This is a genomic window from Corallococcus sp. EGB, assembly GCF_019968905.1.
In the GTDB taxonomy this organism is placed as follows: Bacteria; Myxococcota; Myxococcia; order Myxococcales; family Myxococcaceae; genus Corallococcus.
In genome coordinates this window covers 6291944-6348471 of the sequence record NZ_CP079946.1, presented here as the reverse complement: position 1 = coordinate 6348471, position 56528 = coordinate 6291944, and the positions used below count along the sequence as shown (strand labels likewise).

At 70.1% G+C, this 56528-nt stretch carries 51 protein-coding genes and 2 tRNA genes (2 of these 53 running past the window's edge); 34 read left to right on the top strand and 19 right to left on the bottom strand.

The window, feature by feature from the left end:
* The 4 genes from KYK13_RS26125 to KYK13_RS26110 all read right to left on the bottom strand — a co-directional run.
* Positions 1-953, bottom strand: partial view of a hypothetical protein gene (locus KYK13_RS26125; protein ID WP_223634767.1) — the 5' portion only. The gene continues 460 nt to the left of window position 1, outside the view; the window shows 953 of its 1413 coding nt (coding positions 1-953); it begins with the start codon at positions 951-953; its stop codon lies beyond the left edge, outside the window.
* Positions 954-1071: 118 nt separating this feature from the next.
* The gene (locus tag KYK13_RS26120; RefSeq protein ID WP_223634764.1) at positions 1072-2061 is read right to left on the bottom strand and encodes a DUF3108 domain-containing protein; all 990 of its coding nucleotides are present in this window, start codon (positions 2059-2061) and stop codon (positions 1072-1074) included.
* Positions 2062-2086: 25 nt separating this feature from the next.
* A complete protein-coding gene (locus tag KYK13_RS26115; RefSeq protein WP_223634761.1) occupies positions 2087-3772 on the bottom strand; it encodes a DUF4091 domain-containing protein in 1686 nt (561 codons plus the stop codon).
* 35 nt (positions 3773-3807) lie between these two features.
* Positions 3808-4614: a DUF3108 domain-containing protein gene (locus KYK13_RS26110; RefSeq protein ID WP_223634758.1), complete on the bottom strand. Its 807-nt coding sequence runs from the start codon at positions 4612-4614 to the stop codon at positions 3808-3810.
* 293 nt (positions 4615-4907) lie between these two features.
* On the opposite strand from KYK13_RS26110, the gene KYK13_RS26105 reads away from it, so the two are divergent.
* The gene (locus tag KYK13_RS26105) at positions 4908-5129 is read left to right on the top strand and encodes a hypothetical protein (protein WP_223634755.1); all 222 of its coding nucleotides are present in this window, start codon (positions 4908-4910) and stop codon (positions 5127-5129) included.
* A gap of 7 nt (positions 5130-5136) precedes the next feature.
* On the opposite strand, the gene KYK13_RS26100 is transcribed toward KYK13_RS26105, so the two are convergent.
* The gene (locus KYK13_RS26100; RefSeq protein WP_223634753.1) at positions 5137-5805 is read right to left on the bottom strand and encodes a YggS family pyridoxal phosphate-dependent enzyme; all 669 of its coding nucleotides are present in this window, start codon (positions 5803-5805) and stop codon (positions 5137-5139) included.
* Entirely contained in the window at positions 5802-6401 is a 600-nt protein-coding gene (locus KYK13_RS26095; protein WP_223634750.1) for a nucleoside triphosphate pyrophosphatase, read from the bottom strand. Before KYK13_RS26095 ends, KYK13_RS26100 begins: the two co-directional genes overlap by 4 nt.
* A 64-nt stretch (positions 6402-6465) precedes the next feature.
* Here KYK13_RS26095 and KYK13_RS26090 point away from each other — a divergent pair, with 64 nt between their 5' ends.
* A complete protein-coding gene (locus tag KYK13_RS26090) occupies positions 6466-7566 on the top strand; it encodes a sensor domain-containing diguanylate cyclase (protein ID WP_223634747.1) in 1101 nt (366 codons plus the stop codon).
* On the opposite strand, the gene KYK13_RS26085 is transcribed toward KYK13_RS26090, so the two are convergent.
* Entirely contained in the window at positions 7567-9147 is a 1581-nt protein-coding gene (locus KYK13_RS26085; protein ID WP_223634744.1) for a peptidylprolyl isomerase, read from the bottom strand. It abuts the gene before it with no gap.
* A 231-nt stretch (positions 9148-9378) separates the two neighbouring features.
* On the opposite strand from KYK13_RS26085, the gene mreC reads away from it, so the two are divergent.
* Genes mreC through KYK13_RS26060 form a run of 5 tightly spaced genes read left to right on the top strand, consistent with a single transcriptional unit; the run spans position 9379 to position 14599 of the window.
* Entirely contained in the window at positions 9379-10245 is an 867-nt protein-coding gene (gene mreC, locus KYK13_RS26080; RefSeq protein WP_223634741.1) for a rod shape-determining protein MreC, read from the top strand.
* The gene (locus KYK13_RS26075) at positions 10242-10742 is read left to right on the top strand and encodes a hypothetical protein (protein ID WP_223634738.1); all 501 of its coding nucleotides are present in this window, start codon (positions 10242-10244) and stop codon (positions 10740-10742) included. The genes mreC and KYK13_RS26075 overlap by 4 nt, the downstream gene beginning before the upstream one ends.
* Entirely contained in the window at positions 10739-12799 is a 2061-nt protein-coding gene (gene mrdA, locus KYK13_RS26070; RefSeq protein ID WP_223634736.1) for a penicillin-binding protein 2, read from the top strand. The genes KYK13_RS26075 and mrdA overlap by 4 nt, the downstream gene beginning before the upstream one ends.
* A 7-nt stretch (positions 12800-12806) precedes the next feature.
* Complete coding sequence (rodA, locus tag KYK13_RS26065) at positions 12807-13934, top strand: rod shape-determining protein RodA (protein WP_223646781.1); 1128 nt, start codon at positions 12807-12809, stop codon at positions 13932-13934.
* Positions 13935-13951: 17 nt separating this feature from the next.
* Positions 13952-14599 (top strand): PilZ domain-containing protein, encoded by a 648-nt coding sequence (locus KYK13_RS26060; RefSeq protein ID WP_223634734.1) that lies wholly within the window; start codon positions 13952-13954, stop codon positions 14597-14599.
* Between the two features lie 19 nt (positions 14600-14618).
* Here KYK13_RS26060 and KYK13_RS26055 read toward each other — a convergent pair whose 3' ends face one another.
* Both KYK13_RS26055 and trxA read right to left on the bottom strand, forming a co-directional pair.
* Positions 14619-14960: a hypothetical protein gene (locus KYK13_RS26055; RefSeq protein ID WP_223634731.1), complete on the bottom strand. Its 342-nt coding sequence runs from the start codon at positions 14958-14960 to the stop codon at positions 14619-14621.
* A 445-nt stretch (positions 14961-15405) separates the two neighbouring features.
* A complete protein-coding gene (trxA, locus tag KYK13_RS26050; protein ID WP_223634729.1) occupies positions 15406-15732 on the bottom strand; it encodes a thioredoxin in 327 nt (108 codons plus the stop codon).
* A gap of 174 nt (positions 15733-15906) precedes the next feature.
* On the opposite strand from trxA, the gene KYK13_RS26045 reads away from it, so the two are divergent.
* The 7 genes from KYK13_RS26045 to KYK13_RS26015 all read left to right on the top strand — a co-directional run bounded on the left by KYK13_RS26045 (position 15907) and on the right by KYK13_RS26015 (position 23859).
* Positions 15907-16269 carry a hypothetical protein gene (locus KYK13_RS26045; protein WP_223634727.1) on the top strand — a complete coding sequence of 121 codons (363 nt, stop codon included), beginning with the start codon at positions 15907-15909 and terminating at the stop codon, positions 16267-16269.
* A 55-nt stretch (positions 16270-16324) separates the two neighbouring features.
* Entirely contained in the window at positions 16325-17137 is an 813-nt protein-coding gene (locus KYK13_RS26040) for an inner membrane protein YpjD (protein WP_223634712.1), read from the top strand.
* Between the two features lie 2 nt (positions 17138-17139).
* Positions 17140-18480 carry a glutamyl-tRNA reductase gene (hemA, locus tag KYK13_RS26035; protein ID WP_223634709.1) on the top strand — a complete coding sequence of 447 codons (1341 nt, stop codon included), beginning with the start codon at positions 17140-17142 and terminating at the stop codon, positions 18478-18480.
* Positions 18477-19418 (top strand): hydroxymethylbilane synthase, encoded by a 942-nt coding sequence (gene hemC / locus KYK13_RS26030; RefSeq protein WP_223634707.1) that lies wholly within the window; start codon positions 18477-18479, stop codon positions 19416-19418. Before hemA ends, hemC begins: the two co-directional genes overlap by 4 nt.
* An 11-nt stretch (positions 19419-19429) precedes the next feature.
* Complete coding sequence (locus KYK13_RS26025) at positions 19430-20191, top strand: uroporphyrinogen-III synthase (RefSeq protein WP_223634704.1); 762 nt, start codon at positions 19430-19432, stop codon at positions 20189-20191.
* A 72-nt stretch (positions 20192-20263) separates the two neighbouring features.
* Positions 20264-22024, top strand: a complete 1761-nt coding sequence (locus tag KYK13_RS26020) for an MYXO-CTERM sorting domain-containing protein (RefSeq protein WP_223634702.1) — start codon at positions 20264-20266, stop codon at positions 22022-22024.
* On the top strand, positions 22021-23859 hold the full coding sequence (locus tag KYK13_RS26015; RefSeq protein WP_223634700.1) for a GspE/PulE family protein: 1839 nt from the start codon (positions 22021-22023) through the stop codon (positions 23857-23859). The genes KYK13_RS26020 and KYK13_RS26015 overlap by 4 nt, the downstream gene beginning before the upstream one ends.
* An 80-nt stretch (positions 23860-23939) precedes the next feature.
* Here the strand turns inward: KYK13_RS26015 and KYK13_RS26010 are convergent, their stop codons facing one another.
* The 3 genes from KYK13_RS26010 to KYK13_RS26000 form a co-directional block, all read right to left on the bottom strand.
* Positions 23940-25472 carry a hypothetical protein gene (locus KYK13_RS26010; protein ID WP_223634698.1) on the bottom strand — a complete coding sequence of 511 codons (1533 nt, stop codon included), beginning with the start codon at positions 25470-25472 and terminating at the stop codon, positions 23940-23942.
* Between the two features lie 93 nt (positions 25473-25565).
* Entirely contained in the window at positions 25566-27548 is a 1983-nt protein-coding gene (locus KYK13_RS26005) for a hypothetical protein (protein WP_223634696.1), read from the bottom strand.
* The gene (locus KYK13_RS26000) at positions 27548-29944 is read right to left on the bottom strand and encodes a bifunctional UDP-sugar hydrolase/5'-nucleotidase (protein ID WP_223634693.1); all 2397 of its coding nucleotides are present in this window, start codon (positions 29942-29944) and stop codon (positions 27548-27550) included. The genes KYK13_RS26005 and KYK13_RS26000 overlap by 1 nt, the downstream gene beginning before the upstream one ends.
* A gap of 130 nt (positions 29945-30074) precedes the next feature.
* Between KYK13_RS26000 and KYK13_RS25995 the strand changes: the two genes are divergently transcribed.
* From KYK13_RS25995 to KYK13_RS25965, 7 genes are all read left to right on the top strand, one after another.
* Positions 30075-30755: an NUDIX hydrolase gene (locus tag KYK13_RS25995; RefSeq protein WP_223634690.1), complete on the top strand. Its 681-nt coding sequence runs from the start codon at positions 30075-30077 to the stop codon at positions 30753-30755.
* A gap of 87 nt (positions 30756-30842) precedes the next feature.
* Entirely contained in the window at positions 30843-32315 is a 1473-nt protein-coding gene (locus KYK13_RS25990; protein WP_223634687.1) for an MFS transporter, read from the top strand.
* A gap of 101 nt (positions 32316-32416) precedes the next feature.
* Complete coding sequence (locus tag KYK13_RS25985; protein ID WP_223634684.1) at positions 32417-33988, top strand: hypothetical protein; 1572 nt, start codon at positions 32417-32419, stop codon at positions 33986-33988.
* A gap of 45 nt (positions 33989-34033) precedes the next feature.
* Complete coding sequence (locus KYK13_RS25980; protein ID WP_223634681.1) at positions 34034-34801, top strand: hypothetical protein; 768 nt, start codon at positions 34034-34036, stop codon at positions 34799-34801.
* A 132-nt stretch (positions 34802-34933) separates the two neighbouring features.
* Positions 34934-36061 (top strand): pyruvate dehydrogenase (acetyl-transferring) E1 component subunit alpha, encoded by a 1128-nt coding sequence (pdhA, locus tag KYK13_RS25975; protein ID WP_223634677.1) that lies wholly within the window; start codon positions 34934-34936, stop codon positions 36059-36061.
* Positions 36062-36114: 53 nt separating this feature from the next.
* On the top strand, positions 36115-37101 hold the full coding sequence (locus tag KYK13_RS25970) for a pyruvate dehydrogenase complex E1 component subunit beta (RefSeq protein ID WP_223634674.1): 987 nt from the start codon (positions 36115-36117) through the stop codon (positions 37099-37101).
* A 6-nt stretch (positions 37102-37107) separates the two neighbouring features.
* Entirely contained in the window at positions 37108-38748 is a 1641-nt protein-coding gene (locus KYK13_RS25965) for a pyruvate dehydrogenase complex dihydrolipoamide acetyltransferase (RefSeq protein WP_223634672.1), read from the top strand.
* A 63-nt stretch (positions 38749-38811) separates the two neighbouring features.
* On the opposite strand, the gene KYK13_RS25960 is transcribed toward KYK13_RS25965, so the two are convergent.
* Positions 38812-39018: a hypothetical protein gene (locus KYK13_RS25960; protein WP_223634670.1), complete on the bottom strand. Its 207-nt coding sequence runs from the start codon at positions 39016-39018 to the stop codon at positions 38812-38814.
* A 194-nt stretch (positions 39019-39212) separates the two neighbouring features.
* Here KYK13_RS25960 and KYK13_RS25955 point away from each other — a divergent pair, with 194 nt between their 5' ends.
* Entirely contained in the window at positions 39213-39473 is a 261-nt protein-coding gene (locus tag KYK13_RS25955; protein ID WP_223634668.1) for a DUF2795 domain-containing protein, read from the top strand.
* A gap of 135 nt (positions 39474-39608) precedes the next feature.
* Complete coding sequence (locus KYK13_RS25950) at positions 39609-40766, top strand: sensor histidine kinase (RefSeq protein ID WP_223634666.1); 1158 nt, start codon at positions 39609-39611, stop codon at positions 40764-40766.
* Here KYK13_RS25950 and KYK13_RS25945 read toward each other — a convergent pair.
* Positions 40744-41316 carry a hypothetical protein gene (locus KYK13_RS25945; protein ID WP_223634664.1) on the bottom strand — a complete coding sequence of 191 codons (573 nt, stop codon included), beginning with the start codon at positions 41314-41316 and terminating at the stop codon, positions 40744-40746. The two genes, KYK13_RS25950 and KYK13_RS25945, sit on opposite strands and share 23 nt — an antisense overlap.
* Positions 41317-41388: 72 nt before the next feature.
* On the opposite strand from KYK13_RS25945, the gene KYK13_RS25940 reads away from it, so the two are divergent.
* The gene (locus KYK13_RS25940; protein ID WP_223634662.1) at positions 41389-42357 is read left to right on the top strand and encodes a response regulator; all 969 of its coding nucleotides are present in this window, start codon (positions 41389-41391) and stop codon (positions 42355-42357) included.
* A gap of 117 nt (positions 42358-42474) precedes the next feature.
* Here the strand turns inward: KYK13_RS25940 and KYK13_RS25935 are convergent.
* The 4 genes from KYK13_RS25935 to gltX form a co-directional block, all read right to left on the bottom strand.
* Positions 42475-42546, bottom strand: a tRNA-Glu gene (locus KYK13_RS25935).
* Positions 42547-42627: 81 nt separating this feature from the next.
* Positions 42628-42698 (bottom strand) — tRNA-Gln (locus tag KYK13_RS25930).
* A gap of 61 nt (positions 42699-42759) precedes the next feature.
* On the bottom strand, positions 42760-43170 hold the full coding sequence (locus KYK13_RS25925) for a hypothetical protein (protein WP_223634659.1): 411 nt from the start codon (positions 43168-43170) through the stop codon (positions 42760-42762).
* Positions 43171-43216: 46 nt separating this feature from the next.
* Positions 43217-44668: a glutamate--tRNA ligase gene (gltX, locus tag KYK13_RS25920; protein ID WP_223634655.1), complete on the bottom strand. Its 1452-nt coding sequence runs from the start codon at positions 44666-44668 to the stop codon at positions 43217-43219.
* A gap of 88 nt (positions 44669-44756) precedes the next feature.
* Here gltX and KYK13_RS25915 point away from each other — a divergent pair, with 88 nt between their 5' ends.
* The 4 genes from KYK13_RS25915 to KYK13_RS25900 are packed head-to-tail and all read left to right on the top strand — an operon-like array spanning position 44757 to position 47931.
* Positions 44757-45338, top strand: a complete 582-nt coding sequence (locus KYK13_RS25915; protein ID WP_223634652.1) for a hypothetical protein — start codon at positions 44757-44759, stop codon at positions 45336-45338.
* A complete protein-coding gene (locus KYK13_RS25910) occupies positions 45338-46240 on the top strand; it encodes a myxosortase-dependent metalloprotease, MXAN_2677/MXAN_2678 family (RefSeq protein ID WP_223634649.1) in 903 nt (300 codons plus the stop codon). The genes KYK13_RS25915 and KYK13_RS25910 overlap by 1 nt, the downstream gene beginning before the upstream one ends.
* On the top strand, positions 46237-47202 hold the full coding sequence (locus KYK13_RS25905) for a myxosortase-dependent metalloprotease, MXAN_2677/MXAN_2678 family (RefSeq protein WP_223634647.1): 966 nt from the start codon (positions 46237-46239) through the stop codon (positions 47200-47202). Before KYK13_RS25910 ends, KYK13_RS25905 begins: the two co-directional genes overlap by 4 nt.
* A 9-nt stretch (positions 47203-47211) precedes the next feature.
* Positions 47212-47931, top strand: a complete 720-nt coding sequence (locus tag KYK13_RS25900; RefSeq protein WP_223634645.1) for an HAD family phosphatase — start codon at positions 47212-47214, stop codon at positions 47929-47931.
* Between the two features lie 34 nt (positions 47932-47965).
* Here KYK13_RS25900 and KYK13_RS25895 read toward each other — a convergent pair whose 3' ends face one another.
* Entirely contained in the window at positions 47966-50032 is a 2067-nt protein-coding gene (locus KYK13_RS25895; RefSeq protein WP_223634643.1) for a TonB family protein, read from the bottom strand.
* Positions 50033-50293: 261 nt separating this feature from the next.
* Between KYK13_RS25895 and KYK13_RS25890 the strand changes: the two genes are divergently transcribed.
* The 6 genes in view from KYK13_RS25890 to KYK13_RS25865 are tightly spaced (at most 39 nt apart) and all read left to right on the top strand, a layout consistent with a single transcriptional unit that may run on beyond the window.
* Entirely contained in the window at positions 50294-50857 is a 564-nt protein-coding gene (locus tag KYK13_RS25890) for a chemotaxis protein CheW (RefSeq protein ID WP_223634641.1), read from the top strand.
* Complete coding sequence (locus KYK13_RS25885; RefSeq protein ID WP_223634639.1) at positions 50854-52302, top strand: protein-glutamate O-methyltransferase CheR; 1449 nt, start codon at positions 50854-50856, stop codon at positions 52300-52302. Before KYK13_RS25890 ends, KYK13_RS25885 begins: the two co-directional genes overlap by 4 nt.
* Before the next feature lie 39 nt (positions 52303-52341).
* Positions 52342-53949, top strand: a complete 1608-nt coding sequence (locus KYK13_RS25880; protein WP_223634636.1) for a methyl-accepting chemotaxis protein — start codon at positions 52342-52344, stop codon at positions 53947-53949.
* Positions 53946-54359: a two-component system response regulator gene (locus KYK13_RS25875; protein ID WP_014398150.1), complete on the top strand. Its 414-nt coding sequence runs from the start codon at positions 53946-53948 to the stop codon at positions 54357-54359. The genes KYK13_RS25880 and KYK13_RS25875 overlap by 4 nt, the downstream gene beginning before the upstream one ends.
* A 10-nt stretch (positions 54360-54369) precedes the next feature.
* Positions 54370-54951 carry a chemotaxis protein CheW gene (locus KYK13_RS25870; protein WP_223634634.1) on the top strand — a complete coding sequence of 194 codons (582 nt, stop codon included), beginning with the start codon at positions 54370-54372 and terminating at the stop codon, positions 54949-54951.
* 16 nt (positions 54952-54967) lie between these two features.
* Positions 54968-56528, top strand: the 5' portion of a protein-coding gene (locus tag KYK13_RS25865; RefSeq protein ID WP_223634632.1) for a response regulator. It continues 974 nt past the right edge of the window; the window shows 1561 of its 2535 coding nt (coding positions 1-1561); it begins with the start codon at positions 54968-54970; its stop codon lies off the right edge, out of view.

Sequence of the window (56528 nt, the reverse complement as noted above, 5' to 3'; positions counted from 1 at the left end):
ACGTAGCCGCACGGCGCCACCACGTTGGGGTTCGCGTCGTCACACTGCTTCACGAGGTCCGGCTTGGGACGGTTGCGCGTGGTGCCGCCGTAGTAGGCGGACACGCCGAAGTTGAAGCCCTCGAAGCGCCGCACGTCCGCGCGCAACACCGCGGCCAGGTCCGACGCGCGCACCAGCTCGAAGCGCTGCTGCAGGCCCGTGGCCACCCACGTCTGGGAGCTGAACCCCGTGGAGTCCAGCCCGTTCACCACCTGGCCGGTGAGCCGCACGCCCCACGGGGTGTCCCACCGCAGCTGCATCCCCATGTCGTTCCACGTGTTGGGGATGATGCGCGTCTCCGCCTCGGAGCGGATGGTGCCCAGGTAGTCCGTGGGCCGGTAGTCCGAGAAGAGCGTGCCCATCGCGACGTAGAAGCGGCCCACCGACAGCTCCAGCTGATGGCCCAGCTTCTTGGTGAGGTACAGCTCCTCGACCAGCGCCTCGCCGCCCTTCTCCACGTCGGCGTCGAACTCGCCGAACTCCTCGTACTCCAGCTCCATCGCCGAGCCCGCGCCGCCGTGCTCGAACTCCACCTCGAACTCGGCTTCAAGGCCGTACTCCGGCAGCCCCGCCTCCAGCGACAGCACCAGGCGCGTCGTGTCGAACACGAGCCGCGAGTCCTTCTGCGCGCCGTTCGCCCGGTTCTGGTTCTCGCCGTAGTTGAAGTACGCGAACTGGAGGTCCGCGTACGCGTTCAGGTTCAAGTCGAGCTTCGGCTTGCTGCCCACCGTGACGGCGTCGCCCTGCTCGTCCCCTCTTTCGTCCTCCCCGCGGCGGCCTTCATCCAGCAGGCGCGTCCGCCGGAAGCGGAACTCCTCCGCGCCTCGCTGGGACTGCGCGCGGGCCGCGAGAGGCAGCAGGAACAGGGGGAGACACAGCAACGTCAGGAGCGGGTTCAGTTGGTGGGGGCGCATCGGGCGGCGCGCACCCTACGCCCCACGTTTTGACTTTGCAAACCACTCTCAAAACCCGGGCAATGAAAAGCCCGCGCTCCGGGGGGAGGCGCGGGCCCGGGCGGGGCTCAACCCCGCGTCACCACTTGAGATCTTCCTTGCCCTGCGCCTCCATGGGTTTCTCCCCGGGGCGCTTCACGCCGGACAGCGTCAGACGCACCGCGCCCAGGTCGATGGCCCCCACGGCGGCGAGCGGGAGGCGGCGGTCGTCGTCGGTGATCCACACGTGCACGTCGCGCGTCTGCGACGGCCGGTCCAGGCGCACGGCGGTGCCGGCCAGGTGCCAGGCTTCGAACTCACCCAGGGGCAGCGACACGTGCTCGCGCTCCACCACGGTGGCCGTCATGCGCCACATGCGGCGGATGCCGTACACGTCGAAGCAGACCGGCAGGTCCTTCTTCATGGGCAGCTGGCGGATGAGGTAGATGGCGCCCGCGACGTCCAGGCCGTCCTTGTCGAACGCGTAGTCGTAATGGCCCTTGGAGTGGTCCCCAATCTGGTAGTCCACCTTGACGCTCTTGTCCTGCGCGCCGAAGTCCACGTTCACCTTGCGGCGCTGCTCGTTCTCCACGGCCTCCTCGGTGTAGCGCGAGGGGCGCAGCGTCTTGGGGTGCAGGTAGCTGGTGGCGCTGCCGCGCACCCGGCGCACCTTGGAGAAGAGCGTGTTGGTCTGCGCCTCCACCACCACCGGCAGCGCGCCGTTGGCGGGGCGCTGCACGCGCATGGTGAGCTTGCCCGCCTTGGCGCCCATGGCGTCCATGTCGAACTCGAGCAGCTCCCCCGGCTTGAAGGCCAGCGGCGTGCGCAGCGTGGGCAGCCCTTGTTCGCACGGCTTCACCGAGACGACGGGCTCATCGGGGGCGGGCGCGGAGGACGCGTCGCCGGTGTTCTCGGAGGTCGTCTCGGGCTTCGCGGCGTCCTCGGCGTTCGCGGGGGCCACCTCGGTCGGGAGCTTGACCGGGCGCAGGAGGTTCGGCGGGTGGGGCTGAGCCTCCTGGGCCTGACCCGGGTTGGCGCCGAGGGCGCTGAAGACGAGGCAGGCCGCGACGAGGGTGCGCATGGGCTTCATTGTGCTTCCTCCCAGGGGGGAGTGACTACGGGGTTCCCCCGGAAGTCCGACGTCCGGAGCGCTGTGCTTGTTCAGCCGATTGACGCTTCACGATGTGCTCGGTCAGGTCCTTGCGCACCGCTTCCCACTCGGAGGGGTCCCGGGAGATTTCGTACCCGGACCTCGCCAGACGCTTCGCCGCCGTCCGGGCGAAGGCGCCGTCACCCAGCGAGGTGAGCAGGCGCAGGTATTCGTAGTCCTCCAGGCCGTCACGGATGTGTTTCAGCCGCAGGGACACCACGGGCTGGTGCTCCGTTCCGCCCAGCTTCGCGGGGGTGCCCGGGTAGAAGAGGGTGCCGTCGCCGTTGCCGCCGAACTCGAAGAGGTCCGCCCAGACATCCTTCTTCGTGTTGTAGGCGAAGACGGTGTCGAAATAGAGCTCGCCGTCCACGCCGCTTTCATAGGCCAGCACGCCCATGGCGCGGTTGAGCGGGGCGGGGTGGTCCACCATGTACGAGGGCCAGTCGCTGAACGCCTTGTCCAGCGCCTTGTCCGGGGGCGGCCCGCCCGTGCAGCCGTGGGACATACAGCTCTGGTACCACCACACCTTCGCGCTCGAGCTCAGCCGCTTGCGAGCGGTCGCGACGTCGGCCACGGAGCGGCACGTCTGCGGGCCCTCGCGCGGGTAGAAGCAGTTGATGATGGGGGTGAGGATGTCCACCGAGCCCAGGATCGCGGGGTCCAACGGCGTGGTGACGAGCACGGGGATGGCGCCGCCCGCGTCGCGCACGCGCTTCGCCTGCGCCCTCACCAGCGGGAAGTCCGCGGGCTTGGGTTCGTCCTTGGCGTAGAAGAAGAGCTGGGCCTTCCAGCCCTTGTCCTCGAAGTGCTTCTGGAAGGCGCGGTAGTACGCCGACTTCTCCGCGTCCGTGGAGGCCTTGCGGTTGTCGCGCACGTCGGCCGTCGTGAAGCGCGCGCCGGAGGGCAGCACGGTGCCTTCCAGGAAGGGCCCCATCTCCGCGTCGTACGCGGTCCAGTCCAGCACCGCGCGGCCGTCCTGGAACTTCACCGGCGGCGGATCCATGCCCATGCCGTGCGCGCTCACGCGGTGCTCGAGCAGCGCCTTGCCATACTCGCGCAGGAGCGCCTTCGCCTCCGGCGAGTCCGCCGCGATGCCGTGCCCCTTCGCGATGCTGTACAGCGAGATGCCGAAGCTGTTCGGCAGGGACGACGTGGCGGGAATCTCGAAGGGCTGCACCTGCACGGTGAACGGAACGGCCGGCAGTTCCTTCCCGTCCACCGCCGCGCTCAGGCTGCCCGTATACGTGCCCGGGGCCTGCTTCCTCGGGACGCAGACCTCCACGTAGACGACCGTGGGATGTCTGGGATTGGCCGGCGCCGACAGGGGCACCAGCGCGTCGGGCCACGGGCCCGTCCTGCCCTCGCCATTGGAGGGCGTCTTCACGTCCAGGTAGGCCTCGCGCCACGCGTCCACGGTGAGCGGCGCGCCCGGCCCCTTGAGGGCCATGGGCTTCATCGTCACGCGCGTCACGCCCTGCGGGAGCACCAGCTGCGTGCCCTCGCACTCGCCGCGGGCCGCGCTGAGGCGGGCCTCCTTCGCGCCCTTGGGCGTCGCGTCCGGCCGCACCTTCACCAGCGGCGACACCACCTGCACGCCACCCGGCGCGGCGGAGAGCGCCGCCGCCACTGCCCATGCCCAACCCACGCCCATGCCCCCTGCCTTCCCCTGGTTGGCGGGACGACGCTTCAGTCGCCCGAGTTGTCCGCCCGGGCCACCGTCACCACCCGGCCCGGCTTGTAGTCGGTGAGCTCCGCCACGACGGTGCCCAGCGCGAAGTCCGCTTCGATGCGCACCGGCACGTGGTGCTCGTCCGCGCTGAGGTACGCGATCATGTCCCGCCGCGCGTCCAGCTTGCCGCCGAAGTCGGTGTACACGCGCAGGCGGAAGGTGTCCCTCGGACCCGCGGGCGTGGTCACCGTCTCGCGGCCCTCCACCGTGGCGCGCATGGTGAACTGCTTGCTGCCGGTGAACACCGGATACGCATAGGAGCGGCCCACCACCAGCTCCTGGCCGCGCAGCGCGAACGTCGCGCCCGCCACGTCCATGGTGCCCTCGGGCAGCGTGTGCTCCGACTCGCGCGGCGGGTCGCTCTCCTTCTGCTTGACGACCTTCGCGCCGGCGCCATCCGCCGACAGCTGGATGCGCTGGCGGCGGCGCTTGCGGTTCTCCTCCGAGTGCAGGTCGCTGCCCGTCACCCGCTGGGCGCCCGCGTCCCAGTACGTCACGAAGCGGCTCTTGATGGGATAGATGCCCACCAGGTCGTCGGACTTCGCCGTGGACACGATGGGCCACACGCTCTGGCCCCACTGGGTCATGGGCGCGCCCACCGTCACCGTCGCCGTGCCGGCCGTCAGCCCCAGGTACTTCACCCGGTACTGGGCCTGCTCACCCGGGCCGAACGCCTTGCCGGGGGGCTCCTGGGCATGCGCCAGCGTGGCCCCCAAGAGGCCCACCACCGCCGCCGTGAACCCCCACCTGGACAGACCGCGCATCGGGTGTGCTCCCTTGCTTGCAAGTTAGGTGGCCGGCCCGTCCAAGCCAACCGTGCCGCTCAACCGTCCCCGCCACCGGACATTTCCAGGACGGACGGCCGTGGAATGGCATTCAAAGCCGCCCGGCGGCCTCCCGGACGCGCCAGGGAACGCCCGGCGAGGGACGCCAATGGCGGCCCGCAGGGGTACACGTCCGAGCAGGCCGCTGACAAATGGCGGACAGTCCCGCGCGCCCGCCTGCATGCCCGGCGAGGCACGCACCCGGACGGCCGCCCGGTGCTAGCGTCCGCGCCATGTCCAACGACTTCGTGTTCGACGACGATGACTTCGCCAAGGAAGGCGGCGCGGGCAGCGCCACCCGCGAGTTCGACGAGTTCGACTGCCCCGGCTGCAACGCCAACAACCCCGTGGATGAGAAGTTCACCGACGGGGACGAGGTGCGCTGCAACTACTGCGGCTGCGAGTTCAAGGCGCTCGTCAACCAGGAGGGGCGGCTCCGGTTCCGGGAGCTGTGAGCCGGCCTCAGGCGCGCTCGCCGAAGATGGCGGTGCCCACGCGCACGACGGTGGCGCCTTCGAGGATGGCCTGCTCGAAGTCGTGCGTGGTGCCCATGGACAGCGCCGTCAGCCCGTGCGCCGCGCCCAGCTCGCGCAGGCGGGCGAAGCCCTCGCGCATCCGCGCCACGTCGTCCGTGGGCGGAGGCAGCGCCATCAGGCCCACCACCTGGAGGTCGGGCAATGCACGCACCTTCGCCAGGAAGTCCCCCAGCGCGTCCGGCGCGAGCCCGTGCTTGGTGTCCTCGCCGCCCAGGTTGAGCTCCACGTAGCAGGGCAGGGGAGACGCCCCCACCCTGCGCTTGGACAGCTCCGTGGCCACGTCCATCCGGTCCAGCGCGTGGAAGGCGTGCGCGACGCGGGCCACGTACTTCACCTTGTTCGTCTGCAGCGACCCGATGGCGTGCCAGCGCAGGCCGTCCAGGTCCTTGAGCTCCTCGGCCTTGTCGCGCAGCTCCTGGGCGTAGTTCTCCCCGAAGTCGCGCTGCCCCGCGGCGTAGGCCTCGCGGATGAGCGCAGCGGGCTTGAGCTTGGACACGGCCACCAGCGTCACCGACGACTCCGGCCGCCCCGCGCTCGCGCAGGCCTTCGCCACGCGCTCGCGCACCCGCGCCAGGTTGTCCGCCACGCTGCTCATCGCGAGCCCTCCGCCGCGGACCAGGGCAGCGGCATGCCCACGCGCTGAAGCAGCGCCAGCGTCTCCGCCAGCGGCAGGCCCACGACATTGGAGGGGCTGCCGTCGATGCCCTGCACCAGGAAGCCGCCCTTGCCCTGGATGGCGTAGGCGCCCGCCTTGTCCAGCGGCTCGCCGGTGCCCGCGTACCAGGCGATCTCCTCCGGGGAGAGCGCACGGAAGGTCACCTGCGTGCGCACCACCTGTGAGGCCCCGGCGCGGCCGGCCACCGCGATGCCGGTGAAGACCTCGTGCACCCGGCCGGACAGCCGGGCGAGCATCTCCCGCGCCTCCGCCGCGTCCCGGGGCTTGCCCAAAAGCTCCGACCCCAGGGCCACGGTGGTGTCCGCGGCCAGCACCCATGCGTCCGGGTGTCGGGTGGCGACCGTGCGGGCCTTCTCCTCGGCCAGCCGGAGCACGTACTTCGGCGCAATTTCTCCGGCCATTGGCGTTTCATCGATATCCGCGGCCGCCACGGTGAAGCGCAGGCCCAGCTGGGCCAATAAATCCTTGCGCCGGGGCGAAGCGGAGGCGAGAACGAAGCGAGCGGTTGGATCCATGGGCGGGTGCGGGATGTTTCGCGCTCGCGGGCCTTAGCAGACTTGCGCTCCAGAGGGCACCTCGATGAACCCCGCGGACCTCCTGTCGGCCATGAAGCGGACAGTGGAGCAACTGGCCGCCTACAACGAGATGGCCAAGGCGCTGACCTCCACGCTGGAGCTGCGCGAAGTGCTGGCGCTGGTGATGCAGAAGGTCAGTGCGCTGCTCAAGCCGCGCAACTGGTCCCTCATCCTCCAGGACGAGCGCAGCGGAAAGCTCTACTTCGAAATCGCCGTGGGCGAGGGCGCCGAGGCGCTCAAGGCCCTACAGCTCAACCCGGGGGAGGGCATCGCCGGGGCCGTGTTCGCCTCCGGCGTCGCGCGGCTCGTGCACGACGTGGCCGGCGACGCCAGCTTCGCCCCCCGCTTCGACCAGGCCTCCGCCTTCCACACGCGCTCGCTGCTCGCCGTGCCGCTGGTGGCGCGCGAGCGGGTGCTGGGCGTGATTGAGCTGGTCAACGGCCCCACCGAGCCCGGCTTCACGCATGACGACCTCACCGCCCTGTCCGCCATCGCGGACTACGCGGCCATCGCCATCGAGAACGCGCGAAACTTCCGCCGCGTGCAGGAGCTCACCATCACGGATGAGCACACCGGCTGCTTCAACGCGCGGCACCTGCGCGCGCAGCTGGAGCAGGAGGTGAAGCGCTCGGCGCGCTTCCGCCACCCGTTGTCACTGGTGTTCCTGGACCTGGACCACTTCAAGTCCATCAACGACCGGCACGGGCACCTGGTGGGCAGCGCCACGCTCAAGGAGGTGGGGGACCTGCTCATCAGCCTGGGCCGCCACAACCTGGACGCCGTCTTCCGCTACGGCGGCGACGAGTTCGCGGTGATGTTGATCGAAACGGACACGGAGGGCGCCAAGGTCATTGCCCAGCGCATCTGCGAGGCGTTCCGCAACCAGCGCTTCCTGCGCGAGCAGGGGCTGGACGTGGCGCTCACCGCGAGCGTGGGGGTGGCCTCGTTCCCGAACCACGCCACCACGTCCACGGACCTCATCCGCGCGGCGGACTTCGCCATGTACGCGGCCAAGGGGCGGGGCCGGGACCGCATCGCGGTCTCCGAGGCCCCTTCAACGGAGGGGCCCCCTCGCGAGGTCCCCTACGCCCGCTCCGGCGGGTGACTACCCCGCGGAGCCCAACACCGAGTCGATGGCCTCGGTGTTGATGGCGACGTTGCCGCTCTTCTTCAGCGACTTGAGGAAGGACTCCGTCAGCTCGATCTGCTTGGCCTGACGGGCCTGGGTGCGCAGCTCCTCCTTGCGCTTGTCGAAGCCCGCGGTGTCCGGCTTCTCGCGCTCCACCACCTGCGCGACGATGTTCGCGTCGCCCACGGTGAAGACCTCGCCCAGCACCGTCGGGCCGCTGGCCTCGAAGGTGGCCTTCACCAGGGCCGGCGCCGGGCCCAGGTGCGGCACGGAGTCACCCTGCGCGGTGAAGCTGTCCGTCTCCACGGCCTCCGGCTTGGTCTCCGCCTCGAAGCGCAAGAGCGCGGGCTGCTGGCCGGCGGGCACGGGGAACTGGTCCTTCAGGGACTTGCCGGCCTTCGCCGCCGCCAGGGCCTTCTCCGCCTCCGCCTTCGCCAGCCCCTTGGCCTGCTCCTGCTTGTAGAGCGTGGTGGCGATTTCTCCCTTCACGTCGTCCAGCTTCTTGGCCTGGGCTTCCTTCTTCTCCTCCACCTTCACCAGGTGCACGCCCAGCGCGGACTCCACCGGCTGCGTCACTTCCCCGGCCTTCAGCGCGAACGCCGCGTCCGCCAGCGCCGGGTCCCACGTGGTGCGCTCCACCCAGCCCAGCTCTCCGCCCTTGCCCTTGGTGGCGGTGTCGTCGCTGGTCTCCTTCGCCAGCGTGGCGAAGTCCTTGCCGCCTTCAACCTGCTTGCGCAGGTCCTCCGCCTTCGCCTTCGCCTGGGCCTTCTGCTCGGGCGTGGCGTCCGGGGCGACCTTCACCAGGATCTGCCGGGCGCGGATCCGCTCCGGCACGTTGTAGACGAAGCTGTTCGCCGCGTAGTAGTCGGCGATCTCCTTCTCATGCGCCTTCTGGAACTCCGCGAGCTTCGCGGGCGTGGGGGCGGGGACCTTGTCCGCGTACATCGTGGGCAGGAAGCGGGCGAACACCAGCTTCGCCTGGTTGCCTTCCTTCTCGTAGCGGGCGCGGACCTCGTCGTCCGACACCACGGCGCCCGTGCGCACCACGTCCAGCATCTTCTGGGCGGCCAGCTGGCGGCGCAGCTCCTCCTCGTACTCCTGCGGCGTGCGGCGGTAGAAGTCGCGCAGCACCTGCTGGTAGCGGGCGAAGTCGAACGCGCCCTCCTTGGAGTGGAAGTCGGTGTTCTCGTGGATGATCTTCCGCAGCTCCTCATCCGACGGCGTGATGCCGTGGCGCTCCGCCGACTGGGCGAGCAGCTCCGCGTTCACCAGCCGGTCGAGCACCTGCTTGTCCAGGCCGAACTGGCGGGCGACCGACTCCGGGATGGGGTTGCCCTGCGAGCGCAGGAAGTTCATCTGCCGCGACCAGGCCATGCTGAAGTCGCGCAGGGGGATCTCCTTGCCGTTCACCGTCGCGGCCGCGCCGGCGCCGGGCGCCTGGCCGCCGCCGCTCGAGCCGAACCCGTTGCTGCCGGGGCCGAACTGGAGCGTGAACACCACGGCCATGCCGATGATGAACAGGAGGGAGAAGACCTTCCGGGGATTCAAACCGTCCATTGTCGTCACTTCACGGTCGGAAGCGCCCGCGAATCACCTTGCGGAAGGTCTCGCGGCGCCGTGTTGTTGGTAGCCCGGCCGGTGGGGATGCATGAGTGTCAACACCCCCTCATCCGGGCCTTGACTGCGTAGGACAACAGACCGGAAAATGCAAGCGATTCAGCCAGCTTAGCCCGCCCCTCGCCCCCCTTTCACCCCCGTCCTCCGCCCACCCCGGGAAAGCCCCCGTCCGTGCTGTCTCTTCTCAAGCGGTACCGCCGCTTCCTCCTCGTGGCCGCCCTCCTGCTGTACCCGCTCGGCGCCTTCCTGCTGGGCGGCCGGCGCGGCCGCGACCCGAACTTCGTCGACCGGGGCGTCATCGCGCTCACGGCCCCCGTGCAGCAGGGGCTCACCGCCGGCATTGACGGCGCCGTGGCCGCGGTGCGCAACTACCTGGACCTGCGTGGCGTGCGTCAGGACAATGACGCGCTGCGGCTGGAGAACATGCAGCTGCGGGCGACGGTGCAGGCGCTGGGCGAGACGCGCGCGGAGAACGGGCGGCTGCGCAAGCTCCTGGCGTACGCGGAGGCCGTGCCCGGTCCGGAGATTCCGGCGCGGGTGGTGGGCGTCAATCCGGTGGCGAAGCTCCTGTCGGTGCGGATCAGCAGCGGGGAGAAGGACGGGGTGTTCCGGGGCATGTCGGTGGTGACGCCGGACGGCATCGTCGGGCAGGTCATCCGGTCCACGGGCGGCTACGCGGACGTGGCGCTGGTGACGGATCCGCAGAGCCGGGTGGCGGTGCGGGTGCAGCGCTCCCGGGCGCGCGGCACGGCGGCGGGCGCGGGCAACGGCCCCCTGACGCTGGAGAACATGCTGCGCACGGAGGACGTGGAGAACGGCGACCTCATCATCACCTCCGGCACGGACGGCATCTATCCGCCGGGGCTGGTCGTGGGGCGCGTGACGCAGCTGGAGAAGAAGGAGCACGGCATGTTCCAGGGCGCGGACATCACGCCCGCGGTGGACACCAGCCGGCTGGAGGAGGTCCTGGTGGTGGGCAGTCCGTACAGTGAGATGGCCGCCACCGGCGGGGCCGCCGCGGAGGGCACGCAGAAATGAAGTTCCTGGTGACCGTCATCCTGGCGCTGGTGCTGCTCACGCTGGAGTCCGTGTTCGTCCAGCAGGCGGGGCTGGTGCTGGGCCGCGTGGACGTCACGGTGGTGCTGGTGGCCTTCCTCGCGCTCCGGGCGAGCCTCACGGAAGGGGCGTGCTCCGCCTTCGCGGTGGGCTACCTCCTGGACCTGATGAGCGGGCAGCCCACGGGCCTGTTCACCTTCCTGGCCGTGTTCACCTTCCTGGTGGGCCGGCTGGTGGCGTCGTTCGTGGACGTGCGCGGGCCGGTGGCCTTCGCGCTGTTCGCCATGGGCGCGGACCTGGGCCACGGCGTCTTGTCCACGTTCTTCACCTGGCTCACGGTGAAGGACGGCTCCACGACGCCGCTGCTCTCCGGCATGCCGGTGCAGCTGGCGCTCACGGGCGCGGCGGCGCTGCTCCTCTTCCCGCTGTTCAAGCGGTTCGAAGTGGCGCAGGAGCGCCCGGCGGGGTTGCTCCGTTGACGCCTCCGACCATTGGCAACACCACCCCGGGCCGGGACCTGAAGCGCCGCTTCCTGTGGCTGGGCCTGGCCATGTCGCTGGGCATGGTGGCGCTGGCCATCCAGCTGTACCGGCTCCAGCTCATCCGCCATGAGGAGTACGCCGCCAAGAGCGTGGCGAACTTCGTGAAGGAGGTGCGCCTGCGCGCCGACCGCGGCGTCATCAAGGACGCGCGCGGCACCATCCTGGTGGACAGCCGTCCCTCCTTCGACGCCTTCGTCACGCCCGCCTTCTGCACGGACTGCTTCGAGCAGGTCATTCCGCGTCTGGCGGAGCTGCTCCAGTGGGACGGGGATCAGCGCAAGAAGATTGAAGACCTCATCCGCGCGAGCCGCCGCAACGCGCCCTTCCAGCCGGTGCCGGTGCGCGTGGACCTGACGCGGGACGAGTACGACCGGCTCAACGCCCGGCGCGACATCCTGGACGGCGTGGAGGTGGTGCCCGTGCCGCACCGCAACTACCGCGCGGACACGGTGCTGTCGCACGTGCTGGGCTACATGAACGAAATCACCCAGGAGGAGCTGGACCGCCTCAACGCGGACGGCGCCAAGTACGCCCTGGGGGACTACATCGGCCGGCGCGGCCTGGAGCGCTACTTCGAATCCAAGCTGCGCGGGCAGGACGGCGTTCGCAAGGAGGTGGTGAACGCGCGCGGCCAGACGATTGAAGAGCTCAACGTCATGCTGGGGGAGAACGCGGTCATTCCTCCCACGGCCGGCAGCAACGTGGTGCTCTCCATCGACATGCGCCTGCAGGAGGAGGCGGAGCGCGCGTTCCCGGGCGTGACGGGCGCGGTGGTGGCCATCGACGTGAACACCGGCTTCATCAAGGCGCTGGTGTCCCGCCCCGGCTTCGACCCCAACCTGCTCACCGGCCGCGTGACGCCGCAGCAGATGGCCACGCTGGCGAGGGATCCGCTCCACCCGATGATCAACCGCGTGGCCGCGGAGCACTACAGCCCCGGCTCCACCTTCAAGGTCGTGACGCAGCTGGCGGCCTTCAAGTCCGGCGTGTTCCGCCCGGAGACGGTGGTGAACTGCTCCGGCGGCTACCGGCTGGGCGCGCGCGTGTGGCGCTGCCACAAGGACAGCGGCCACGGGCCCCTGGACGCCCGGGGCGCCATGAAGGCGTCGTGCGACTCGTGGTTCTACAAGGTGGCGGACACCATCGGCCTGGACCCCATCGCGGAGATGGGCAAGTCGCTGGGCCTGGGCCGCCCCACCGGCATCGGCGTGGTGGCGGAGGTGCCGGGCATCATGCCGTCCAGCGCGTACCACGACAAAGCCTCGCCGGGCGGCTACACCAAGGGCATGGCGCTCAACAGCGCCATCGGGCAGGGAGACGACAACGTCACGCCCCTGCAGCTGGCGCTGGTGTACGCGGCCGTGGCCAACGGCGGGAAGCTCTACAAGCCGCAGATGGTGCAGCGGCTGGAGAACCTGGACGGACAGGTGACGGAGGAGTTCAAGCCGGAGGTGGTGTCCAAGGTGGACATCAACCCCGCGCACCTGAAGGCCATCGTGGAGGGCCTGGAGGCGGTGGCGCAGGAGCCCGGCGGCACCGCGTACCGCGCCCGGCAGAAGTCGGGCCTGCCCCCGGACATGCTGGTGGCGGCCAAGACGGGCACCGCGCAGGTGGCGCGCATCGGCACGGTGCGCCTGAAGACGCACCAGATGAGCTACTTCGAGCGCGACCACGCGTGGTTCGCCGGCTTCGCGCCCGCGGACAAGCCGGAGCTGGCCGTGGTGGTGCTCAACGAGCACGGCGGCCACGGCGGCGTGGACGCGGCGCCCACGGCGCTGGCCGTGATGAAGAAGTACTTCGAAATGAAGGCGCAGGACGCCACGTCGCCGCCGCCCCGCGCCAACCAGCCCTACACGCCGTCGCTGCCGCCGGCGCCCAGCCTGGATGAAGCGGCGCTCACCCGCGCCGTGGTGCCGCCCCCGCCGGTGAGCCGGCCGGGCGAGCCCATCCAGCCGCCCTCGGAAACCGGAGACGACAGTGCAACTGCGGATTGAGCGCCGGATGATGCCCCACGTGCCGTGGGCGCTCGTCGTGTGCGTGCTGGGCGTGTGCTTCCTGGGCATCTGGAACCTGGCGTCCGCCGCCCGGCCCCCCATGGCACCCGTGTGGCACAGCCAGGCGCTCTACCTGGCCGTGGGCATTGGCGCCGTGTTGATGGTGTGCCTGGTGGACTACCGTTGGATCCAACGGATGGCCTTCCCCATCTACGTGCTCAACATCCTGGCGCTGCTGGCGCTGCGCGTGGTGGGGCACACGGCCAAGGGCGCGGAGAGCTGGTTCGTCATTGGCCCGTTCCGCCTGCAGCCCGCGGAGTTCATGAAGATTGGCGTCGTGCTGATGCTGGCCAAGGTCTACCACGACGACTTCCAGCCCAATCAGTCGTCCTACGGCATCGTGCGTCTGTGGAAGCCGGTGCTCGTGGTGATGGTGCCCTTCGTGCTGGTGCTGGTGCAGCCGGACCTGGGCACCGCGCTGATGATCTTCCTGGCCTCCGGCACCGTCATCCTCTTCGGCAAGGTGCGCTGGTACCTGGCCGCCACGCTGGTGGCGGGCGCGCTGGTGGGCGGCCTCATCATCTGGAATGACTACATCCGGGAGATGCCCGAGCCGCGCACCACCATCGTGCGCCACTTCCTCAAGAAACATCAGAGCCAGCGCATCTCCGGATGGCTGGACCCGGAGGCGGACCTGCGCGGCAGCGGTTATCACGCGGCGCAATCCAAGATTGCCGTGGGCTCCGGTGGGCTGACCGGCAAGGGCTGGCGTGAGGGAACCCAGACAGGCCTGCGCTTCCTGCCGGAACAGCACACGGATTTCATCTTCTCCGTGTGGGCAGAGGAGCACGGCTTCTTCTCCTGTCTCCTGTTGCTCGTGCTCTACGGCGGCATCTTCATTTTCGGATTGGGCGTGGGATTCAGCGCACGCGACCGTTTTGGAGCGTTCGTCGCGGTGGGGGTGGTGGCCACACTTTTCTGGCAGGTGTTCGAAAACATCGGCATGGTCATTGGCCTGTTGCCGGTGACGGGCATCACGTTGCCCCTCATGAGCTACGGCGGCTCCTCGATGCTGTCGGTGATGTTGTGCATCGGGCTGCTGGTGAACATCAGCATGCGCCGTCACATGTTCTGACGGCCGCGGAGGCTCCGATGGTGGTTCAGAGGAAGGGTGCGACGACGGTGAAGGCGGCCGCGGCGGTCCGCGGGCCAGAGGGCGCGCAGACATCCCGGCCGTTCGTCCCGCCCGTGGGCACGACGCGCGGCGTGCCCCTGCCCGTGCCTGGAGGGGCGCCGCGCATCGAGATGAACCAGGGGGAGCCGGAGCACCGGCACTTCCCGCGCGCGCAGCTGGCCACGCACTTCGACCTCTGGGTGGAGGACGGCGCGGGCGGCCGGCGCTTCTCCGCGAAGCTCACGTCCGTGAACGTGAGCGTCAGCGGCGCCTTCCTCGCGAGCACCTTCTTCCTGCCCATGGGCACGGTGGTGCGCACGCGCTTCGCGCTGGAGGAGGGCGCCTCCCCCGTGGAGGCCCGCGCGGAGATCGTGCGGGAGGAGCGCGGCCCGGAGGACGAGGGCCGCAGCGGGTTCGCCCTGCGCTTCCTGGAGTTCTCCGGTCAGACGGAGGTGGCGCTCGCGAGGCTCTTCCTGGGCATGCGCCTCAGGGCCTTCACGGAGGAGTACCTCAAGTCCCAGCGCGCCCGCTCCCTGCCCAATGAGCTGGAGCGGGTCATCGACGTGATGGCGGCCTGGGAGCTGCTCAAGGCCACCACGCCCGGAGACCCCTGGCGCGGCGAGTAGGGCCCCGGTTGCGCTGCCTTCAGGCCGGCTTGCCGGAGGCGATCTGCCTGCGGCGCTCGGCCTGGTAGTGCGCGGAACACAGGCCCTTGGAGCGCTGCTCGCGGGTGCAGCCATTGACCGTGCAGCGGCGGTCCATGGGCACCGGCCCGCCCGCCACCGTCTTCGGGGGACGGCCGCGGCGGCGACCCGCCATCACCGCGCCGTTGCCCGGCGAGGCCGCGACAGAGCCCATGCCCGGCATTCCCGTGTTCAGCGCGCGCAGCATGCCGCGGCCGATCGCATCCCCCAGCGCCTCCGCCCACGACGTCAGGGCAGGGGTCAGCGGTGCTTGCGAGGTCAATTCTTTGCGAAGGCGTGCCATGAAAACTCCTGTAGAAACTCGCCAATCAAGACAGGCGTGTACGCATGTCTTGTGTCTGGTGTGGCGAACTCTGTCAACAAGGCATGTTGGGGTCGTGTTTGACTCGTAATGCAATTTCAATGTCTGTTGAACAAAACAAGACGGGAGGATCGTCCAGCGGGCCCGGGCGGAGGCCTGTCTCAAGAGCAGAGAAACGTCTGCCTCAGGGGGCGGCTGATACCCGGTAAGTGAAAGCCCTTACCGTCGCGGTGAGTTGTCTTTCTACAGACATATCGAACCGGGACCCGTGTCACGCCCGGGTGTCTGGTTGGGAGCCCAGACGCGACGTCCCCTCTCACCGGGCGCGGGAAGCCTGGCGGTGGAGGCCAGGGGGCGCCATGGGCGGGAGGGGACGTGGAGGCACGGGCGCGCGGTGCGGCGCGCCCGTCACCGGGAACCCGTGGGCTCAGAGATTCTTCCGGATGACCTCGTCGATCCTCGACTTGGGCACCGCGCCGACGATCTGGTCCACGACCTTGCCGCCCTTGAAGAGCAGCAGGGTGGGGATGGAGCGGATGCCATACTTCTGGGGCGTGTCCTGGTTCGCGTCGATGTCCATCTTCGCGAACGTCACCTGGCCCTTGTACTGGCCGGACAGCGCCTCGACGGAGGGCGCGATGGCGCGGCAGGGCGCGCACCAGGTGGCCCAGAAGTCCACCAGCACGGGTTGTTGCGAATCCAGGACCTGCTTCTGGAAGTCCGAATCACCGATGTTGATCACGTCGCCAGCCATGTCGTCTCCTCGTGTCTACGGCTTGGATAGGGTGCTACCTGAACCCCGGGCCCGGCGGGTGCCCTGGAGGGCGGGAATGCCGGGCCGCTTTTGCGTGGAACGGATGCCGCATCTGGCCGGCGGTTGCACCCCATTTCCGGCCCGCCCGGCAGGAGGGTGGTATAGGCTGGGGCCGTGACGAAGCTCTTTCTGTCCCAGGCCCAACTCGAGGAGTGGGCGCTGGCGGACAAAGCAGACCTGCGCGAAGGCCGCCTGGTGGTCGCCGCCGAGGGAGGGAGCGCCTGGCCCCTCACGCCCGCCGTCCATGTGGTGCAGCTGGTGTCCGGGGAGGACACCCACCGGCTCGTGTCCCGCGTGAAGACCGAGGAGCAGCTGGGCCGCCTGGGCGCCGAGCAGATGGCCGATTCCATCCTGGTGGGGGACTCCGCCTATGAAGTGGTTCCGGGTTATGTGGCGGAAGTGGGTGCGCCCACCCCCGAGCGCAAGCCCAATTCGGAGACCGACCTGCTGGCGGCCTTCATTCTCAATAAAATGTAAAACGGGCTGAGGCTGGACTGAATGCCTCCTCGGCCGGGGTTATGAGCCTGCCGCCATGAGCCATACGCTCGTCTCGCTCGCCTGCCACGCCTACGGCCTGGCCGCGCTCGTCTACCTCGCCTTCCTGGTCCGCCAATCCCAGGTGCTCGCCGTCGTCGGCCGGGTGCTGGTGGGGACCGGGCTGTTGATGCATTGCGTCGCCCTCGTCGAGATGCTGGGGGCGCAGGGGGGCCGGCTGGTGGGCCCCGCGCAGGGCATGTCCACCTTCGCCTTCCTGCTGCTGGCGCTGTTCCTGGCGCTGGACGTGCGCTACCGCAAGCCCGTCATCGGCGCGTTCCTCACGCCGCTGGCGGTGGCGGTGCTGCTCATCGGCATGTTGTTGCACGGCGGGTCCACGCCGCTGCCGGACGCGGTCCGCCAGCCGCTGTTGCCGGTGCACGTCATCATCGCGCTCCTGGGGATGACGGCCTTGGGCGTGGCGGCCGGGGTGGGCGTCATGTACCTGCTGATGGAGCGCGAGGTGAAGTCCAAGCACTTCGGGCTGCTCTTCTCGCGGCTGCCGTCGCTGGAGTTCCTGGACACGCTCAACCGCCGGCTCGTCCTGTGGGGCTTCATCGCGCTGTCGCTCACGCTGGCGACGGGCGCGCTCTTCACCACCACGCTGCGGGGGCTCTCCTGGGCCCTGGAAGCCAAGCACGTGGCGACCTTCGTCGCGTGGGGCATGTTCGCCGCGCTCGTCAACGCGCGCATCTTCGCGGGCTGGAGAGGCCGGCGGGTGGCGCTGCTCACCATGGCCGGCTTCTGCCTGGTGCTGGTCTCCTTCCTGTCGTCCTACGACCTTTCCGCCGCTGGCCCGGGGATGCCGTAGTCATGGAATTCATCTGCATTGGCGTGTCGCACCGCACCGCTCCCCTGGGCGTCCGCGAGCGGCTGGCATTGCCCGAAGCCCGGCAGACGGAAGTGCTGCAGCGGCTGGCGCAGGCGCCCGTGGAGGCGCTCTGGGTGTCCACGTGCAACCGCGTGGAGGTGTACCTGGCGGCTCCCAACATGGAGCAGGCGCGCGAGCGCGTGCGGGAGACGCTGCACTCCCTGGGCGGCGCGGAGGCGCTGGAGCACCTGTATGAGCACCAGGGCGAGGCGGCGCTCGTGCACCTGTTCCGCGTGGCGTCCAGCCTGGACTCCATGGTGCTGGGCGAGGCGCAGATCCTGGGCCAGGTGAAGGACGCCTTCGAGCGGGGCCAGGGCGCGGGCGCGGTGCGCGGGGAGCTGACGCGCGCGTGCGCGGCGGCGTTCGGCTGCGCCAAGCGCGTGCGCACGGAGACGGCGGTGGGGCGCGCGGCGACGTCCATGGCGTCCGCGGCCGTGCAACTGGCCAGCAAGGTGTTCGACGGGCTCAAGGACAAGACCGTGCTGGTGGTGGGCGCGGGCGAGATGGGCGAGCTGGCGGCGCGGCACCTGAAGAACGCGGGGGCGGGCAAGCTGCTCGTCACCAACCGCACGCTCGCGCGCGCGGAGGCGCTGGTGGCGGAGGTGGGCGGCGTCGCGAAGCCCTTCGAGGAGCTGTTCACGTGGCTGGCCGCCGCGGACGTGGTGGTGACGAGCACCGCGTCGCCGGTCCCGCTCTTCACGCGCGACAACGTGGGCGCGCTGGGCAAGGCCCGCAAGGGGCGGCCGCTGTTCATGGTGGACCTGGCGGTGCCGCGAGACATCGACCCGGCGGTGGGCACGCTGGACTGGGTGCACGCGTACGACGTGGACGACATCCAGAAGTTCGTCGCGGACAACGCCGCCGCGCGCGCGGAGGAGGCGCACAAGGCGGGCGGGCTGGTGGCGCAGGAGGTGGCGCGCTTCGCCCGGGAGCGCGCGCTGCGCGACGGCATGCCGGTGCTGGCGCGGCTGCGTCAGCGCGCGGAGGCCATCGCCCGCGCGGAGGTGGAGCGCACGCTGCTGGGCCTGGGCGACGGGCTCACCGACAAGCAGAAGAAGAGCATCGAGGCCATGGGACGCGCCATCGTGAACAAGCTGCTGCATGAGCCCACCGCGCGCCTGCGCGCCGTGGGGCCCCAGGGTGAAGGCAACCGGCTGGCGGGCGCCGCCGCGGAGCTGTTCGGCCTGTCGGAGGCGGAGGCCGCCGCCATCGCGCCGGAGGAGACCGCCGCCCCCGCGGCGGAGGGACGCAACACCGTGGTGGCCACCGGGAGCCGGCGATGAAGACGGTGCGTATCGCGACGCGGGAGAGCCCGCTGGCGCTGTGGCAGGCGAATCACGTGGGCTCGCTCCTCACCCGGCACAACCCCGGCCTGGAGGTCACCCTGGTGAAGATGACCACCGAGGGCGACCGCTTCCTCTCCGCGCCGCTGTCCGCGGTGGGGGGCAAGGGCCTGTTCGTGAAGGAGATCGAGCAGGCGCTGCTCGACGGCCGCGCGGACGTGGCGGTGCACAGCCTGAAGGACATGACGTCGGTGTTCCCGGAGGGGCTCATCCTGGCGGCGGTGCCCGCGCGCGAGGATCCGCGCGACGCGTTCTGCAGCCCGGAGGGGCACACGCTGGCGATGCTGCCCCCGGGCGCGAAGGTGGGCACGTCCTCGCTCCGGCGCAGCTGCATCCTGCGCGCGCGCCGCCCGGACCTGGAGATCGTCTCCGTGCGCGGCAACGTGCAGACGCGGCTGCAGAGGACGCGCGAGCTGAAGCTCGCGGGCGCCATGCTCGCGGCGGCGGGGCTCAAGCGCCTGGGCCTGGACCACCACATCACCCAGGTGGTGCCGGTGGAGGACAGCCTGCCGGCGGTGGGGCAGGGCGTGCTGGCCATCCAGTGCCGCGAGGCGGACGCGGACGTGCGCGCGCTGCTCGCCCCGCTGGAGGACCTCGCCACGCGCAACGCGGTGCGGGCCGAGCGTGCCTTCCTGGCGAAGCTGGAGGGCGGCTGCACCGTGCCGCTCGCCGGCCACGCCACGGTGGCGGGCGGCCAGGTGTACCTGCGCGGCCTGGTGGGCCGGCCGGATGGTTCGCGGGTGGTGCGGGGCGAGGTGCGAGGCCCCGTACCGGAGGCGGAGCGGCTGGGCGAGGCGCTCGCGGACGAGCTCCTGTCGCGCGGGGCAGGGGACATCCTGCGCGATTTCGGCCGCCGCGAAGGCGCGTCCCGCGCCTAGAGTGCCGGCCCGTGGACCGGCGACTGGATGGCATCCGAATCTTGGTGACGCGCCCCCGTGAGCGGGCCGAGGAGCTGTGCTTCCTCCTGGAGGACGAGGGCGCGGATGTCCTCAGCCTCCCGCTGTTGGAGCTGCTCCCGCCGGAGGATCCGCGTCCGCTCGCGTCCGCCGCCGAGCACGTGCAGCGCTACCACTGGGTGGTGTTCGCGAGCCCCTCCGCCGTGGAGGCCTTCGTGGAGGCGCTGCGGCTCGCGGGCACGTTGGACCGGCTGTCCCGCGTGAAGCTGGCCGCCGTGGGGCCGCGCACCGCGAGGGCGGTGGAGGGCTGTGGCCTGAAGGTGGAGGCCGAGCCCGACGAGGGCACCGGCGCCGCGCTCTTCACCGCGCTGAAGGACGTGCTGGGCCCGGACGACGACGTGCTCCTGCCCGCGGCGGAGGAGGGGCGGCGGGAGCTGGAGGACGGCCTGCGCGACCTGGGCGTGCGCGTCACGCGCGTGACGGCCTACCGCAGCGCTCCGGCCGCCGTCGAACCGGAGGCGCTGGCCGGCCTGGCCGCGTCCCCGCCCCAGGTGGTGCTCTTCGCCTCGCCGCGCACCGCGGAGGCCTTCGTGGAGGGCGTGGGCCGCGAGCCGCTGGCGTCCGCGAAGGTGGTGGCCATTGGCCCCACCACGGCGACGGCGCTGACGCAGCTGGGCATCCCCGTGGCCTCCGTCGCGGAGCGACCCACACCCGAAGCGCTGGTGGAGGCCACCGTTCGCGCCATTCACGGATAGACTGCCCGCCCGGTGACGTCCCGGCGCCAGGCAGGCGCTCCCGTGCGGACGTGACGCGAAGAGGTGCGGGTGATGATTCGTGGGTCGCAGCGGTGTGTCTTCCTCCTGGGGCTGCTGGCGCTGGCCGCGACGGCGCACGCCCAGGATGGCTACAAGTTCCTGGATCACTGGGTGCTCAACAACAGCCAGGACCCCTTCCCGTACTACGTGGACGCGCGCAACAACGAGCCCGCGGGCAATGAGTTGTCGCGGGTGGAGGACGCGGTGAAGAAGGCCTTCCAGGCCTGGCAGGACGTGGACTGCGCCTGGCCCGCCTTCACGTACAAGGGCCGCTCCACCACCGTCCCCATCCCGGACGTGAACGACCGGCTGGACGGCTTCAGCGTCGCCGCCATCTTCGTCACCGACCCGAACAGCACCGAATACAAGGACGTCCTCAACTTCGGCGCGAACGTGGCGACCGCGGTGCCGCTGACCCACGGCGGCCTCGTCTACCAGTGCGACATCTTCCTGGACGCCGTGAGCCACAGGTTCACCACGCTCGAGTCCACGCCCTCGGGCTTCGTGGACATCCAGACGGCGGTGATGCGCGAGGTGGGCCACTGTCTGGGCCTGGGCAGCACGTACGAGTTCCCGGACGCGGTGATGTACTTCGCGTTGGATCCGGGCGTGCCGCGGCGCACCCTGTCGTCCTATGACCGGGGCGCCATCTGCCAGCGCTACCCGCAGACGGGCGCGGTGGGCTCGCCGTGCGACACCACCGCGTGCGGCGCGGGGCTCACCTGTGTCACCACCCAGTCCACCACCAGCGGCAAGGCGCTGAAGCTCTGCTCCAAGGCGTGCCCGTCCGGGACCCCCGGGGCCTGCCCGGACCCCTACCAGTGCCGCGCGTCCACGCTCGTCTCCGGCTCCCAGTACGCCTGTCTGCCGGAGGCGGTGGGCACGGGCACCAAGGTGGGCAACCCCTGCACCAGTGCCTCCACGTGCGGCGCGGCGGACTCGCGCTGCCTCACGGACGCGGACAAGACCCCCGCCTTCCCGGCGTGGAAGGGCGGCTACTGCACGGAGTCCTGCATCTCCAACGCGGACTGCCCCACCGGCTCCACGTGCGCCACCGTGGGCTCCGTGGGCCAGCGCTGTCTGAAGAACTGCCGCCCGGGCAAGGGCGACTGTCGCGAGGGCTATACCTGCAACACGCTGCCCGGCACCGGCGCCACCGTGTGCGTCGCGGACTGCGCCACCAACAACGACTGCGGCAGCAACTACGCCTGCAGCTCGTGCGACCACACCTGCGTCCAGCAGAAGACGGGCCCGCGTGTCGAGGGCGACCCGTGCTCCCAGGATTCGGAGTGCGGCACCAATCAGCAGTGCCTGAAGCTCAACGGCAACCCACAGGGCGTCTGCTCGCAGCCCTGCTCGGTGTCCACCTGCACGTGCGCTCCTGGCAGCACCTGCCGCCCGGCGGGCACCGGCGAGGACCGCTTCTGCTTCAAGGACTGCGCGGCCAACACCTGCGCCTCGCCGCTCCAGTGCGTGCCGTTCTCGGAAGGGAGCAGCTGCATCGCCCCCTGCCGCTCCAACCAGGACTGCCCCAACGGCCTGTTCTGCGGCGTCGGCGGCCAGTGCTACTCCCCCTACACGCAGACGGACGGCGGCACCTGCACCCTGTGCAGCGACGGCGGGACGCCGCCGCCCCCGCCGGTGGATGGCGGCACGGGTGACTCGACGAACGACCCCGGCGGCTGCGGCTGCCAGAGCGCGCCCAGCTCCGCGGCATTCCTGGTGGGGCTCGCGGTGTTGTTCATGGCCACTCGCAGAAGGAGGAACGGTTGACACAGGCGGCTCCCCCCGGAAGCGGCGCCCCTTCGCGCAGCGCCACCGACTTCACGCTGGGCTTCCTGCTGGAGGCCCTGGTGGCGCAGCGCCTGCTGACCCCACAGCAGGCGCAGGAGGTGCTGGCGCGAGAGGCCGCCGCGCGCGCCCGCGTCCTCAAGGCGCAGGGCGGCACGGGCAAGGACGCGGCCCGCTACGACGTGTCGCCCGTGGAGCTGGTGGCGGCCTTCCAGATTCCCGCGCCGGGTGGGCGGGGCGTGCTGGACGAGGACCGCGTCACGGAGGCGGCCGCGCGCGCCGCGGGGCTGCCCTACCGGAAGCTGGACCCGCTGAAGATGGACATGGCGCTGGCCACCCGCACGGTGTCCCGGCCCTACGCGCAGAAGCACGTGCTCCTGCCCCTGGAGCGCACCGAACAGGGGCGGCTGCGCGTCGCGGTGGCCAACCCCTTCGACCACGAGCTCTTCGAGTCCTTCTTCCGGCTCACCGGCGTGCCGGTGGAGCCCGTGCTGTCCGCGAAGACGGACATCCTGCGCTCCATCGCGGACATCTACGGCTTCAAGAAGACGCTGGCCAAGGCCGCGGACGACTTCAGCGACGCGAACGGGCAGATCGCCAACTTCGAACAGCTGGTGTCGCTCAGCGGCACCCAGGAGCTGGAGGCGTCGGACCGGCCGGTGGTTCAGGCGGTGGACTACCTCCTGCGCTACGCGTTCGACAACCGCGCGTCGGACATCCACATCGAACCCAAGCGGGCCACCGCCGTGGTGCGGCTGCGCATCGACGGCGTGCTGCACCCGGTGTACTCGCTGCCCGCGCAGGTGCACCCGCCCATCGTGTCGCGCGTGAAGATGCTGTCGCGCATCGACATCTCGGAGAAGCGCCGCCCCCAGGACGGCCGCATCAAGACGGAGCGCGACGGCCGCGAGGTGGAGCTCCGCGTCTCCACGCTGCCCACCGCCTTCGGCGAGAAGGTCGTCATCCGCATCTTCGACCCGGAGACGCTGGTGCAGGACATCGCCCAGCTGGGCTTCGAGCCGGACGAGAAGCACCACTTCGAGTCGTGGATTGACCAACCCCACGGACTCATCCTGGTGACGGGCCCCACGGGCAGCGGCAAGACGACGACGCTCTACTCCGCGCTCAAGGCGGTGGCGGGGCCGGACGTCAACGTCACCACGATTGAAGACCCCATCGAAATGGTGTGGGACACCTTCAACCAGGTCCAGGTGCAGCCCAAGGTGGGCCTGGATTTCGCGGGGGCGCTGCGCCACATCCTGCGGCAGGACCCGGACGTCATCATGGTGGGTGAGATCCGCGACGCGGAGACGGCGGAGAACGCCATCCAGGCCGCGCTCACCGGCCACCTGGTGCTCTCCACGCTGCACACCAACGACGCGCTGGGCGCGGTGGCACGCATGAAGGACCTGGGCGTGCCGGCCTTCCTCCTGGCGCAGAGCCTCCTGGGCGTCATGGCCCAGCGCCTCCTGCGCCGCGTCTGCGCGCACTGCGCGGAGGAGGCGGTGCTCACGCCGGACGAGCTCCTGGCCCTGGAGGCGCCGCTGCCGCTGTTGCCCGGCGGTGTGAAGCTGTCCAATGGCGCGGGGTGCGTGCGCTGCCGGGGTACCGGCTACTCCGGCCGCACCGGCGTCTTCGAGATCGTCTCCACCTCCCGCGAGGTGCGTGAGCTCATCGCCCGCGAGGCGCCCTACGAGCACCTGGTGCAGGCCGCCCGCCGCGGCGGCATGCGCACCCTGCGCGAGGCCGCCGTGCGCAAGCTGGCGCAGGGCCTCACCGCCTTCGACGAGGTGGTGCGGATGACGTCCGCCTTCTAGCGGGCCTTGTCCCGGAAACACGAAGGGCCCGCCGTGCTTCACGGCGGGCCCCACGGTGGAACCGGGATGGGCAGGGCGGCCTAGAAGCGCGCCTGCAGCAGCGTGTTGAAGCCCAGCGCGTGCGGCTTCTCGAAGTTCGGCTGCGCGATGCCCGTCACGTCGTCCTCGAACGTGGTCCGGTTGGTGTCGTACGTGTAGTAGACCTCGCCCACCGCCGCGACCGTCTCCGACAGGTCCCACCGGAAGGTGGCCTTGGCGGACCAGATGAGCTGCGCCTCGCACGCTCCAGAGCCGCCGCAGGTGCTGGGCAGGATGCTCAGCTGGTTGGCGTCACGCACCACCACCGTGCGCGTGCCCGTGAGGGCGGGGGGCGGGTTGCTGCCGCCGATGAGCGGCACCGGGCTGCGGAAGGACGCCGGCTGCTGCGCGCCGAAGATGAAGCCCGGCGTCAGGTGCAGGCCCGCGATGTTGTAGTCCACACCCAGCGCGCCGAAGACCTCGGGCTTCAGCACGGTGCCCGTGGGGAAGTCCTGGAACGGCGGGAAGCCCGGCACGTCGAACTGGATGAAGGACAGGCTGCGCACGAGCGCCAGCGCGTTGAAGCGGAAGCGGTTCCACTTCGCGCGGCCCTGGAAGGCGAGCGCCGTCGCCCCCTGGTACTTGGTCGCGCCGAACTTGTCCGGGTCCTGCAGCGTCTGCGAGAGGTAGCTGCCCTCCAGCGACACGGAGTACGACAGGCCGCCCGGGTACTGCTCCGGCGCGAAGAAGCGCTGGTAGATTTCCGGGTCGTTCTTGTAGAGCCGGAAGTCCACGCTCGTGCCCACCGGCACGCCCACGTGGTAGACGACCTGGGCGGACGCGCCGTAGGAGTTGACGGGCGCCTCGATGGACTGGTTCGCCAGGCCCGGGACGATGCCCTTCTGGAAGTAGCCGCCGCCGGCCTCCACGCGCAGCGTGTCCAGGATGTCCCAGCCCGCGCCGGCCATCACGCCGTAGAGCGTCTCCTGCTCCAGGATGAGGTCGTTGAGCACCAGGGCCGTCTTGCCGCCCACGTACGCGTACCAGCGGTCGCGGGTGATCTGCAGCTTGGCGCCCGGCACACCCGCCGCGGTGGCGCGATTGGTGAAGATGGAGCTGCCGCCCCAGGAGATGCGGTACGCATAGCCCAGACGGAAGCGGTCCGCGGACACCGGGAAGCCGGTGAGCGAGATGCCTTCCTTCTCTCCCCAGCTTGGCGGCTGGTAGTTCAGGCGCACGTAGCTGGAGTTGTCGAGGATGTCGACACCGCCGGACGGGCGCTCCAGCACCAGCAGCGTGAGGGCCGCCTCCGTGGTGAGGCCCTCGAAGAACGCCGGCATGCGCTTGTAGAGCACGACGTTCGACAGCGTCTCGAAGCCGGAGAACTTGGTGTTGAAGTTGTCGTAGAACTGCGTGTTCTGGTTGCCCGCGCCAAAGCGTGCGTTGGGGCTGTTGGGAGTGGTCTCTCCCGCGCCCGCCAGCACGTTGTCGTCCGCGAAGACGAACGACAGACGGGTGTCCACGAAGTCCCCGGCCCAAGCGGGCGCGGAAAGGGTTGTCAGGCCCGCCAGGGCCAGCGTCTGCAACGTTTTCAATGTCCCTCCAGGAAGCGGTCCGGGGGAGACCGCTCCTCCCTGCGCCCCGGCGGTGAGCCGGGGCGCGCAATGCGACTGGTCAAAGGTGGATGACTACGGGCACGGCTTGATGGGCTTCGGGCACTCCATCCCGGGCCCGGGGTAGCAGCAGAGGTCGTCCTGGTCTCGCGGCAGGACGTTCCAGCGCGGACGCGCCGGACCCACGTGCTTCAGGTGACCGACGACGTCGAAGGTGGCCGCCCGCAGCTGCCTGCACTGGAGCGCCTTCGCCGCGTCGGTGTCGTTCTCTTTGCAGTCCGGGTTGAGGTCCGGCACCGCGTCCTTGATCTGCAGGCTGATGCGCGAGCGCGTGTCCGGCGCCACCTTGCAGGTGGCGTCGGCCGTGGCGGCGGCGTCGCGCACCAGCGCGACCGTCACCTCGGAGCCCTGCAGCGTGTACTCGTAGCGGCTGTTCGCCGGGATGAGCGTGCCCGTCTGGTCCGCCGTCACGCTGACCGGGCCGAAGCGAGCGCGCACCGGCTGATCACAGATGACGTTCAACCGGTAGCCCTGGGGCAGCGTCTTGCTGGGACGCACGGAGGTGGTGCCCACCTTGACGTTCATGATGCGGTCCGCGACGGACTCGTCCATGCCCAGGGAGGCGGGGCCCACGGGGTTCATCTCCACGACGAACTGACCGAAGTTCGTGTACGTCGTCTTCTCCGCGCAGATGGTGCCGGCGTACTCGCCAATGCCCAGCGTGCAGTCGATGACGCACTTGCGCTCCGGCAGGTCCGGATCATCCGGCGGCTCCTCGAAGCAGTTCTGCCAGCTGCGGGACGCGCCGCTGCCCACCGGGCAGAACATGGGCATGTCGTTGTTGCCGTTGGCGTCGCAGTTGCGGAACACCTTGGGGAACCTCACCCGGCGCAGCTTCACCAGCGAAGACTCCAGGCTCTCCATCTTGTAGTTCTTGTAGCTGTAGCCGCACAGGATGTCGTCCAGGTAGGGCGAGGCGCTGAAGCCGCACAGCCGGCCGTTGATCTCCACGGGCGGCACCTGGTCCAGGTACTTGTTCCACTGGTCCTGCGGCAGCAGGCGCACGTTCTCCCGCACCGTCCATGCGGGGAAGCTCATCTGCGTGGTGTTGGTGAACTCCGCCACCGTGCCGGACAGCGTCCAGAGCAGGTCGCCGGAGTCCAGGCCCTCCGGGAAGGAGTAGTTATAGATGTAGATGCTGTTGAAGCGGCCCGGGTTGAAGCCGTCCGGCTCCGGCGTCTGGATGTTCGCGCCGGCGACGCTCCGCTCCGGCACGCGGCAGGCCGTCATGTCCGTGACGTAGAAGCCGCTGGAGTCCGTGCCCGTCACCAGCAGCATCATCTGCTTGCCGTTGTTGGGGTCGGACGGGTCGCAGTTCTGCGTCAGCGGCTCGCCGGCCTCCGGGTTGCGGCCCACGCGCATGAACTGCTTGATGAAGACGCTCGTCTCCGAGCCGCCCTCCGGCAGGTTGATGCTCGCGATGGTGGGCTCCTCGAACCGGATGCCCGGGGACAGGCCCGTCGCGTAGCTGCGCGTGGCCGGCTCCTGGGGCAGCTGGGACAGGTCGCCCACCACGCCGCCGTCCGCGTAGTCCAGCTTCAGGTCCTGGTCCTGCACCCAGACGTGCGTCTCACCATACAGGTGGGCCACGCGCACGCTGCCCGTGCCCTTGCCGTTGGTCAGCTGCGTCCAGCGCTTGCTGTAGTCACCGGTGAGGTCTCCCGGGATGACCCGGAAGGACACCGGCCCGTTGAAGGAGGTCATCTCCCCGCCGGTGCCGTCGATCGCGGTGATGGACAGGTTGATGTCCACGTTCGTGCGGGGCAGGGTGTAGAGGCACTCCGCCGTGCCGCGGATCTCGGGCGGCACCGCGTCCTGGTTGTTGCCGTACTTCGCGGCGCACGCGTTCACCACCGGCAGCAACGCCGCGTTGGAGTCGCCGGTGGTGATACCGGTCACCTCCACGCGGAACGACGTGACGCCGATGGGGGTCTCGGACTCCTTCGTGTAACAGCCGGCCGCCAGGGCCAGCGTGGACAGCAGGAAGAGTCGCTTCATCACTTCACCCTCCGCCCGATGCGGCCATCCTCGATGGCGTTCGCGATGGGCATGGCTGTGGGCTTCTCACAGAACGTCCGCAGCTGACTCGTCACCGTACCGCACGTGGGGTTGCCCCCCGTGAGCAGGTCCCGGCATGTGCAGCGGCCGGTGTAGGGACCCTGCGGCAGCGCGCACTGCGCCAGGGCCGCTTCCTTCGTCGTGTCCGGCAGACCGCACCGGGCCATGGCCTGCTGCTGCTTCGCGGCGTCCGCGGGCACGTTGAGCAGCTCCAGGCAGGAGCAGCTGCCCACCTTGTTGTTGAGCGCGTCCTCGAAGGCCTTGGACACCTTGCAGGAGTTCAGCGTCTTCTCATCCACCGTCCACTTGCCATTGACCAGCGACCCGCAGCGCGTGCCGTTGCTGGACGTCTCCCGGCCGTTGAGCATGTCGTCGCAGGTGCAGAAGCCCTGCATGTAGCCGATGAGCGAGTCGCGCAGGCTGATGCCCGTCTCGATGCGCGTGGTGTTGCGCTTGAGCACCGTGAAGCCGGAGCCGCCCTTGGCGATGTAGTCGTTCACCGCGATCTTGTAGGTGCCGTTGGTGTCCAGCGGCTTGCCGTTGATCTGGATGTCGACGCCCGGGTGCGCCCAGCAGCGCGAACCGCTGGTGTCCTCCAGGCACTGCCAGGGCGCGTGGCCCTCGCGGTTCTCCTGGGGGCAGTCCTTCTGCACGGTGGCCGGGGTGCACGCGATGCGCAGGTCGTTGAGCTGCACCTGGGCGCAGTCCATGGTGAAGCGCGCGCCGGAGATCTGAGCCTGGCTCACGCACCCGCGCTCCGAGGAGCGCTCGGTGACGAAGTCGAACATCTCCTGCATCTCCACGCCGGACAGGTACATGATGTTGATGGTGTTCTCGAACGGGAACACGTTGAACATCGCCTCCTGCGTCACGACGCCCGCGTAGAGGTTGTCGCGGATGCCCAGGCTGTTGGTGAGCGCCATCTCCGCCTCCACGCGGTTGCGCTTGCGCATGGAGTCCGCGGCGATGTTGCCCAGCGGCGAGTCACCGCCGTTGGAGTTGTTGCGGCGCTGCACGTCCGTCGGCGCGTAGGAGAAGATGGACGTGAGCTGCAGCTTCACGTCCATGCCCAGCAGGTACGGGATGAGCAGGTCCGTGGTCTGCGCGTCCTCCTGGCGGCCGCACTCGGCGATGGCCTCGCGCACGCCGGGCGCGTTGATGAACGCGCCCGGGTCCCAGAAGATGCCGTTCCCGAAGCGCAACGTGCGCATCGCCTCGTTGCACCAGAGGCCGTCCACCGGGAACGCGTGGTAGTCCTGGCTGATGACCTCGGCGCCCTCGCCCTCGCCCAGGTGCTGCGGCATCTTCACGACCAGCTCCAGGCGGCCCACGTACTTGGCGAACGCGCCCGAGTGCGACAGCACGACCTTGCGGCCGCTGGGGTCCGTGACGAGCTGCGGCGGGTTGAGCACCACGTGCAGGTGGCCGCCCAGCACCACGTCCATGCCGCGGACGCCCGCGATGTGCACGCGCACCACCGACTTGTCGTTGCCTTCGGGACCAAACCACTCCAGCACCTTCCACGCGTCGTGCTGGCGCTCGATGAAGGGCTTCGCGCGGCCGTACTCATAATAGGCCTCGTAGCCCTGGATCAGATCCTGGTCCTCGGTGAGGCCCAGGTGGCTGACGATGACAATCAGGTCCGTCACCGGGCGCAGGAGCTCCACGTAGGCGCGCGCGGCCTCGTTCTGCTCCAGCGGCGTCACCTGCAGGCTGTTGCCGCCCTCCACGATGGAGTTGAGCGACGAGATGTTCGCCATGCCGATGACGCCCACCCGCAGGCCCTTCACCGTCTTGATGGTGTAGGGGTTGGTCACCATGGCGGTGCCGTTGGTGCCCGTCGTCTTCGGGTCGTCCCAGTAGTAGTTGGCGGCCAGGAGCGGGAAGTTGGCGAAGTCGCGCGCCTTCCGGGTGAAGTTGAGCGCGCCGGCGTCGAACTCGTGGTTGCCCACCACGGCGGCGTCCAGGTGCTGCTCGGAGAGGAAGCGGAACTCCGCCTCGCCCGTGTTCACGTTGAAGATGGGCGCGCCCTGGAAGCAGTCACCCGAGTCCAGGTGCAGGATGCGGTCGCCCTTCTTGCGCTCCCGCTTGAGGATGGACGCGATGCGCGTGGCGCCACCGAAGGGGCCGGCTTCCGGGATGAGCTGCAGGTCCTGGTCCGTCTTCAGCGGCGTGAAGTCGTACGGGATGAGGCGCGAGTGGATGTCAGAGGTGTGTAGCAGGGTAAGCCGCACCTCCTGACCCTCGAGGTGGTAATCCTGGCCTTCCAGCACAGGCATGCACGAGGCGAGGGCCAGGGCGCAGGCGCAGAAGAGGCCGAGCAGTGCGCGACACATTCGTGGGGGATCCGTGATTCGTGGGGAGTGACGACTTGAGGACGGCGCAACCTACGAGATCAAGGGTGCACGGGCAAGCAACGCCACCGTGGCACCTCCACCTACCAGGGCATCAGGAGAGCAGGCAGACATGCGTCCCAGCAGTTCCAATGTGACTGACATCGAGATCATCGAGGATTTCTCCGCCACGGCGCGTTGCGACGAGGGCTTCCTCCGGGTGCGCCGGCTGCGCTGCCGCAACCGGCGCGCGGATGGTTCCTCCTCTCCCGTGTACCGGGTGGATGTGGTGGACCGTCCCCGGTTGGACGCGGTGTCGGTGCTCATCTATCGCCGCGCGTCGGATGGAAACCTGGAAGTCCTGACTCGCATGAACCTGCGCCCCGCGGCGTACTTCCGCCGCGAGCAGACCGCGTCCATGACCGTGCCCGACACGGTGAGCTACCTGCGCGTGGAGGAGATCGTCGCGGGCCTGCTGGAGCCGTCCGACAAGGGCGAGGACGGGCTGCGCCGCCGCGCGGCGGAGGAGGTGAAGGAGGAGGCGGGCTACACGGTGCGGCCCGAGGACATCCAGCTGTTGGGCGGCGCGTTCTTCCTCGCGCCGGGCATCCTGTCGGAGAAGGTCTTCCCGGCCGCGGTGGATGTCACCGGCGTGGCGCAGGGCGAGGTGGAGGGAGACGGCTCTCCGTTGGAGGAGGGCGCCCACCTGCAGTGGCGTCCGCTGCAGTCGGTGTTGGATGCGTGCCGGAAGGGTGACATCGCGGACGCGAAGACGGAGGTGTCCCTCACGCGGCTGCTCGCCCGGCTCTCCTGAAGTCCGCTGGGAGTTTCCGGGGTGAGGACGGACGGGGTAGGGTGCGGCCCCGTTCCGCTTCCTTCTTACGCAGGCGAGGTTCGTCGCATGTCGTTCCTGCCCCCGTGGCTGGCCCAGCTGCTTCCCATCGTCATCCTGCTCGGGGCCATTGGCCTGGTGCTCTCACGGCTTCCGAAGGTGGAGCTGGGGCACAGCGATGCGTTCCTCCGCCGCCGCTTCTTCAACTGGTTCCCGCTGGGCCTCACGTACGCGTTCCTCTACATGGGGCGCTACAACCTCAACGTGGCGACGAGCGCCATGGGGGCCCAGACGTCCAACGCGGACTTCGCCAACATCTTCTTCTGGGGCACGCTGACCTACGGCGTGGCCTTCCTGCTCAATGGCCCGCTGACGGACAAGCTGGGCGGCCGCTTCACCATCCTCTTGTCCGCGGGCGGCAGCGCGGCGGCGAACATCGCCATGGGCGGCCTGGTGTACGCGGTGCTGAAGAACGGCTGGGACCCGCCGGGCGGCGTGGTGGTGTGGCTGTCGGTCCTCTACAGCGTGAACATGTACTTCCAGAGCTTCGGCGCGGTCTCCATCGTCAAGGTGAACGCGTCGTGGTTCCACGTGCGCGAGCGCGGCCAGCTGGGCGGCGTGTTCGGCATCCTCATCTCGCTGGGCCTGTACTTCGCGTTCGACTGGTGCCGCTTCATCGCGGACGCGGCGCCGGTGTGGTGGGTGTTCTTCGTGCCCGCGGCGCTGCTCGTGGGCTTCCTCGTCCTGGACGCGTTCGTCATCCGCGACACGCCGTCCCAGACGGGCCACCCGGACTTCGACGTGGCGGACGCGTCCAGCGGGGAGACGGGCCCGGCGCTCGGCGTGCCGCAGCTCTTCGCCAAGATGCTGAGCAACCGCGTCATCCTCATCATCCTGGGCGTGGAGTTCTGCAGCGGCTTCCTGCGCAACGCGGTGATGCAGTGGTTCCCCAAGTACGCCAAGGCGGTGGGGGAGGGCGGCGGCTTCGTGGCCTCCAACTGGGGCATGCTGTCGTGCGTCGCCGGCATCCTGGGCGGCATGTTCGCGGGCGTCATCAGCGACCGCATCTTCGACTCGCGCCGCGGCCCCGTGTCCGCGGTCCTCTACGCGGGCCTGCTGGTGGGCGCGGTCGGCGCGGTGTTCCTGCTGGGTACGGCGGGCGCTGGCTGGTCCGTGGTGTTCATGTCCCTGTGCGTCATCGGCGTGCACGGCATGCTGTCCGGCACGGCCACCATGGACTTCGGCGGCAAGAAGAACGCGGGCATCGTGGTGGGCATCATCGACGGCGCGGTGTACGCGGGCACGGCCGTCCACGCGCTCGTCTACGGGAAGATCCTCCCCACCGGCGACGCCATGAAGGACCCGGCCAACTGGAAGCCCTGGCCCCTGGCCATGCTGCCCCTGGCCGTCATGGGCCTGGTGCTGGCGTCCCGGGTGTGGAACGCGAAGCCCCAGCCGAAGACGGCGGCCCCCCTGCCGGTGGGCGACGTCGTCCCGGGCGTCGTGCAGGGCGCGTCGTCTCGTACGGGCACCAACGGTTGATGCCCCCAGGGGAGCGGTCCGGGTGTGTCGGCCCGGACGCTCCGTCGTCCCGGAGTCTTGGGCGCTCCCGTGTGACAGACCTGTGACATAGACTGCTGTCCGTGTCCCAGGCCCCCGAAGCGCTCCACAGCCGGTTTGACGTCCACGACCGCAAGCAGTTCGAAATCAAGCTCGAGTACCAGCCCACGGGCGCGGACGAGACGCGCTACCTGGTGGAGGCGTACCTCTTCCTGCCGTCGAGCCTGAACATCGACGCGGAGACGTACCCGCGCGCGGACTTCTACGCGGACATCCACAACTACGTGCGCTTCAAGACGCCGGTGATGGGGCTGGGGGAGCTCCTGTCCTCGGAGGGGTCTCCGCTGGTGAAGCTGGAGGCGTGGCAGCGCACGGGCGTGGCGCCGGAGGCGGACGTCGTCTACCAGGCGAAGCTCTTCTCGTGCGTGCTGCGGGGCGCGCTGCGCCGGTTCGCCACCACGGTGGAGACGCGCTGTGAAGCCAAGGCGGGTGATGCGGGCCGCGCGGATCTGGAGTCGGTGGTGCGCTCGGCGGGGGACTCCGTGCCCGCGGTGCTGGAGCGCTTCCGCGCGTGGCTGCGCGCCACCGGCGAGGCGAAGCTCCAGGAGAAGACGCGCGCGTCGCTGCGGCTGGTGGACGAGTACGTGAGCCTGCTGGTGGAGCAGTTCTTCCGCCGCGCGGTGGCGGACATGGACTCGCTGCCGCGCTCGGGGCCGTGGCTGGCCCTGCGCAAGGGGCTGATGGAGGCGGTGCTGCGCGAGGAGTCCTACCGCAAGGAGCACCGGCTGCGCTCCGTGTTGAGCCCCACGGGGGACAACGAGGAGTACATGCAGCGGCTGGGCTTCCTGAAGAAGTTCTGCATGAACGTGCTCTTCCTGTCCTCGCGACGGCGTTCGGGGCGGCAGGGCTGGGAGGAGGTGCTGTTCGCCATCGCGGCGGGCGTGGCCATGGCGTTCGCCACGTCGGTGGCGCTCTGGGCGCAGGTCCGCTTCACGCAGGTGAGCCTCAACTTCTTCCTGATCGCCGTGGTCGGCTACATGATGAAGGACCGCATCAAGGAAGGGCTGCGGCGCATGTTCAGCCGCGTGGCCGCCACGCACCTGTACGACCGCACCACGGACCTGGTGGACCCCGTCACGGCGCGCGCCATCGGCACGTGCGAGGAGCGCGTGGACTACGGCGCGGCGGTGAAGGTGCCCAAGGCGGTGTCGTCCTTGCGGCTGCAGGACGACTTCCTCACCGTGTCCCAGGGCGAGCTGTCCGAAGCGGTGATCCGCTACCAGAAGCGCATCGTGCTGGACGCGCGCCTGTTGCCCCGCTCCGAGCGCGGCCTCACCGGCGTGACGGACATCCTGCGGCTCAACGTGGGGCGCTTCCTGCGCGACATGGACGAGCCCGAGTTCGCGCTGGAGTACGTGGACCTGGGGGACTTCTCCGTGGGCCACATCCGCGGCGCGAAGCGCTACCCGGTGGACCTGGTGTTCCGCTTCACCGTCATGGAGGACGGTGTTCGCCACGAGTCCGCGCAGCTGGTGCGCCTGGTGTTGGATCGCAACGGCATCCAGCGCATGCAGCACTCCGCCCGGGGCCCGGAGGACGCGGAGGCCGTGGGGTCGCTGCCCCTCCAGCCGGCCACGTTGCGCCAGGGCGCGTGATTTGATGGCCAGCCTCGCGCCGGGGGCATGTATCTTCCGGCGTCCATGGCATTTGAAGACTTCAAGCAACGCGTGCGGCCGGACTGGCGCGCCACGCTCCGGGGCATCCTGGAGAAGGCCCGCTCGCTCGGCCCCCAGGCCGTGCTGGCGTTCGACCTGGACTCCACCCTCTTCGACAACCGGCCCCGCCAGGCCCGCATCCTGCGCGAGTACGGCGACGCCCGGTCACTGAGCCTGCTCTCCGCGTGCGAGCCGCACCACTGGGACACCGGCTGGGACATGCGCGCCGCCATGCGCGCGTGCGGCATGCAGGACGCGGAGGTGGAGCAGCGCTACGCGGACGCGCGCGCCTTCTGGCAGGAGCGCTTCTTCACCAGCGCCTACTGCGTCTCCGACGAGGCGATCGAAGGCGCGGCGGCGTTCACCCAGGCGGTGGCCGTCACGGGCGCGCAGGTCGTCTACCTCACCGGCCGTCACGAGGTGATGCGCGAGGGCACCGTCGCGTGCCTGGCCCGCTGCGGGATGGTGACGCCGCCTGGAGAGGACGGGCGCGTGCACCTCGTCATGAAGCCCACGCTCGCGGAGAACGATGATGCGTTCAAACGCGAGGCGCACGCGCGGCTGGGACGCATGGGCACCGTGGTGGCGGCGTTCGACAACGAGCCCACCCATGCCAATGACTACCGTCGGCGCTTCCCGGAGGCGACGGTCATCCACCTGGCCACGGACCACTCGGGACGTGCCGTGGAACTGATGGAAGGCATCGTGTCGGTGCCCCATTTCTCGCTGGAGGACGTGACGCACCGCGCCTGAAAGAAAGGCGTGATGGACGACGTTTCTGAAAGGCTTTGGAAGTCCCATGGCCGCGCGCTAAGAGGCGCACGGCGTTCGCCGCCCTTTCCCCCTCGGGTCTTCAAGGGGCGGCCCAACCGGAGGCATGCCGCGGTGGCCAGCGCGTACTCGAAGGACCTGTTGTTGACGATGTACCGGAAGATGTACCTCATGCGCCGCTTCGAGGAGCGGGCCGGCCAGCAGTACACGCTGGGGAAGATCGCCGGCTTCTGCCACCTCTACATCGGCCAGGAGGCCGTGGCGGTGGGCTGCAACGAGGCCATCCGCCCGGATGACTACATGCTGTCCGCCTACCGCGACCACGGACAGCCGCTGGCGCGCGGCAGCGACGCCGGGATGATCATGGCGGAGCTGTTCGGCCGGGGCACCGGCTACAGCAAGGGCAAGGGCGGCTCGATGCACATCTTCGACATCGAGCACCACTTCTACGGCGGCTACGGCATCGTCGGCGGGCAGATTCCGCTCGCGGCGGGCATGGCCTTCGCCAGCCGCTATCGCAACGAAGACCGCGTCACGGTGTGCTACTTCGGCGACGCGGCCGCCAACCAGGGCTCGTTCCACGAGACCTTCAACATGGCGCAGAAGTGGAAGCTGCCGGTCATCTACATCTGCGAGAACAACCGCTACGGCATGGGCACGGCCATCGCGCGCACGTCCGCGGTGCCGGAGATCCACAAGCGCGCCTCCGCGTACGGCATGCGCGGCGAGGCGGTGGACGGCATGGACGTCCTCAAGATGTACGAGGCGGTGAAGGACGCCGCCGCGTACTGCCGCGCGGGCAAGGGCCCCGTGCTGCTGGAGGCGAACACGTACCGCTTCCGCGGCCACTCGATGGCGGACCCGGCGAACTACCGCACCAAGCAGGAGGTGGAGGACGAGCGCAAGGGCGACCCCATCCCGAAGCTGCGCGAGTTCGCCATGAAGCAGGGCTATGGCCTCACCGACGCGGACTTCGAAGCCATTGAAGAAGAGGAGAAGCGCACGGTGGACGCGGCGGTGAAGTTCGCCGACGAGTCGCCCGAGCCCAGCGTGGACGAGCTGTGGCGCGACACCATCGTGGAGCCGGGCGAGGAGGACGTTCGTCCGCGTGAGCGCGTGCTGGGCGTGAAGGTCACCAACTGGCCGAAGTACCCGTCGGGCCAGGAGCTGAAGGTGACGTGGGACCTGGAGCCCCGCGCCGAGGCAGAGCAGGCGGACAAGAAGGCGGGCCTGAGCCGCTAGCGCTCACGTTCCATCAGCCACAACCCTTTCGAGATTCGAGTTCGGAGCCGACGATGCCCGAGTTGATGTATCGCGAAGCGTTGAACCAGGCGCTCGCCGAGGAGATGGAGCGCGACGCCAATGTGTTCCTCATTGGCGAGGAAGTGGGCCGTTACAACGGCGCGTTCAAGGTGTCCCAGGGACTGTTGGACAGGTTTGGCAGCGCGCGCATCATCGACGCGCCCATCAGCGAGCTGGGCTTCACCGGCCTCAGCGTGGGCGCGGCGGCGGTGGGCCTGCGTCCGGTCGTGGAGATGATGACCTGGAACTTCGCCATCCTGGCGATGGATCAGATCGTCAACAACGCGGCCAAGCTGCGGCACATGAGCGGCGGCCAGTTGCGCTGCCCCATCGTGTTCCGCGGCCCGGGTGGCGCGGGCGGCCGGCTCTCCAGCCAGCACAGCCAGGCGCTGGAGGCCAACTACGCGCACTTCCCCGGCCTGAAGGTGATTGCCCCGGCGACCCCGGCGGACGCCAAGGGCATGCTCAAGAGCGCCATCCGGGACGAGAACCCGGTGGTCATGTTCGAGGGCGAGCGCCTCTACGCCATCAAGGGAGAGGTGCCGGAGGGCGAGCACCTCGTTCCCCTGGGCAAGGCGGACGTGAAGCGTGAGGGCACGGACGTCACGCTGATCACCTGGAGCCGGATGTACTACTTCTGCATGGAGGCCGCGGAGGCCCTGGCGAAGGAAGGCATCAGCGTGGAGGTGCTGGACCTGCGCACCCTGCGGCCCCTGGACGAGGAGGCCATCCTCGCGAGCGTGCGCAAGACGAACCGCGTGGTCATCTGTGAAGAGGGCTGGGCGCTGGCCGGTGTTGGCGCGTCCGTGGTGGACCTCATCCAGTCCCAGGCGTTCGACGACCTGGACGCGCCCATCGTGCGCGTCACCGGGTTGGATGTGAACATGTCCTATGCGGCGAACCTGGAGAACGCGACCCAGCCGGACGCGCCCAAGATCATCGCCGCCATCAAGAAGGTCCTGTACCGCGAGGGAGCCTGAACGCGTATGGCGACGCCCATCCAGATGCCCAGCCTTTCCCCGACGATGAAGGAGGGGAAGATCGTCAAGTGGCTGAAGAAGGTGGGAGACAAGGTCTCCTCCGGAGACGCCATCGCCGAGGTGGAGACCGACAAGTCCAACCTCGAGGTGGAAGCCTTCGACGACGGCTATCTCATCCAAATCGCCGTGCCCGAGGGCGAGGTCGCCGCTGTTGGCGCCCCCATCGGCTACCTCGGCGCGCAGGGTGAGAAGGCCACCGGCGGAGCGCCTTCGGCTCCCGCGCCCCAGAAGACGGAGGCCCCGAAGGCCGCCGCTCCCCCCGCCGCGCCGAAGCCTCCCGAGCAGGCCCCGGCCCCCGCCGCCAGCGGCGCGGGCGAAGGGATTGCCATCCTGATGCCTTCGCTCTCCCCGACGATGACGGAGGGGAAGATCGTCAAGTGGCTCAAGAAGGAGGGGGACAAGGTCTCCTCCGGGGACGCCATCGCCGAGGTGGAGACGGACAAGTCCAACCTCGAGGTGGAGGCGTACGACGACGGCACGCTCGCGCGCATCACGGTGCGGGCGGGTGACATGGCCAAGGTCGGCGCGCCCATCGCGTTCCTCGCGCCCAAGGGTGCCAAGGCGGGGACTTCCGCTCCGGCGGCCGCGCCCCAGGCTCCGGCCGCGCCGAAGGCTCCCGCTCCCGCCGCGGCTCCGTCCGCGCCCGCCGGGGGCCAGGTCGTTCCGCTGCGCCGTGAGGCTCCTGCCTCTGGCGGTGGCGGCCGGCTGCGCGCGAGCCCCCTGGCGAAGCGCATGGCCCAGGAGCGCGGGCTGGACCTGAACCAGGTGCGTGGCACCGGTCCCCTGGGCCGCGTGGTGAAGCGCGACGTGGAGCAGGCGCTGGGCCAGGGCCTGGCGAAGGCTCCCGTGCAGGCGCCGGCGGCGAAGAAGGCTCCGGCACAGCCGGAGGTTCGCGCCTTCGGCACGCGTCCGGAGCCGCAGGCGGTGCCCATGTCCTCCATGCGCAAGGTCATTGGCCAGCGCATGTCGGAAGTGAAGCCCGGCGTGCCGCACTTCTACCTCACGGTGGAGGTGGAGATGGACGCCGCGGTGAAGATCCGCGAGGAGGCCAAGGCGCTGGACCTCAAGGTGTCCGTCAACGACATCATCGTGAAGGCGGCGGCCATCGCGCTGCGGCGTTCACCGAAGATGAACGTGTCGCTCCAGGGCGACCAGGTGCTGCACTTCGGCACCGTGGACGTGGGCATCGCCGTCGCCATCGAGGACGGGCTGATCACCCCCGTCATCCGCGACGCGGACCTCAAGGGGCTGCAGGCCATCTCCGCCGAGTCCCGCGACATGGCGGAGCGCGCCCGCAAGCGCGCCCTGAAGCCGGCCGAGTACACGGGCGGCTCGCTCACCGTGAGCAACCTGGGCATGTACGGCATCGACCAGTTCATCGCCGTCATCAACCCGCCCCAGTCCGCCATCATCGCGGTGGGCGCCGTGGCGGAGAAGGCCGTGGTGCGTGACGGCCAGCTGGCGGTGCGCAAGATGATGACGGTGACGCTGTCGGGTGACCACCGCGTCATCGACGGGGCCACCGGCGCGGAGTACCTCCGCGAGCTGAAGGGGCTCCTGGAGCACCCCTCGCGGCTGTTGTTCTAGCGGTCGAGCGGTCCGCCGCCTCCGCCCCCGTGTGACACGCACGGGGGCGGGGCATGGCTTGGGCTACTCCCGCTTCGGCTCGTCCGACTCGACGTCCTCCTCCAGCTTGCGCTGGGCCTCCGTCACCTCCGCCTGGTCCGCGCGGCGCGTGCCCGTCTCCAGGTCCTCCTCGTGCTCCGGGCTGCGGCCCTTGATGCCGGGCCACGGCTCCGGGCGCGTGGCCTCCACGTGCTTCACGGGCTTCACGTCTTCGTTCTTCTTGTTCGCCATGGTGCGTCACTCCTCCCCGGTGCGGGGGGCATGGGTTGAGCGTTCCGTGGCGGTACGGTGGGACGCGCACGCTGGCGGGGCCACCCGGTGGGATGGAGGGGCAGAGCGCCTGGCTGCCTGACTCCTCCGGACGGCGAAAAAGGTCGGCAGCCGGAGCGGTTCGCTGCTTAACTTCTCACCCAATGAACGACGACATGACTCGCGAGCGCCTGGGACTTGGACTGCGGGAGGTGGAGCCTTCACCGGTCCCGCCGACCCCGACGGTGTCCCTGGCGCACTCGCTACAGCAGGCGCTGCGCGGCGCCGTGTATCCGCTCACCGCGGAGCAGCTGGTCTGGGTGGCGCGGGAGAACGAGGCGCCCTCGCACGTGGTGTCGCTGCTGGGCACGCTGCCCCGGGGCCGTTTCTCCTCGGCGGACATGGTGGCCCTCACGCTTGGGAACGCCTCCCGCTGAGGAGAAGTCCACCGTGCGACGTTCGGTTCCGGCCTGGGTACAAGGTACCCCCAGGCGCGCGGTCCGACGTGCGCGTTATGTTCGGTGCGACCAGCCTGTCTTCCGGATGAGGAAGCCATGGTCTGGAGGAGCTCCATGAACGCCTCGGACCTGCCCGCCGTGCTGTACGTGGACGACGACGCCCTCAACCTGAGGGTGTTCGACGCCAACTTCGGGCAGCGGTTTCGCATCTTCCGGTGCTCGTCCCCCAACGAGGCCCTGGCGCTGCTGGAGCAGCGGCGCGGGGAGATTGGCGTGGTGCTGTCGGACCAGCGCATGCCGGGGATGACGGGCGTGGAGTTGCTGGAGCGCGCCCGCACCATCGCGCCGGACGCCAAGCGCATGCTGGTGACGGCGTACGCGGACATGCAGGCCGTCATCGACGCGGTGAACCGCGGCCAGGTGACGCGCTACTTCGTCAAGCCGTGGGACCGCGCGGAGCTGCTGGCGGCGCTGGAGGACGCGCTCAAGATTGCCCGGCTGGAGCTGCGCATCCGCGAGGTGGAAGGCCGGATGATGAAGTCCGAGCGTCTGGCCACGCTGGGGCAGGTGACGGCGGGCATCGCGCACGAGCTGATGGGCCCGGTGGGCTACCTCACGCAGAACGTGTCGTCGCTCCAGCGCGACATGGAGCGGGTGGTGCAGTACGTGTCGCGCCACCTGGCCACGGATCCAGACGCGGAGGTGTCCGCCACCATCGAGGACCTGCCGTCGCTCATCAAGGACCTGTCCGAGGGCGCCAGCCATCTGCGCGGAGTGGCGCTGGGCCTGCGCGCGCAGGCGCGCGGCGAGGACATGGAGGCCACCGCGGACGTGGCGGAGGTCGTGTCGTTCGCGGTGAAGCTGGCGCGGGCGGAGGTGCGTGACCGGGCGCGGCTCACCAGCAGCGGCGAGCCCATCCGCATCGTCTTCGGGCCGGTGAAGCTGTGCCAGGTGCTGCTCAACCTCATCGTCAACGCGGCGCAGGCCATGGAGGGCACGGGCCGTCCGGGCCGCATCGACGTGCGGTGGGAGGCGCGCGATGAGGACGTGGTGCTGTCCGTGGTGGACAACGGGTGCGGCATCCCCGTGGCGCTCCAGGAGCGCGTGTTCCAGCCGCTGTTCACCACGAAGCCGGTGGGCATCGGCACGGGGCTGGGGCTTTCCATCTGCCGGGAGCTGGTGACCCAGTTCGGCGGTCAGCTGCGCCTGTCGTCCACGCCGGGCGAGGGCACCGAAATCGAGCTCACCTTCAAGCGAGCCCCGCTCCCTTGAGCCCGAACGCGTTGTGCAGGAGCCGCCACACCCGGTAGAGGGTGTCGCTCTCCTGCGGCCGCACGTCCCGCACCAGGAGTGCGCGCCGGAGCACGCCTTCCGGGCCGTACTCCACCACGAGTGCGTATCCCCCCTTCGGCGGCTGGACGATGTGCACCGCCCGCACGTCGTCGAAGGGGAAGACCTCCGTGCGCGCCGCGCCCGGGGCCCACGCGAGCGTCTCCAGCCGCAGCGACTCCGTCTTGAAGTGCAGCACGAAGCGGCGCCGCCTCAGCCGGGCCTCCGTCACCAGCGCGCCGCCCACCAGGCCTCCCGCCAGCACGAAGAGCAGGGCCGCGGGGCCTGGCGTCCGGGCCGCGTCCAGGACGAGCAGCAGCAGCCCCACCCCCGTGCACACGGCGGCCAGGACCAGGAAGAGCGTGGGTAGCAGCCGCAGCGTCCAGACAGGGGGGAGGGATTCCCCCACCAGCCGGCCCTCGTCGTAGAAAAGCCGCACGTCACCCAGCCGCGGCGGCACCCGGTTCTCCCGGAGCGCGTCTTCGAAGCTCACGGACCGAGCATAGTGGGAGCGACTGCTTCCGACCCTCGAAGTTGTCCGTGAGCTGTGCGATCCTCCCAATTCATGGATCTCCCGTTTGAGACCGGTGAAGGTGAAGGGGAAGGGCGGGGGACGCTCGCCTCGAAGGTTCTGCTGGTGGATGACGAGCCGGTGGTGCTCGACATCTGCGTGCGCCTGCTGGGGCGGGAGGCGGACCTCATCATCTCTCCCGTGGGCAGCGCGGAGGAGGCGCTCGCCCTCCTGAAGGACCAGCGCTTCGACGTGCTGGTGACGGACAAGAACCTGCCCGGCATGGGCGGGGTGGAGCTCATCGCGGAGGCGCGGCGGATGCAGCCCGCGCTGGAGGCGGTGATGATCACCGCGTACGCCAGCTCCGAGTCCGTCATCGCCGCGTTCGCCGCCGGCGCCAGCGACTACATCGTGAAGCCCTTCGACGACCTGCGCGTGCTGCGCGCCAAGGTGCGCGCCGCGCTGGAGCGCCGCTCGGAGCGCGTGCGCACGCGAGACGGCGCCCGGGAGATGGCCCGTCAGGCCGCCGCGCTGTTGGACGCGGGCCGGGACGCTCCGGAGCCCGCGCACGAAGCGCTGGAGATGGAGCTGCGCAACTATGAGCAGGCGGTGCGCATGGGCCACGGCGGCAGCGTCGCGGTGGTGGGCAGCGCCGAGGCCGTGAAGGTGCTGCGCGACGCGGACTTCGAAGTGGTGGAGCTGCCGCCGTACTCGCCCCAACTGGAGAGCGCGGACGTGGTGGTGGTGGAGACCGGGGATCCACAGTGGCACACGCTGGCGGAGCGCCTCCAGGGGCGCTCCCCGGACGTGGTGCTGCTGGCCGGCGCCGACGCCGACCTGAGCGACCTCTTGGAGGCCATCACCCTGCGCATGGACCTGGTGGGCTACGGGCAATCCAACGCCGCCCGCGTGCTGCCGGAGAAGGTGCGCATGCTGCTGATGCGCCGGGGCATCCAGCGCGCCCAGCAGCGGCTCACCGCGGCGCTGGACGCGTTCCGCCAGAGCATCCCCGCCGTGTCCTGAGGCAGGAAAGCGCGTGGCGGGGGAGCGGCCACCCGGCCGCATCCGTCTCCAGGCACAGGCGTCCAAGCCCGCAAAGCGAAACGCCCACCTTCGTTTTCGAAGGTGGGCGTCTCAGTGTGACCCTGCCGGGATTCGAACCCGAGTTTGAGCCGTGAGAGGGCTCCGTCCTAACCACTAGACGACAGGGCCGGCTTGCTTCCCTACAACCGCTGCGTTTCTGCTGCTGCTTCCTACATTCTCCGTTTCGCTTCGTCAACCGGAGATTTTCAGCTGGGGAACTAGGATTCGAACCTAGATAAGCAGAGTCAGAGTCTGCTGTCCTGCCGTTAGACGATTCCCCAAGGCGCTGCGTGCTGCGGTGTTGCGGGCGCTTCTACTACCGACTTCTGCTGCTGACTTCAACTACTTCGTTTTTCTGACCGGCTTGGCTTCGTTCTTCTTCGCCGGCTTCGCCGCCCCCTGCAGCGGGACGACGTAGATGCGAACCTCGTCGTTCGCTTCGTAAATATTCAGCCCCTCGAAGTTCTTCCCCGAGGGGTTGGAGATGTGCACGGCCTTGACGCCCGGCTGGTTGACGATCGACCGCCTCGGGTAGCTCGAGGCCGGGTAGACGTTCTTGTAGTAGTCGAGCGTCGCGTCGAAGTCTCGCGAAGCCCGGTACCTGTTCTCGCCCACCTTCTGGGCACCATCCGGAATCTGGGCGCCGTTCACCAGCTCGGCGCCCGAGGCCGTTGCCCAGAGGGCCAGCAGCACCGCCCCGAGCGGGCGCGCCTTATAGAAATGGGGTCGCAGGCTGTCAAGCGGTCGCGTCATCGCCGGCCAAGATAGGGCCCGGCGATGGCCGCGTCCACCGCCAATGTCACGTCCCGCGAGCGAGCGCCGCGTCGATGCGCCGCAGGGCCTCGTCGCGCCCCACGAGCAGCAGCGTCTCTCCGATGCCGGGGCTGGTGGTGTTGCCGGTGATGGCCACGCGGATGGGCTGGGCCACCTTGCCCATGCCCACCTGGGCGGCCTCGCTCACCGTCTTCACCACGCCGTCCAGCGGCTCCACCGTCCAGGCGGGCAGGGCGGCCAGCTTCTCGCGGGCCTGGCGCAGCAGGTTGAGCGAGTCCCCGCTCAGGTGCTTGGCGGCGGCCTTCTCATCCAGCGTGACGCCGCTCTTGAAGTAGATGGACGCGGTGTTCGCCATCTCCTCCAGGGTGCGCGAGCGCTCGCGCAGCGCCATCACCAGCGGCTCCAGGCGCGCATCCCCCTTCGCCTGGAAGCCGCGGGCCTCCAGGAACGGGACGAGCCGCTCCGCGACCACGGCCGGGGGCAGGAGCTTGAACCACTGCTGGTTGAGCCACTGGAGCTTCTCCGGGTTCCACACGCCGGAGGTGCTGCCCACGCCGTCGAAGTCGAACCACTCGACCATCTGCTCGCGGTTGATGACCTCGTCGTTGCCGTGGCTCCAGCCCAGGCGGATGACGAAGTTGAGCAGGGCCTCCGGCATGATGCCCGTGCGCTTGTGCAGCATCACGTCCGCTTCCGGGTGCTTGCGCTTGGAGAGCTTCTCGCGGTCCGGCCCCAGGATGAGCGGCAGGTGCGCGAACTCCGGCGGCGTCCAGCCCAGCGCCTGGTAGAGCATCAGCTGGGGGAAGGTGGAGTTGATGTGCTCCTGGCCGCGCGCCACCAGGGTGATGTCCATCAGGTGGTCGTCGATGACGCAGCCATAGTTGTAGAGCGGGATGCCGTCCGCCCGCATCATCACCCAGTCATCCAGGTCCGAGTACGGCTTGGTGATGGTGCCCAGCACCTTGTCGTTGAAGGACACGGTGCCCTCACCCGAGGGCATGCGGAAGCGGATGACGGCGTCCTCCAGCTTCTTGCCGGGCGGCGGGGCCTTCAGGTCGTGGCAGGTGCCCTCGTACTTGTAGGACCCCGGGCCCTTCTCCTTCTCCACGGCCTCGCGGCGCTGGGCAATCTCCTCGCGGGTGCAGTAGCACCGGAAGGCCTTGCCGGCCGCGATGAGCTGCTCCGCGTGCGCGCGGTACGTGTCCAGGCGCTGGGTCTGGAAGTAGGGGCCGTACCTGGGGTCCTCCTTGCCGGGGCCCTCGTCCCAGTCCAGGCCCAGCCAGTTCAGCCCGTCGATGATGGCCTGGACGGACTGCGGCGTGGACCGCTCCTGGTCCGTATCTTCCATGCGCAGGACGAAGGTGCCGCCGTAGCGCTTCGCGTAGAGGTAGTTGAAGAGCGCCGTCCGGGCGCCTCCGATGTGGAGGTATCCAGTAGGTGACGGAGCGAAGCGGACGCGGGGTTTTGACGGAGCCATGGGCAGGCGCGCGATAGCAGGACGGGTGCACGAGGGTCAACGCAAGCCGCCCTCTTGGGGGTAGGCTGCGAGGGCAAGGAGACTTTCCATGTCGATTCGACACGCGGTTCGCATGGTGGTGCTGGCCACCCTGCTCGGAGGGCTGCCGGTGGGGGCCACCACGATGTTGAGGACGGACGTGCCGCAGATGGCGCAGACGTCCGACACGGTGGTGCAGGGGGTCGTCCGGCGCGTGCAGAGCCGCTGGAGCGGGGACAAGCGCCGCATCATCACCGACGTGGAGATCCAGGTGACGGAGTCCCTCAAGGGGCAGCCTGGCGGCACGGTGCTCGTCACCCAGCCGGGCGGCCGGATGGGGGACATCGGGCAGGTGGTGAGCGGCCTGGCGTCCTTCTCCGAGGGCGAGGAGGTCGTCGTCTTCCTGGAGAAGCGCGGCGCGGCCGCGTTCCAGCTGTCCGGCATGGCGCAGGGCAAGTACGAGGTGCGGCGCACCGGCCCGAGCGCCATGGCGGTGCCGTCGTCCACCGGGGACGCGGTGCTGATTGATCCGAAGACGCGCCAGGAGACGGTGTCCAACGCGCAGACGATGTCGCTGGCGGAGCTGAAGGCCACCGTGCGCGCGGTGGTCCAGGCGCAGCAGGCGGCGCCCGCGAAGAAGGGGGCGAAGTGATGGGCGCGCTCGCGTCGTGGGTGGTGCTGGCGGCCGTGATGGGGCAGAGCTCGGCGCCGTACGTGCGCAGCCGCGTGGTCCCGGGGGATGAGTCCACGCAGTGCCTGTACTGGACGCAGACGAGCATCACCTGGCAGCAGAGCACCGTGGGCAACCCGAAGGTCACGAACCACACGGAGTTCGACGCCATCTCCCGCTCGTTCCAGAGCTGGGAGGACATCTTCGCCAACTGCGGCAACCTGACCTTGAAGGAGGGCCCGCGCGTGAACTCCCGGACGGTGGGCTACAACCGCTCCGGCGACAACATCAACCTCATCCTCTTCCGCGGCCGCGCCTGCCGCGACGTCGTGGACGCGAACGACGCCTGCTTCACCCAGGACACGTGCGCGAACACGTACGACTGCTGGGATGACAGCGCCGGCACCATCGCCATCACGCTGACCACGTATGATCAGCGCACGGGCGTCATCTACGACTCGGACATCTCCTTCAACGCCGCGCAGTTCAACTTCACCACCGGCAATGGCCCCGCGTGCTCGATTGTGTCCACGCCGGACTGCGTGGACACGGACGTGCAGAACACGGCCACCCACGAGGTGGGCCACTTCGTCGGCCTGGACCACACGCTCGCGACGGGCTCCACCATGAACCCCAGCGCGCCTCCGGGCGAGACGTCCAAGCGCACCATCGACCCGGGCTCGCGCAGCTTCGTGTGCGCCGTGTACCCCAAGGGCGGCGCGAGCCAGCCGTGCCTCCCGGTGCCGGACAACGGGAACGGCAATGGCAATGGGAAGAGCGACAGTGGCAGCGGTGGCTGCAGCGCCGCGGCAGGAGGCCTGACGGTGCTGCCGCTGCTGGCCGCCGCCGCGCTGCTGGCGCGCCGCCGGCGGGGTGTGATGTGAGCTGTCGCCTGCTGCTCCTGGGGATGCTGTTGTGCGCGGGAGCGGCGGGCGCGCAGCAGGACTACAAGCGCACGCTCGTGCCGGGCCGGCCGCTGTGCCTGGTGTGGCCCGGGCGTGACTACGTCTACCACCTGGACGCGGCCGGCAGCACGCGCACGCCCGGGGACTCGGAGGTCGCCGCCATCGAGGCGGCCTTCGACTCCTGGCGGGCGCTGTCCGGCACGTGCAGCGACTTCCGCTTCATCCGCGGCGTGGATTGGACGCTCCCCGTCGAGGTCGGCTACGACCAGGAACACCCCTTCGACAACTACAACGTCGTCACCTTCCGCGAGCGCAACTGCCAGGACGTCGCCCCTCCGGAGGATGCGTGCTGGGCGGAGGAGACGTGCGGCAACGTCTACCAGTGCTGGGCGCATGGGGGCGCCACCATCGGGCTCACCACGTCCTCGTTCAGCTTCAAGGACGGCTCCGTGGTGGACTCGGACATCGAGCTCAACGCGGCGGAGACGGACTACGGCCCCAGCTTCCTCTTCACCACCGTGAATGGCCCGCCGTGCACCGGGACGCCGTCCACCGACTGCGTGGCCACGGACGTGCAGAACACGATGACGCATGAGATTGGCCACGTCATCGGGTTGGACCATGTCTTCTCCGCGGGCTCCACCATGGAGGCCACCGCTTCCCAGGGCGAGACGTCCAAGCGGGTCATCGACGCGGGCTCCGCGGCCGGCTTCTGCTCCACCTATCCGCGCGGCCTGCCGCCCACGCAGTGCCGCATCCCGGAGGATCCGGGCCTGAAGCTGGTGGCGGACGGGCGGGGCTCGGGCTGTGGCACGTCCGCGGGAGGTCCGGCCCTGGCCTCCGTGCTGCTGTGGGGCGTGGCGCTGCTGCGCGGGGGCAGGCGGTCAAAGGCATCGCTGTCCGGCCCCCCACGCACTGCTCCGGGGGCGATGCGCGGTTAGATTCCGGATGTGGCTGTCGCATTCTTCGACCTGGACCGGACGTTGCTCGCCGCGAACTCCGCGTCGCTCTGGGTTCGCCGCGAGCTGGCGCTGGGCCACATCTCCCGCTGGGAGGCCCTGCGCGCCAGCGCGCTGCTCGCCCGTTATCACCTGGGCTTCGTGGCCATGCGGGACGTGCTGGTGCGCGCCACGGCGCTGCTGACGGGCTCGGAGGCCAGGGTCCTGGAGGCGCGCTCCGCGGACTTCTACGCGGAGGCCGTGCGCGGCCAGTACCGCCCCGGGGCCCTGGCCGCGCTGGAGGCCCACCGCGCGGCGGGAGACCGGCTGGTGCTGCTGACGTCGTCGTCGGGCTACCTGTCCGACCTGGTGGCGCGCGAACTCTGCCTGGATGGCGTGCTGTGCAACCGCTTCGAGGTGGACGCCGCGGGGCTGCACACCGGGCGCCCGCTGGGCGAGGTCTGCTTCGGCGAGGGCAAGCGCTTCTACGCGGAGGCCGCCGCGAAGGAGGCCGGCGTGCCGCTGTCCGCGTGCGCCTTCTACACGGATTCCTACGCGGACCTGCCGGTGCTGGAGCGGGTGGGGCGCCCCGTGGTGGTGAACCCGGATCGCCGCTTGCGCCGCGAGGCCCGGCGGCGGGGCTGGCCGGTGGTGGACTGGGGCGTGCCTCCGGGAGGCTCCGCCCCGTCCGTCCCTCCGACGCCGCCGCTCGTGCCCTCCACCGGCCCCTGAGGGACCCGGGTGGAGGCACCTTCCCGCGCGGTCTTCAGCGGCGCGGGGACACGAGCCGCATGGTGAAGGTGTAGTCCACGTTCACCGGGCGGCCCTGGTACTGGATGGGTTTGTAGACGCGGGACTGGAGCGAGTCGAGCACCGCCTTCTCCATGTGCTGCACCATCTTCAGGACGCGGCAGTTCTCCACGCGGCCCTTGGTGGTGATGGTGCAGCGCACCGCCACGAGCCCCTCCGCCTTGATGGCGAGCGCCTCGCGCGTGTAGGCGATGTCCCGGCCCTCCTCCAGCAGCACCGGCCGCTCCATGGCTTCGTTGAAGGGGATGACGGCGTTCGGGTTGACGGGCGCGAGCGCGCCGGTCGTCAGCGAAGGCACCGCAAGGCTGCCCGCGGCGCTCACCGGCGCCGCGACGGACGCGCCCACCGCGCCTGGCGCCTTGTCCGTCGTGGTGGCGGGGACCGTCGCCGCGGTGGGGGCCGGGCTCGCCTGCATCATCACGGGCGCCGCCATTCCACCCGGCGTCGCCGGGGCCACGTTCTCGAAGTCCTCGGGGGTGGAGGCGGTAGCCAGGTCCACGCGGCTCGGGCGCTCACCGCCGCCCCGGCGCCTGGTCAGCTTCTGGGACAGCACCACCTCGCCGGAGCCGCCGGTGATGATGGTCTCCGTCTGGTAGCCCTCCAGCGCGAAGGTCAGCTCCGCGGTGATGCTGCCCTCGCTGCCCAGCGGCAGCTCCATCACGAAGGGCGTCACGCCCTTCTCCTTGCCCTTGTAGTAGACGCGCGCGCCGGACGGCTGGCTCATCAGCCGGAAGCGCACCTTGCCCGGCGCGGGCGGCGCCGTGGGGACCTCCGCCACCGCCGGTGCCTTGTCCGCGGGGGGCGTGGCCTGGGTCACCGGCTGCGCGGGCTTCTCCTCCGGGCTGCCGCCGCGCAGGAAGAACAGCGTGATGCCCACCAGGCCCGCGACCATCACGCCGCCCAACGCGCCCATCAGGAGCGTGCGCTGGCGGGCGCGCTGCACGTCCGCCGGCACCTCCACGCTGATGTCCACCGCGAGCCCGCCGTCCGCCGGCTCCGCGTTGCCCACGTTGGCGAACAGCGGGGACGCGTAGGGCCCCGTCGTCGGCGGCGAGGGATAGGGGCCCGTCGTCGACGCGCTGCCCAGCCGGCGGAACACGCCGCTGTTGCCGCCCGCGGCCATGTGCGCCTCGCGCAGGCCCTCGAGCAACTCGTCCATCGTCTGGAAGCGCCTCGCCGGATCCTTCTCCAGGCAGCGGCGCACCACCATTTCAATCTCCGCCGGGACGGCGAGATCCGGGCGCACGGCCTGGAAGGTGGGGGGCGGTTCCTTGTAGTGGGCGAAGATGAGCTCGATGTGGTCGCGCGCGATGAAGGGCGGCCGGCCCATCAGCATCTGGAACAGCATGATGCCCAGCGAGTACACGTCGCTGCGCGCGTCCGCCACGTTGCGCGCCTGCTCCGGCGCCATGTACTGCGGCGAGCCCAGGAACGTGCCGTTCTGGGTGATTTCGGGGCTGACCGGCCCCTCCTGCTGCGGCGCCACGGACTTCACGAGGCCGAAGTCCAGGACCTTGACCAGGTCCTGATCCGCCTCGTTGAGGATCATGATGTTCGCGGGCTTCAGGTCGCGGTGGATGATCCCCAGGCTGTGCGCTTCACGCAGCGAGCGGCACACCTGCTGGGCCACCGACACCGCGCGGGCCCAGGGCAGGGGACCGGCCTGCCCCAGCACCTGCGCGAGCGTGCGACCCTCCAGGTACTCCATCGCGATGTAGTAGATGCCGTCGTCCGTCTGCCCGTAGTCGATGACGGTGACGGTGTTCGGGTGCCGCAGCTTCGACGTCAGCGACGCCTCGCGCAGGAAGCGCTTCTGGAAGCCGGGGTCGCGGCTGCTCGGGAAGTTGGGGTTCAGCACCTTGAGCGCGACCACGCGCTCCAAAGGTGCCTGCAGGGCGCGGTACACCTTGCCCATTCCACCCACGCCCAGGGGCTCCAGAATGCTGAAGCGGCCGTTCAACGTCCGGCCGATGAGCGGATCCGTTCCCGGGGCCTCAGGGCTCGGGGAATCGCTCTTGATCATTCGTGTCCCCTAGAAGCTGCGTGCAGCATGGTTTCTCCGGCAAAAGCAGCGGATCCGCATCCAAGCACAACTCGCCGGTGGGGCGCATCCCAAGGGGGTCTGGAATCCACCACGTCGGGGCATCCGCGACCCTGCTCCACGACCCGGGTCGCAGGGGGGGATGTGAGTCGCGACCTTCGGGCAAGCCCGCATTGCTTTGGACGGGGATCCCGGATTACGGTTTTTCTCCCTGCCCGCCATGCGGCGGGCGGAGTTCTTCAGATGGCTGAAACCCCCAGAGTCCCCGTTCCCCCACAGGCGCGCCGGGCCTCCGTACAACAGCGATTGAGCGCGCTGGAGGCGGAGCAGAACCAGCTGCGCCAGGAGCTCGCCTCCCTGCAGGGAGAGATCCGCCTGCCGGGTCTCTACCTGACCGTGGAGGCAGGCAACACGACCGCGCTGGTGCCCGCGAAGCAGGTGCAGGAGGTGGTGCGGCTGGTGGCGCTGGAGCCGCTGCCGGGCGCGCCGGTGCACGTGTCCGGCTCGTTCGTGTACCGCGGCACGCCGGCGGTGGTGGTGGACATGGCGCGGCTGATGGGCGTGAAGCGGACGCCGGATCTGGACTCGCTGCTGGTGGTCCTGGACGTGGGCCGGCTGGTGGCGCTGCTGGTGGACCGGGTGAAGGACCTGGTGGAGACGCCCACGCTGGTGGACGGCTCGCAGAGCGGCGAGGAGAAGATGCCCTGGGACGGCACCGGGCTCATGGCCGGGCTGTGCCGCACGCCGGAGGGGCTGCGCCCGCTCCTGCGCACGAGCGTGCTCCTGAACGGGACGGAGGGCCTGTGAGCGAAGGGCTGCTCGACGACGCCACGCTCGCGAAGGTCGAGGAGGTGCTCCAGGGCGCCTGCGGCCTGACGCTCGCGAGCAGCCTGCGTCGCTCCCTGGAGCCCGCGGTGTCGCGCGCGGCGCTGTCGCGCCAGATGTCCGAGTCCGCCTTCCTGCGCCAGCTGCTCATGCGCGAGCCCACGGCGGTGGAGGCGTTCATCGAGAACGCCGTCATCGGCGAGACGTACTTCTTCCGTCACCCGGAGCACCTGCGCGCGCTGGCGTCGCGGGCCCGGCAGCACCAGGGCGGTCCGTTCCAGGTCTGGAGCGCGGGCTGCGCGAGCGGCGAGGAGCCCTACAGCATCGCCATGGCGCTGATGGCCGCGGGGCTGGGCAACGGCGGGCGCTTCCGCGTGCTGGCGACGGACGTGTCCGGCCGGGCCCTGCAGCGCGCGAAGGCGGCCGTGTACAGCCCGTGGTCGCTGCGGCGCATCGAGCCGGAGCTGGAGCGGCGCTTCCTCGCGGCGCACGCGGGCGCGTCCGGAACGGACGTGCAACACACCGTGGCCCAGGAGGTCGTGCGCACGGTGGACTTCCGCCGCCACAACCTGGCCACGGACGCGGTGCCGTCGCTGGGCTTCCACGCCATCTTCTGCCGCAACGTCCTCATCTACTTCACGCCGGAGCTGGTGCGCGAGGTGCTGACGCGGCTGGTGGGCGCGCTCGCGCCGGGCGGGCTGCTCTTCGTGTCGCCCGCGGAGGTGCCGCTCACCAACGGCATGGGCCTGGAGACGCTGGACGTGGATGGCACCCCCGTCCTGCGCCTGCCCGCGGAGCCGCCGTGGGGCGCCGCGGAGGCCGCGTCCGCGCGTCGCGACGTGACGGGGACCTTCACCGCCGCCGCGCTCCGCCGGGAGACGCCGGTGCCGGGCCGCCTGAGGTTGGAGCGCCGCCGTCCCACGCCCTTGCCGGCCGTCGTAGCGCGGCCGTCCCGTCCGGTTCCGGTGGTGGACGCCCCCAAGGCGCAGGACTCCACGCCGGCCGCTCGCGCGGCGCAGGACGCGGGCCTGCTGACCCGGGCGCTGGAGGCGGCGCACGCGGGCCACTTCGAGCAGGCGGAGGCGCTGGCGCGCGAGGCGGCGCGGGCGCTGTCCCCGGAGGCGTACCTGCTGCTGGCGATGGTGGCCGAGTCGCGCGGCGACCTGGACGCGGCGGTGGAGGCGGTGCGCAAGGCGCTGTACCTGGAGCCGCAGCTGGCCCTGGGACACGCGACGCTGGTGGCGCTCTACAGCCGCCTGGATCGGCGCGAGGACGCGGAGCGCGCGCGGCAGAACGCGCTGCGCGCGCTGGATGGATTGGATGACGAGCACCCGCTGCGAGGCGTGGAGACGACGATGACGGCGGGGGGGCTGCGGCAGGCGCTGGCCCCCCGTTCTTCGCAGATGGGTTGGCAGGGCGCGCGCTGAAAGCGCAGGGCGTGCCGGTACACGTGAGGTGGGGACAACGTGGAAGCGAAAGGTTTGAAGGTGGCGTCGCCTGCAGGGTCGGCTTCGACCAGGCTCAGCCTGCGGACGAAGATCCTCGGAGGCACGGGCATCTTCGGCGTCGTGCTGGTCGGCATCCTGACCTTCGCGTTCTGGATGCAGATGAGCGACAGCCTGCTGGGTGAACTCACCAAGCGCTCGCGCGCGGTGGGCATCGGCATGGCGTTCAGCGTGGCCGCGTCCGCGGCCGCGAGCGACTCGGCCGTGCTCCAACTGGGCGCCGACGCGGCGCTCAAGAGCGTGCCGGACATCGCGTACATCGTCATCCGCGACGCGAGCGGCAAGGTGCTGGCGCGCTCCGCGGACGAGCACTTCTCCACCGCCGCCGCGGTGGAGCCCGCGGACGGCGACGCGGTGGTGGACCGCCTGCTGACGGTGGGCACGCTGCCCGTGGTGGAGACGACGGCGCCCATCGTCTTCGGCCCGCCGGGCGGCGCGCTCAAGCGCGTGGGCACCGTGCAACTGGCGCTGGACCGCGAGGCCCTGGCGGAGGCGCTCAATTCGAGCACCTGGCGCACCGCGGGCCTGGGCATCCTGGTGCTGGTGGTGGGCCTCCTGGCGGCGGCCGGAATGGCCAGCCTCTTCATCGTTCCCCTGGAGCGGCTGGCCCGCGCGGCGGTGGGCATCGCCGCGGGGGATCTGCGCCAGCAGATCGACACCAGCGGAACGGACGAGATTGGCGAGCTGGCGCGCAGCTTCTCCACCATGGCGGACGCGCTGGTGCACCTGCTGCACGACCTGCGCGGCGCGGCCACGGACCTGGAGCACGAGGCCGCGGGCGTGCTGGCCACGTCCACGCAGCAGTCCGCGATGGCGCACCAGCAGGCGTCCGCCATCAACGAGACCAGCACCACGGTGGCGGAGATCGCCCAGACCTCCAAGCAGGCCACGTCCTACGCGGACGCGGTCATCGCCCAGACTCAGAAGTCGGAGTCCCTCAGCACGCAGGGGCAGAAGGTCGTCGCCGAGAGCGTGGAGGGCATGGAGAAGCTGGGTGAGCAGGTGAAGGCCATTGCCCTGGCCATCACCGACCTGAACGAGCGCACGCTGCAGATCAGCGACATCATCGGGCAGGTGAAGGACGTGGCGGAGCAGTCCAACCTGCTGGCCCTCAACGCCTCCATCGAGGCGGCGAAGGCGGGCGAGCACGGACGTGGCTTCGCGGTGGTGGCCACGGAGATGCGCACGCTGGCAGAGCAGTCCCGCATGGCGGCGGATCAGGTGCGCGTGCTGCTGGGGGAGGTGCAGAAGGGCACTCGCGTGGCGGTGACGACCACGGACGAGGGCAGCCGCCGCGCCCAGGCGGCCATGGACATGGCGCGCGCCGCCGGCTCCACCATCCTGGGCCTGTCGGAGGTCATCCGCGAGTCGTCGGGGGCGGCGCGGCAGATCGCGGGCAACACGCGGCAGCAGACCATTGGCGTGGAGCAGATCGCCACGGCGATGGGGGAGTTGACGTCCGCCATGAGTGATTCGGTGGAGGGCACGCGGCGCATCGAGCAGGTGGCCGGCAACCTCTCCATCTTGTCGAAGCGCTTCTCTGAACTTGTAGGCAGGTACCAGCTATGAACAGCAACGTGACGGGTGGGGCACGCAAGGCGGCGAAGGTGCTCATCGTGGAGGACACGAAGACCATCACCAACCTCCTGCAGGTCTACCTGATGGGGTGGGGGCTGGACTTCCTGGACGCGCCCAACGGCGCGGTGGGACTCAAGCGGGCGCGCGAGCAGAAGCCGGACCTGATCATCTCCGACGTGCAGATGCCGGAGATGGACGGCTTCGCGCTGTGCGCGGCCATCCGGGGCGACCCGAAGCTGCACGACACGCCCTTCATGCTGCTCACGTCGCTGAAGGACGACGCGAGCCGGCAGAAGGGGAAGCTCGTCGGCGCGAGCGCGTTCCTCAACAAGCCGGTGTCCGTGGACGACCTGCGCTCCAAGGTGCGGGACATCCTCAAGCTGCCGGCCACGAAGTACTGAGCCGCCGCCCATGTCTACCGAAGACCGCAAGATCCTGCCCATCGACTTCGACGAGCTGAAGGCCTCGCTCGACGCGGCCCAGATGCTCCTGGAGGGCGCCACGGTGGTGAGCGCCCACAAGCGGCGCGAGGTGCTGCACCAGCGCGCGGTGGCGCTGGCCAACTCGCGCCATGAGACGCGCCAGGAGTCCGTCACGGTGCTCGCCTTCCATGTGGGCGGCGAGCGCTACGCGGTGAAGATCGAGGCGGTGGACCACGTGCTGGAGTCGCGCGGGATGTGCTCGCTGCCGGGGGCGCCGCGCCACGTGCTGGGGGCGCTGCTGTCGCGCTCGCGCATCGTGCCGGTGCTGGACCTGCGGCAGTTGTTGGGGCTGGAGGGCGGGGGCATGTCCGACCTGAGCAAGGTCGTGGTGGTGGAGGTGGAGGAGGAGGCGTTCGGGTTGGCGGCGGAGGTCGTGGACGGACGGCTGGAGTTGCCGCGCGCGGAGCTGTCCCAGCCGCCGCCGGGCCCGTTCCTGTTCCTGACGACGGATCGACTCACGGTGCTGGACCTCACACAGCTGGGCAACCCGGCGGCCGCACGGCGCGGCTAGAGGGGACTGGGGTTTCATGGATCCGCAGTTGCTGCGCAGCATCTGGCCGGTGTTCGCCGCGGAGACGCGCGAGCAGATTCAGGCCATCGGGTCGAAGGTGCTGGGGCTGGAGCAGCCTGCCAGCGCCCGAGAGCCGGACCTGCTGCCGTCGCTCAAGCGCGTGGTGCACAGCCTCAAGGGCTCCGCGGCGAGCCTGGGGCTGGACGACATCGAACGCATCGTCCACGCCATCGAGGACGGGCTGTCCCACGTCGACGTGGATCAGCCCATCTCGCGCGGCGCCGTGGAGGCGATGCTGCGAGGCCTGTCCGCCATCGAGAACGCCCTCAACCGGGGCGACGCGGGTGAACAGCCCGTGGTGGAGGGCGTGGCCGCGCTGCTCAAGGCCCTGGGCCACGAGGCGCCGGCCGCCTCCCCGTCCGACGCGGCCGCGAGCAGCGGCCCGCTGGGCGAGGACGGACTGAAGGCGCTGGCCGCGCTGGAGGCGGCGCTGAGCACGCTGGTGTCCCCGAAGGTGGAGGACCGGGCGGGCGCGGTGCGCGCGGCGGTGGACCAGGCGCACGCCCTGCGCCAGAGCGCGGAGGCGGTCCAGGCGGATCAGGTGGCCGCGCTGGCGGAGGCCGCGGCGCTGGGCTTCACGCGCATGGAGGAGGGCGGGGACGCGGCGGGACAGGCGGCGTCGGAGGTGGCGGGCGCGCTGGTGGATCTGCGCTCGGCGCTGAGCCTTTCCGAGGAGGCCGCTCCGGCTCCCGCGCCCACGCCCATGAAGGCCGCGCCGGCCGCCACGGCGCGCGCGACGACCGCGGCGCCGGAGGGACGCAGCGGTGCGGTGGACCGCGCGGTGCGCGTGTCGGTGCGGACGCTGGACTCGCTGGCGCTCCAGGTGGAGCACCTGGTGTCCGGGCGGTCGCAGCAGGGGCGGCGCTCGGAGGGCTTCCGGTCGCTGACGGATCAGGCGCACGAGGTGCTCTTGCACCTGGAGCGCGCCGCGTCGCAGCTGGCCATGTCCGGCGGCGGGCCCGCGCTGGAGCCGCTGCGCACGGGCGTGGGGCTGATGCGCACGATGCAGAAGCGGCTGCTGGAGCATGCGAAGGAGGCGCACCGCGACGGCGAGCAGCAGGCGCTGGTGGCCCAGGTCATCCGCGACGACCTGCGCGACCTGCGAATGGTGCCGGCCTCGCAGGTGCTGGAGCCCCTGCGCCGCACGGTGCGCGAGACGGCGTCCCGGCTGGGCAAGGAGGTGACGCTGGAGCTGGGCGGCACCGACGTGCGGTTGGATCGGCGCATCGTGGACGCGCTGAAGGATCCGCTGGTGCACCTGGTGCGCAACGCCATCGACCACGGGCTGGAGATGCCCGCCGCGCGCAAGGCGGTGGGCAAGCCGGAGACGGGCCGGCTGGTGGTGCGCGTGGAGGCGCGGGGCACGCGCGTGGGCGTCATCGTGGAGGACGACGGCGCGGGCCTGGATCCGGTGCGCGTGCGCGCCACGGCGGTGCGCCGGGGCCTGATGAACCAGGAGGCGGCGGAGAAGCTGACGGACGCGCAGGCCGCGCGGCTCATCTTCCAGCCGGGCTTCT

Bases quoted from the DNA above. Each gene is read 5' to 3' on its own strand.
- KYK13_RS26115 (WP_223634761.1), bottom strand. From the start codon at position 3,772: ATGGGCGTGGGTTGGGCATGGGCAGTGGCGGCGGCGCTCTCCGCCGCG.
- KYK13_RS25990 (WP_223634687.1), top strand. From the start codon at position 30,843: ATGTCGTTCCTGCCCCCGTGGCTGGCCCAGCTGCTTCCCATCGTCATC.
- KYK13_RS25950 (WP_223634666.1), top strand. From the start codon at position 39,609: ATGAACGCCTCGGACCTGCCCGCCGTGCTGTACGTGGACGACGACGCC.
- hemA (WP_223634709.1), top strand. From the start codon at position 17,140: ATGGAATTCATCTGCATTGGCGTGTCGCACCGCACCGCTCCCCTGGGC.
- gltX (WP_223634655.1), bottom strand. From the start codon at position 44,668: ATGGCTCCGTCAAAACCCCGCGTCCGCTTCGCTCCGTCACCTACTGGA.
- KYK13_RS26105 (WP_223634755.1), top strand. From the start codon at position 4,908: ATGTCCAACGACTTCGTGTTCGACGACGATGACTTCGCCAAGGAAGGC.
- KYK13_RS26100 (WP_223634753.1), bottom strand. From the start codon at position 5,805: ATGAGCAGCGTGGCGGACAACCTGGCGCGGGTGCGCGAGCGCGTGGCG.
- KYK13_RS25910 (WP_223634649.1), top strand. From the start codon at position 45,338: ATGGGCGCGCTCGCGTCGTGGGTGGTGCTGGCGGCCGTGATGGGGCAG.
- KYK13_RS26075 (WP_223634738.1), top strand. From the start codon at position 10,242: ATGAAGTTCCTGGTGACCGTCATCCTGGCGCTGGTGCTGCTCACGCTG.
- KYK13_RS25925 (WP_223634659.1), bottom strand. From the start codon at position 43,170: ATGACGCGACCGCTTGACAGCCTGCGACCCCATTTCTATAAGGCGCGC.
- KYK13_RS26040 (WP_223634712.1), top strand. From the start codon at position 16,325: ATGAGCCATACGCTCGTCTCGCTCGCCTGCCACGCCTACGGCCTGGCC.
- KYK13_RS25995 (WP_223634690.1), top strand. From the start codon at position 30,075: ATGCGTCCCAGCAGTTCCAATGTGACTGACATCGAGATCATCGAGGAT.
- KYK13_RS25980 (WP_223634681.1), top strand. From the start codon at position 34,034: ATGGCATTTGAAGACTTCAAGCAACGCGTGCGGCCGGACTGGCGCGCC.
- hemC (WP_223634707.1), top strand. From the start codon at position 18,477: ATGAAGACGGTGCGTATCGCGACGCGGGAGAGCCCGCTGGCGCTGTGG.
- KYK13_RS25895 (WP_223634643.1), bottom strand. From the start codon at position 50,032: ATGATCAAGAGCGATTCCCCGAGCCCTGAGGCCCCGGGAACGGATCCG.
- KYK13_RS26005 (WP_223634696.1), bottom strand. From the start codon at position 27,548: ATGAAGCGACTCTTCCTGCTGTCCACGCTGGCCCTGGCGGCCGGCTGT.
- rodA (WP_223646781.1), top strand. From the start codon at position 12,807: ATGATGCCCCACGTGCCGTGGGCGCTCGTCGTGTGCGTGCTGGGCGTG.
- KYK13_RS26000 (WP_223634693.1), bottom strand. From the start codon at position 29,944: ATGTGTCGCGCACTGCTCGGCCTCTTCTGCGCCTGCGCCCTGGCCCTC.
- KYK13_RS25875 (WP_014398150.1), top strand. From the start codon at position 53,946: ATGAACAGCAACGTGACGGGTGGGGCACGCAAGGCGGCGAAGGTGCTC.
- KYK13_RS25915 (WP_223634652.1), top strand. From the start codon at position 44,757: ATGTCGATTCGACACGCGGTTCGCATGGTGGTGCTGGCCACCCTGCTC.
- KYK13_RS25965 (WP_223634672.1), top strand. From the start codon at position 37,108: ATGGCGACGCCCATCCAGATGCCCAGCCTTTCCCCGACGATGAAGGAG.
- KYK13_RS25870 (WP_223634634.1), top strand. From the start codon at position 54,370: ATGTCTACCGAAGACCGCAAGATCCTGCCCATCGACTTCGACGAGCTG.
- KYK13_RS26060 (WP_223634734.1), top strand. From the start codon at position 13,952: ATGGTGGTTCAGAGGAAGGGTGCGACGACGGTGAAGGCGGCCGCGGCG.
- KYK13_RS26055 (WP_223634731.1), bottom strand. From the start codon at position 14,960: ATGGCACGCCTTCGCAAAGAATTGACCTCGCAAGCACCGCTGACCCCT.
- trxA (WP_223634729.1), bottom strand. From the start codon at position 15,732: ATGGCTGGCGACGTGATCAACATCGGTGATTCGGACTTCCAGAAGCAG.
- KYK13_RS26020 (WP_223634702.1), top strand. From the start codon at position 20,264: ATGATTCGTGGGTCGCAGCGGTGTGTCTTCCTCCTGGGGCTGCTGGCG.
- KYK13_RS26095 (WP_223634750.1), bottom strand. From the start codon at position 6,401: ATGGATCCAACCGCTCGCTTCGTTCTCGCCTCCGCTTCGCCCCGGCGC.
- KYK13_RS26120 (WP_223634764.1), bottom strand. From the start codon at position 2,061: ATGAAGCCCATGCGCACCCTCGTCGCGGCCTGCCTCGTCTTCAGCGCC.
- KYK13_RS25890 (WP_223634641.1), top strand. From the start codon at position 50,294: ATGGCTGAAACCCCCAGAGTCCCCGTTCCCCCACAGGCGCGCCGGGCC.
- KYK13_RS25940 (WP_223634662.1), top strand. From the start codon at position 41,389: ATGGATCTCCCGTTTGAGACCGGTGAAGGTGAAGGGGAAGGGCGGGGG.
- KYK13_RS26110 (WP_223634758.1), bottom strand. From the start codon at position 4,614: ATGCGCGGTCTGTCCAGGTGGGGGTTCACGGCGGCGGTGGTGGGCCTC.
- KYK13_RS26090 (WP_223634747.1), top strand. From the start codon at position 6,466: ATGAACCCCGCGGACCTCCTGTCGGCCATGAAGCGGACAGTGGAGCAA.
- KYK13_RS25970 (WP_223634674.1), top strand. From the start codon at position 36,115: ATGCCCGAGTTGATGTATCGCGAAGCGTTGAACCAGGCGCTCGCCGAG.
- KYK13_RS25955 (WP_223634668.1), top strand. From the start codon at position 39,213: ATGACTCGCGAGCGCCTGGGACTTGGACTGCGGGAGGTGGAGCCTTCA.
- KYK13_RS25960 (WP_223634670.1), bottom strand. From the start codon at position 39,018: ATGGCGAACAAGAAGAACGAAGACGTGAAGCCCGTGAAGCACGTGGAG.
- KYK13_RS26085 (WP_223634744.1), bottom strand. From the start codon at position 9,147: ATGGACGGTTTGAATCCCCGGAAGGTCTTCTCCCTCCTGTTCATCATC.